The following is a 57671-nucleotide window of genomic DNA, read 5'->3' as shown; positions in this document are numbered from 1 at the left end:
GGGAAGTTTCACTATTCGGCTGAACCCTGAACATTTAGGATTTGTCACAATCAAGCTGACAAATGAAAATGGAATGTTTCAGAGTAAAATCATAGCATCTAGCCAATCAGCAAAAGAATTGCTTGAACAGCATCTTCCTCAGCTGAAGCAATCATTGCCGAATATGGCCGTCCAAATTGACCGTTTTACTCTTCCGGTCCAAAGCGGGGATCAGCCGATATACGGCCAGCTTGCTGATGAACAGAAACAGCAGCAAGAGGGGCAGAGACAGCAAAGACAGAAAAAGCAATCAAATGATTTTGGCGATCTGCTCGATGAAGTGTCGATGGTTGAAATGGAGGAAGAAGAATGACTTCTATAAGTTCAGAATATAAACTGCCTGAAAAAACGAACACTGTGTCGACGAACAACAGCAGCTTGGGGAAAGACGAGTTTTTAAAAATATTAATGACTCAAGTTCAAAACCAAGATCCGCTTAACCCGATTGACGATAAAGAATTTATCAGCCAGATGGCGACTTTTTCAAGCTTGGAGCAAATGATGAATCTGAATACGACAATGACTCAATTCGTTGAAAACCAAGATCCGTTTACAACGTATGTTGATTGGATGGGAAAAGAAGTATCTTGGACTGATGGTAAAAGTGCAACAGATAAAACAGGCACAGTAAGCTCTGTTAAACATTTTAAAGGAAATTATTATCTCGTTCTTGATGATGGGACCGAGATCAGTCCTGCGAATGTCATGTCTGTGGGACAATCATCTAAATAAAAACATCTGGGGGAATATATTATGTTACGTTCACTTTATTCTGGAATCAGCGGTATGAAGAACTTTCAAACAAAGCTTGACGTAATCGGTAACAACATTGCCAACGTAAATACAGTAGGATTCAAAAAGAGCCGTGTGACCTTTAAAGATATGGTAAGCCAAACCATTGCCGGCGGTTCTGCTGCTGGTGCAACAATCGGCGGAACAAACTCTAAGCAAATCGGTTTAGGTTCATCATCTGGCACAATTGATACAATTCATTCAACAAGCGCGACACAAAGCACAGGAAGAACACTTGATTTAGCAATTGACGGCGACGGTTACTTCCGAATTGATACAGGTGACGGGACAGCTTATACAAGAGCAGGGAACTTCTATTTAGATAATACTGGAACACTGGTTACAGGTGATGGCTACCATGTACTAAATATGAATGGCGGAACAATTAAAATTCCTACTGATGCTCAAAGCTTTAGCATTGGTTCTGATGGAAAGGTGTCAATTGTTGATGCTGAGGGGAAAACACAAGACGGGGGACAAATCGGGATTGTTACTTTTGCCAACAGTGATGGATTGGATAAAATCGGAAGCAACCTATACCGTGAATCTTTAAACTCTGGAACGGCCAGTGCAGCGAACCAGCCTGGTGACGGCGGAACTGGTGCTCTTAAATCAGGATTTCTCGAAATGTCTAACGTCGATTTAACTGACGAATTTACTGAAATGATCGTAGCCCAGCGCGGATTCCAATCAAACTCAAAAATTATTACAACATCTGATGAAATCCTTCAAGAACTGGTTAACCTTAAACGTTAAGGAGGGAGGGGAGGCGAGTAATCGCTTCTCCGCTGTTTTATGATTAAAGTAACCCGTTTGAACGGGCAGCCCTTTACACTGAATGCGCTATTTATTGAACAGATTGAATGTTTTCCGGATACTACAATTACTCTGTCAAATGGTAAGAAGTTTGTAGTAAAAGAAGATGAAGAAGCTGTTCTGGAAAAGATCGCAGCTTTCTACCGAAAAATACAAATATTTGCAATGGATCAAGGAATAGAGGAACCGGAATGAAGAAAAAGTTAATGATCATATTACTAATTATTCTTATCGTAATTGGTGCTCTCGGGGCGGCGGCTTATTTTGTTTTAGGCGGAAAGTCCGAAAAAAGTGAAGCGAAAAAAAGTATTGATGAAATCGTTGCGTCTTCTGTTGATGTAGAAGAGATCACAACAAATTTAAAGTCTGATAACATTATCCGTCTTGCTATTAAACTTGAAACCGATTCTGATAAATCAAAAGAAGAACTTGAGAAACGTGATTTCCAAGTGAAAGACGCTGTTATATCACTGCTGGCTGATACGAATGCTGATCAGATTGAGGGAGACAAGGGAAAAGAAACCTTTAAGAAGGAACTAAAAGATAAAATAAATAGCTACCTCCAAGAAGGAAAAGTAGAAAAAGTGTATATTACCTCCTTTAATCTGCAATAAAGCATAATTTGACAGAATACGGAGGTGAGGAAAATGTCAGGAGAAGTTCTCTCCCAAAATGAAATAGATGCACTGCTTTCTGCAATATCAACTGGTGAAATGGACGCTGAAGAGCTGAAAAAAGAAGAAAAAGAGAAGAAAGTCAAGGTTTATGATTTCAAACGTGCGCTGCGGTTTTCTAAGGATCAGATTCGCAGTTTAACGAGAATTCATGACAATTTTGCAAGACTTCTTACCACTCATTTTTCTGCTCAGCTCAGAACCTATATTCACATATCTGTCAGTTCTGTTGATCAGGTTCCGTATGAGGAATTTATCAGATCGATCCCGAACATGACGATTCTAAATCTATTTGATGTTCATCCGATGGAAGGAAGAATTATGATGGAGGTCAACCCCACGATAGCTTATACGATGATGGATCGAGTCATGGGCGGGATTGGAATCAGTCATAACAAGGTTGACAGTTTGACAGAAATTGAAACAAAAATCATTTCTAATTTATTTGAAAATGCACTGGGTAATTATAAAGAAGCTTGGCAGTCAATTGCTGATATTGAACCGGAAATGACTGAGTTTGAAGTGAATCCGCAATTTGTTCAGATGGTATCTCCTAATGAAACAGTCGTGGTGATCTCGCTCAATACTCAAATTGGTGAAATCAGCGGTGTCATTAATCTCTGTATCCCGCATATTGTACTCGAGCCGCTCATACCGAAGCTTTCAGTCCACTATTGGATGCAATCAGACCGAAATGAGCCAAAGCCTGAGGAAACAAAGTCGCTTGAAAAACGTATCATGACAGCACAAATACCTGTCGTGGCCGAGCTCGGCACATCTGAACTGACGATAGAAGAGTTTTTAAGTTTAGAAGTCGGAGACTGCATAACTTTGGACAAATCAGTCACGGATCCTCTTACTGTATTGGTCGGAGATAAGCCGAAATTTTTAGGACAAGCCGGCCGGGTGAATCGAAAACAGGCAGTGCAAATTTTAGATCACGACATAAGAGGTGAACAAGATGGAGAATAATAGATTATCTCAAGATGAGATTGACGCGCTTCTTAACGGTACTGGCAGCACGCTTGATGAGCCAGAGGTTCCGGAAGTAGATGACTTATCGGAAATGGAGCGTGATGCGATCGGTGAAATCGGTAATATTTCATTCGGCAGTTCTGCGACAGCACTGTCAACGCTTTTAAATCAAAAGGTCGATATTACGACTCCAAGCGTAACGGTCATTCCAAGAAGTAAAATCAGCGATGCGTTTCCTGAACCGTATGTAGCGATTGAAGTGAATTATACGGAGGGCTTCAGCGGAAGCAACCTGTTAGTCGTGGAACAAAGTGACGCGGCGATCATTGCTGACTTAATGATCGGGGGAGACGGAAAAGGTGCGGACCCTTCACTGGGTGAAATCCATTTAAGTGCGGTTCAAGAAGCAATGAACCAAATGATGGGATCGGCTGCCACATCAATGTCTACTGTATTCAGTAAAAAAATTGATATTTCACCTCCTCGGGTTGAATTGCTGGATGTTACTGAAGAAAAGGGTACAGACCGTATACCTGATGATGAAATGCTGGTGAAAGTTTCTTTCAACTTAAAGGTGGGAGAATTAATAGACTCCAGCATTATGCAGCTTTACCCATTGACATTTGCGAAAGATTTAATTTCAAGCCTTATGAACTCAGAAAGTGCAGAGGAAGAAGAAACGGTGCAGCCTGAAGTTACATACGAACAGCCGAAAGAGCCTGTGACGCCAGAGCCGCGTATTGAACCGAAGCAACAGCAGCAGCCGCCAAAAAGGCAGGGAACAGCAAAAAAAGCAGCGCCAGTTCAGGTTTCACCGGTGGAATTTTCAGCGTTTGATCCAAACGAAGCTGTACAAGCCCCTATTCATAATCTGGATATGCTTTTGGATATCCCGCTTTCGATTACTGTTGAGCTTGGCAGAACGAAGAGAAGCGTAAAAGAGATTTTAGAGCTTTCTGCCGGAAGTATTATCGAGCTTGATAAATTAGCCGGTGAGCCTGTAGATATTTTAGTTAATCAGCGTATCGTTGCCAAAGGCGAGGTCGTTGTCATTGAAGAAAACTTCGGAGTGAGAGTCACTGACATTTTAAGCCAGGCAGAGCGCATTAATAATTTAAAATAACGAAACACAAGGAGAGAGATAGATTATGGCACATAGAATTTTAATTGTAGATGACGCAGCATTTATGCGAATGATGATTAAAGATATTTTGGTTAAAAATGGTTTTGAAGTTGTGGCGGAAGCTGAAAATGGAGCACAAGCGGTAGAGAAATATAAAGAGCATTCACCTGACCTTGTTACTATGGATATCACGATGCCAGAAATGGATGGTATTACAGCATTAAAAGAAATTAAACAAATTGATGCGCAGGCAAGAATCATCATGTGTTCTGCTATGGGACAGCAATCAATGGTTATTGATGCCATTCAGGCTGGCGCTAAGGATTTCATTGTGAAACCTTTCCAGGCTGACCGTGTGCTTGAAGCAATCAACAAAACATTAAGTTAAAGGGTGTACGACTGTTGAAAAAGAGTCAATATTTTATTGTTTTTATTTGTTTTTTCGTTTTATTCAGTGTACATCCGATTGCTGCTGCCGCGGCAGACTCTGATAATTCAACTGTAAACGAATGGTTTCAAAAGAAAGATGAAAAAACTGCAGATCAATCAGAGCAAAAGAAAGAAAAAACAACAAAAACTGCTGATGAGACGGAGGGAGCGGCTGCTCCTTCTGTCTCAGCTTTTGATTTTGTAAAGATGATTTTCGCTTTACTGTTTGTTATCGCGCTGATTTACGGGCTGGTTAAGCTCATGAACAAAAGAAATCGGCTCTTAAAGCCTTTTCAATATGTTGAAAATATTGGCGGCACATCGGTCGGCCAGAACAGATCCATACAATTGATCAAGGTCGGGAAAAGTGTGCTCGTCGTCGGTGTAGGAGAGACGATCCAGCTGCTGAAAGAAATTGAGGATGAAAAAGAGATTGAAGTCATTCTCAGTCAGCATGAAGAGGCAATGTCAAGCAAAATAGAGTGGCAAAAGTTTGTGAAGCCGCTTAAGAGTTCTGAACATCAGCCGCAGCAAAAACTGCCTTCATTTTCAAAAGCATTAAAAGAGCAACTTGAAGAGTTAAAACAAAACCGTTCTGAAGGAAAGAAGAAAGGCCCACGTCATCATGAATGAGTTTATAAATATTTTCAGTTCAAGCGATCCGGAAAACGTAAGTTCGACTGTTAAATTACTATTATTGTTAACTGTATTTTCAGTGGCGCCTGGAATATTGATTCTTATGACTTGTTTTACTCGCATCGTCATTGTTCTGTCATTTGTCAGAACTTCACTTGCGACGCAATCTATGCCCCCAAACCAGGTTCTAATCGGGCTTGCGCTGTTTTTAACATTTTTTATTATGGCTCCTACTTTTTCAGAAATTAATAAAGAAGCGCTGACCCCATTAATGGACAACAAAATCAGCTTGGATGAAGCGTATACGAAAGCTGAGGAACCGATTAAAGAATTTATGAGTAAACACACAAGGCAGAAGGATCTGGCGCTGTTTATGAATTACGCGAAAATGGATAAACCTGAATCATTAAAGGATATTCCGTTAACAACAATGGTTCCGGCTTTTGCCATATCGGAGCTTAAAACAGCATTTCAAATAGGTTTTATGATTTTTATCCCTTTTTTAATTATAGATATGGTAGTGGCGAGCGTCTTGATGTCAATGGGAATGATGATGCTGCCTCCAGTTATGATTTCTCTGCCCTTTAAAATATTACTTTTTGTTTTGGTAGACGGCTGGTATTTAATTGTGAAATCTTTGCTTCAGAGCTTTTAGGGTAGGTGCTAAACGTGAGTTCAGAATTTGTAATTTCTATGGCGGAAAAAGCCGTATACGTAACGCTGATGATCAGCGGGCCATTATTGGCTATTGCTTTACTGGTCGGTTTAATTGTCAGCATATTTCAGGCGACAACTCAAATCCAGGAACAGACTTTGGCGTTTATTCCGAAAATCGTGGCGGTTCTCCTGGCTCTCATTTTTTTTGGTCCGTGGATGCTGTCGACGATTCTTTCATTTACAACAGAGCTGTTTTCTAATTTAAATCGTTTTGCAGGGTAATGTAGAGATGAATTCAATTATTGACTTATTTCCTGCTTTTTTATTGGTTTTTATTAGAATCTCTGCTTTTTTTGTAACGATTCCGTTATTTGGACATCGAAATGTGCCAGCTGTTCATCGCATAGGTTTTGCTTTTTTTCTTGCGGTCATTTGTTTCAGCACCATTGATAAACCGCCCTCTTTGGAGATAGATGAGCACTATATGCTTTTGGCGTTTAAAGAAGCTTTGGTCGGCCTATGTCTGGGTTTAATTGCTTATATGATGATTGCCGCAGTGCAGATTGCCGGCTCGTTTATTGATTTTCAAATGGGATTTTCAATAGCAAACGTTATTGATCCGCAAACCGGTGCACAAAGTCCGTTGATTGGCCAGTTTATCTATACCATGGCACTTTTGTTTATGCTGAGTGTCAATGCCCACCATTTGTTGCTGGATGGTATTTACTACAGCTTTCAGTATATTTCAGTTGATCAGGCATTTCCGAATTTCGGCGATGAAAAGTTTGCCTATTTTATTGCGAAAAGCTTTAATGCAATGTTTATTATCGCTTTTCAAATGTCAGCTCCGGTTGTGGCCAGCTTGTTTCTAGTTGATTTAGCATTAGGTATCGTGGCTCGAACTGTTCCGCAGTTAAATGTATTTGTGGTCGGTCTGCCTTTAAAGATCGCTGTCAGTTTCATCATGCTCATTGTATGTATGTCCGTTATCTTCGTCGTTGTCCGGAATGTTTTCAGCTTAACGATTGAAACGATGCGGAATCTTTTAGCATTGGTCGGTGTTTCTTAATGAAGCTTAGAGTTGACCTGCAGTTTTTTGCGGGAGAGAAGACAGAAAAAGCCACTCCGAAAAAACGGAAGGATACGCGAAAAAAGGGGCAGGTAGCCAAAAGCTCGGATGTCAATACTGCCGTTTCTTTACTGGTAATATTCCTTTCGCTTATTGCAATTGGTCCGTATATGAGAGACAGGCTGCTGTCATTCATAGAAACATTTTATACCGAATCGCTCACAATGAAGCTCTCAGAATCAAATGTGCATACATTGTTTGTCAGCTTATTAAAGGATATGGGCATGATACTCGCACCGATCTTGCTTGTTGCTCTTGTTGCAGGAGTCGTAAGCAACTATATGCAGGTTGGGTTCTTATTTTCTGCTGAAGTGATACAGCCTAAGCTTGAAAAACTGGATCCGATCAAAGGCTTTAAACGAATATACAGTATGAGGGCGATTGTAGAGCTGATTAAATCAATTTTGAAAATCGTAGTCGTTGGTTTTGCGGCTTTTGCTGTGCTTTGGCTGCATTATGGAGAAATTCTCCGGCTTCCTCTCCTGACACCCGAAGAGGCACTTTCTTTCGTTTCAAAACTCACTTTGTGGATGGGACTAAGCGGTGCAGGTGCATTGTTGATTCTTGCTGGTCTTGACTATTTATATCAGAGATTTGATTATGAGAAAAATATCAAAATGTCAAAACAAGATATAAAAGACGAGTACAAAAAATCTGAAGGTGACCCGATTATTAAGTCTAAAATTAAACAAAGACAGCGGGAAATGGCGATGAGGCGGATGATGCAGGAAGTTCCAAAAGCAGATGTCATTATCACAAACCCGACTCACTATGCGATTGCTTTGAAATATGATGAAGAAAAAATGGACGCACCTTATATTGTTGCAAAAGGCGTCGACCACCTTGCGTTAAAAATCAGGAAAATTGCTAAAGAGCATGATGTCATGATGGTAGAAAACAGACCGCTTGCCCGTGCGTTATATGATCAGGTGGAAATTGACCAGGCAGTGCCGGAAGAATTTTTTAAAGTTTTAGCAGAAATTCTGGCTTACGTATATAAAACAAAACAAAAAGTATATTGAATTTTTCGATTTAAAAGGAGAGAAAAAACAGCATGTCAACAAGAGATTTATCCGTTTTAATAAGTGTTGTCCTCATTGTGGCGATGCTGGTGATTCCATTTCCTCCATGGCTGTTAAGTATTTTGATCATTATTAATATTTCTCTTGCGTTGATCGTGCTTCTCACCACAATGAATATGCAGGAAGCGCTTCAGTTTTCGATTTTTCCGTCACTGTTGCTGCTTTTGACCCTATTTCGTTTGGGCTTGAACGTCTCAACTACCCGTTCAATTCTTTCACACGGTGAAGGAGGTAAAGTCGTCGAGACTTTCGGAAATTTCGTTGTCGGCGGAAATGTATTAGTTGGACTCGTTGTATTTATCATCCTTATTATTATTCAGTTTATCGTCATTACAAAAGGTGCTGAACGTGTTTCCGAGGTTGCAGCAAGGTTTACGCTGGACGCAATGCCTGGGAAGCAGATGAGTATTGATGCTGATTTAAACGCAGGGATGATTACCGAACAGGAAGCGAAGCATCGCCGCGAAAAAGTGGCAAGAGAAGCAGACTTTTATGGAGCAATGGACGGTGCCAGTAAATTTGTAAAAGGTGACGCCATTGCCGGAATCATCATTGTGATGATCAATATTATTTTCGGAATCGTGATCGGGATGCTTCAGCAGGGCATGTCCATTCAAGAGGCTGCTTCACACTTTACGATGCTGACTGTAGGGGATGGAATTGTTTCGCAAATCCCGGCACTGTTAATTTCTACGGCTACGGGTATTGTGGTCACAAGAGCTGCCTCTGAAGGAAACTTAGGGCATGACATTACAGGCCAGCTGTTTGCGTATCCAAAGCTTTTATACGTCGCAGCAGCTACGATCATGCTTTTAGGTATTTTCACTCCGATCGGCATCCTTCTGACGGGGCCGCTTGCGGGATTGCTTGCTTTTGGCGCATATACACTATCTAAATCAGGTAAGGAAAAAGAAGAAGTGGATGAGATTCTTGAGGAAGAGGCTGAGGTGGACGAGCTTAAAAGCCCTGAAAGTGTTGTTCAGCTTCTGCATATAGATCCGATAGAATTTGAGTTTGGATATGGCCTGATACCGCTTGCTGATGCCAATCAAGGCGGTGATTTATTAGACCGAATTGTTATGATACGCCGTCAGTTGGCTTTGGAACTCGGGCTTGTCATTCCTGTCGTGCGAATCAGAGATAATATAGCGTTGCAGCCTAATGAATACCGATTGAAAATTAAAGGAAACGAAGTAGCAAAAGGCGAGTTGTTGCTTGATCATTATTTAGCGATGTCGCCTACTCCTGAGGACGATCTCATTGAAGGGATTGAAACAGTGGAGCCTTCATTCGGGCTGCCGGCTAAATGGATTAGCGAAGCGGTAAAGGATGAAGCCGACATGCTTGGTTATACAGTAGTTGATCCTGCATCAGTCGTTTCAACGCATATTACGGAGAAAATTAAGCAGCATGCCCACGAATTGATCGGAAGGCAGGAGACAAAACAGCTGATCGATCACTTGAAAGAATCGTATCCAGTCCTGGTTGAAGAGGTTACGCCGAATCCATTGTCTGTCGGTGATATTCAGAAAGTGCTTGCTAAGCTTTTAAAAGAAAAAGTTTCAATTCGAAACTTAGTAACGATTTTTGAAACACTTGCTGACTATGGGAAATTAACAACAGATTCTGATCTTTTGACAGAGTATACAAGACAAGCGCTTGCTAAACAAATTACAGCCCAGTTTGCCAAAGAAAATGAAGTGTTGAAGGTTGTTACTTGTTCCGGCCGTGTAGAAAAAGCAATAGCAGACGGTGTGCAGCAGACGGAACACGGGAACTATTTATCACTTGAACCAGATATTTCAGAAAGTATAGTGCGCTCTGTCGCCAAAGAAGCTGAACAGCTCTCATTACGTCAGGAAACCGCGATTCTTCTTTGCTCGCCGCCTGTCAGAATGTATGTGAAGCAGCTTCTGGAACGGTACTTCCCTGATCTTCCGGTACTCTCTTATAACGAACTTGAGGCGAATGTTGAGGTACAAAGCATTGGAGTGGTGGATATTTAATGAAAATAAAAAAATTTACTGCTGCTTCAATGCAAGAAGCGGCACTTCTCATCAGAAAAGAGTTAGGTAATGAAGCGGTCATATTAAATTCGAAAAAAATTAAAAAGCGAAAATGGTTTGGCCTCGTCAACAAGCCTGCTGTTGAAGTAATCGCCGTATTGGATCAGGACTTTCTTGAGAAAAAAACGCCTCAGAAGGCAGCTGAACCGAAACAAACATTAAAAACTCCGGTCAGCAGTCCAAAAATAGAGGAGAGAACATATCCCCCTCAAATTCCGGCGCAACAGGAGCTAGGTGATTTTTCAGCATATCAATCTGTACTTCCTGAGCCGCTGCGAAAAGCAGAAAAGCTTTTGCAAGAAACAGGGATCAAAGAGTCTACGAAAACGAACACTCTGAAAAAATTGCTTCGCTTCTCTGTTGAAGCAGGCGGCTTGACTGAAGAAAATGTTGTCGGCAAACTTCAGGAAATACTATGCGATATGCTGCCCTCAGCAGACAAGTGGCAGGAGCCAATTCATTCAAAATATATCGTTCTCTTTGGTTCAACAGGGGCTGGTAAAACAACTACACTGGCTAAACTCGCAGCCATATCTATGCTTGAAAAACATAAAAAAATCGCTTTTATTACAACAGATACGTATCGTATTGCAGCTGTTGAACAGTTGAAAACATACGCTGAACTGCTGCAGGCTCCTCTGGAAGTTTGCTATACAAAAGAAGAATTTCAGCAGGCGAAGGAGCTATTTTCTGAGTATGATCATGTGTTTGTTGATACAGCTGGAAGAAACTTCAAAGACCCGCAATACATTGATGAACTGAAAGAAACGATTCCTTTTGAGAGCAGCATTCAGTCATTTCTTGTTTTATCCGCGACTGCAAAATATGAAGATATGAAGCATATTGTCAAACGGTTTTCATCCGTCCCTGTCAATCAGTATATTTTTACGAAAATAGATGAAACGACTTCCTTAGGTTCTGTATTTAATATACTGGCAGAATCAAAAATAGGTGTCGGGTTTATGACTAACGGCCAGAATGTGCCTGAGGATATACAGACTGTATCTCCACTTGGTTTTGTGAGGATGCTGTGCAGATGAACAGATATGACCAAGCAGCAACTTTACGGGCGAAAATGGAAAAACGTGAGCGCGTTCTGCCAATGGTTTATTCACAAAAAGCGAAGACACTTGCTGTCATCAGCGGCAAGGGCGGTGTCGGAAAATCCAATATTACCTTAAATATGGCACTTGCGCTGCAGGATAAAGGTAAGAAGGTGCTGCTCATCGACCTTGATATCGGGATGGGGAACATTGATATATTAATAGGAAATTCATCGTCTGCCACGATAATCGATGTTTTAACCGATCGTAAGCCTTTGCTGCAGTCATTATCCGTTGGCCCAAAGGGTTTGCGGTATATATCAGGGGGAACCGGTCTTGATGTGATGTTTCAGCTCGATCAGAGAAAATGGACGTTTTTTGCCAATGAACTTTCTCATGCATTAAGCCAGTTCGATTATGTGCTGTTTGACATGGGAGCAGGCTTATCAAAAGATCAACTGCCTTTTATTTTATCAGCAGAAGATATTTTGATTATTACAACTCCCGAGCCGACGGCCATTATGGACGCATACAGCGCTGTCAAGCACTTGGTTTTGACAGAAAATAAGCTTTCAATGAAGGTGGCTGTCAATCGGTGCCGTGACCAAAAGGAAGGGCTTGACGCTTTTGCCCGCCTCTCCCGTACAATTCATATGTTTTTGGATGTTCAGGTTCAGTTTGCCGGTTCCGTTTCTGACGATGTGATCGTGAGCAAAGCGGTTGTCGAACAGGTTCCTTTTTTCATAAAAAGCCCTCAGGCAAAAGCCAGCCGGTCAGTCCGTATTTTAGCGGACGCCTTGTTTGAAAGAGAAGAAACGAGACACAAAGAAGACAAACAGACATTTATTGAGAAATTATCTTCTTTTTTAATGAGGAGGGCTTAATTTGATTCGTGTGCTTGTAGTTGATGATTCAGCTTTTATGAGAAAAATGATAAGTGATTTTCTGACCGAAGAAAAGCAGATAGAAGTAATCGGAACTGCGAGAAACGGAGAAGAAGCGCTTAAGAAGATTGAATTATTAAAACCGGATGTTATTACTCTTGATGTTGAAATGCCGGTCATGAATGGGACAGATACGCTCCGCAAAATTATTGAGATTTATAACTTGCCGGTCATTATGGTGTCTAGCCAGACCGAGAAAGGTAAAGAATGCACAATTAATTGTTTGGAGATCGGTGCCTTTGACTTTATCACAAAGCCATCAGGCTCAATATCTCTGGATCTATACAAAATTAAAGAACAACTAGTTGAGCGTGTCGTCGCGGCAGGACTTTCCGGCAAGCGGAAACGTCCTGTTTCCCAGACAGTTCGGCCCGAACCTATTGTGCGTGCTGTCGTTAAGCCTGAATTAAGCAAACCGAAACCTGGCACGGGCAGACAAATTGTGTGTATCGGCACATCAACAGGCGGTCCACGGGCGTTACAAAAGGTGATACCGAAGCTCCCTAAGGATTTGAACGCACCAGTGGTTGTCGTACAGCACATGCCTGAAGGGTTTACTGCTTCTTTGGCTGATCGGCTGAATCATTTATCTGACATTCAGGTAAAAGAAGCAAAAGATGGTGAAGCAGCTCTTAACGGCTGTGTTTACATAGCACCGGGCGGAAAAAACATATCCGTTATTAAAAACAGCGAAGGACTCCAGATTGTGCTTGATAACCATGACACACCAAGCCGTCATAAACCATCTGCTGATTATTTATTCCGTTCTGTCGGGAAACTGACAGATTATGAAAAAGTAGCGGTTATCATGACCGGCATGGGCAGTGACGGCACTGCTGGGCTAAAGGACATGCTAACAGCCGGCAATGTGAAAGCCATTGCGGAGTCTGAAGAATCTTGTGTCGTATACGGGATGCCAAAAGCTGCTGTTAAAGCGGGTCTCATTCATGAGATTAAACATGTGGAAGATATCGCAGCATCCATCACAAGCTGTGTGAAAAAAGAGAGGGTGTGATTCAAATGGATATGAATCAGTATTTAGATGTCTTTATTGATGAGAGTAAAGAACATTTACAAACATGTAATGAAAAGCTTCTTCTTTTAGAGAAAGACCCGACTGATCTTCAGCTCGTACATGATATATTCAGGGCTGCCCATACATTAAAAGGAATGAGCGCAACGATGGGCTACACGGATTTAGCACATCTTACCCATCTGCTTGAAAACGTGCTGGATGCAATCCGAAACGGAGACATGGAAGTCACCTCAGACTGGCTGGATATTTTGTTTGAAGCTCTGGATCACCTGGAAGCAATGGTTCAGTCTATTATTGATGGCGGGGATGGTAAAAGAGATATCTCAGAAGTGAGTGCCAAGCTTGATGTGAATGGTGCGCACGCTGAATCCGCTGCCTCCGCTGAACCTGCAGAAGCACAGAGTTCAGCATCTGATTGGGAATATGATGAATTTGAACGCACAGTTATACAAGAAGCGGAGGAGCAAGGCTTCAAACGATATGAAATCAAGATTTCTCTGAACGAAAACTGTATGTTAAAAGCAGTTCGTGTCTATATGGTGTTTGAAAAACTAAATGAAGTCGGAGAAGTAGCCAAAACAATTCCAAGTGCTGAAGTGCTTGAAACAGAAGATTTTGGAACTGACTTTCAAGTTTGTTTCTTAACACATCAATCAGCGGAAGACATTGAACAATTAATCAATGGCGTGTCGGAAATTGAGCATGTTGAAGTCATTCAAGGGGCTCCTTTAACATCAGCTGAAAAGCCTGAAGAATCTAAGCAAGAAGATTCACCAGCAGCAGCTGTACCTGCGAAGCAGGAGAAACAAAAACAGCCTGCTAAAAACGATGAACAGGCGAAGCATTCAGCCGGCGGATCTAAAACAATTCGTGTCAACATTGACAGGCTTGATTCTTTAATGAACTTATTTGAAGAGCTTGTCATTGACCGCGGGCGTCTCGAGCAGATTGCGAAAGAGCTTGAGCATAATGAACTGACTGAAACGGTTGAACGAATGACGAGAATTTCCGGAGATTTGCAATCGATTATTCTGAATATGAGAATGGTCCCGGTTGAAACTGTTTTTAACAGATTCCCGAGAATGATTCGCCAGCTTCAGAAAGAGCTGAATAAAAAAATTGAACTCTCGATCATCGGTGCGGAAACTGAACTGGATCGTACAGTAATTGATGAAATCGGAGATCCACTCGTTCACTTGATCAGAAACAGTATTGACCATGGTATCGAGGCGCCGGAAACACGTTTGCAAAAGGGAAAACCGGAATCAGGAAAAGTTGTGCTTAAAGCTTATCACAGCGGCAACCATGTCTTTATCGAAGTAGAGGATGACGGCGCAGGCCTTAATCGAAAAAAAATTCTGGAAAAAGCGCTTGAGCGCGGGGTCATAACGGAAAAAGAAGCTGAAACCTTAGAAGACAACCAAATTTACGAATTGATTTTTGCTCCGGGGTTCTCAACTGCTGACCAAATTTCTGATATTTCCGGCCGCGGTGTAGGACTTGACGTTGTAAAAAACAAACTGGAGTCTCTTGGCGGTTCAGTCAGTGTGAAATCAGCCGAGGGTCAAGGCTCTCTATTCAGCATCCAGCTGCCGCTTACCTTGTCTATTATTTCAGTTCTGCTGATTAAGTTGGAAGAAGAGACATTTGCCATTCCGATTTCTTCAATCATTGAGACAGCAGTTATTGACAGAAAAGACATTTTGCAAACGCATGACCGTGAAGTGATTGACTTTAGAGGGCATATTGTCCCTGTCGTTTATTTAAAAGAAGAGTTTAAAATAGAAGATACAAGAAAAGATGCGGAACAGCTCCATATCATTGTCGTGAAAAAAGGCGACAAACCTACTGCATTTGTGGTGGACTCCTTTATTGGCCAGCAGGAAGTTGTGCTGAAATCACTCGGAGATTATTTAACAAACGTCTTTGCAATTTCCGGAGCTACTATTTTAGGAGACGGAGAAGTAGCGCTCATTATTGATTGTAATGCACTGATTATTTAACCATTCGAGGAGGTGTCTCACATGACTGCAGAAATTAAAACAGGCGAAAAAATGATAGTCTTTATGGTAAATGGCAAAGAATATGCCATTTCCGTCACTCAGGTGAAATCAATTGAAAAATGGCAAAAGCCAACGAGGGTACCTGGCGTCGAACCATATATTTGCGGGGTAATCAATTTACGCGGGGTGGTGACTCCGGTTATTGATTTAAGAAAACGCCTGAATTTGCCAGAGTATGAAATTACAGATGAAACACGAATTATCATTATTGCTTATCGTGATATTGAAGTCGGCTGGATTGTGGATGAAGCGAATGATGTGATTACCGTACACGAAAGTGAAATAGAATCTGCTCCAGAAGGCGTTCAGAAAGATACGGATGTGTCGATCGAACAGATTGTGAAACAAGAGAACAGACTCTTAAATATTATTGATGCGAACGCGGTTTTGGATAAAGAATCATCTCAGTCCGCTGTGCCCGATCAAGCTTAATCTTAAAGGGGTTATGACATGAGTATTTTTAATGGAATCAAAGAAGAGCAGATGGACATTTTGCGGGAAGTCGGCAATATAGGCGCCGGCCACTCCGCCTCTGCAATGGCCCAGCTGTTAAATAGAAAGATAGATATGGAAGTCCCATTTGCAAAGCTGCTGTCTTTTGATGAGCTTGTTGATTTTTTCGGCGGCGCCGATGTCCCGGTTGCCAGCATCTTTTTAAGAATGGAAGGCGATTTAACGGGTTCAATGTTCTTTATAATGCCTTTTTTTCAGGCGGAGCAGTTTATCAGAGAGCTGATTGGAAACCCCGATTTTGACATAGAGGACTTAGGTGAAGACCACATGAGCTCATCCGCTTTGCATGAACTGGGCAATATTTTAGCGGGGTCATATTTAACAGCTTTGGCGGATTTGACGAAACTCCAGCTCTATCCAAGTGTTCCTGAAGTCTCTTTGGACATGTTCGGAGCAGTGATCAGCGAAGGGCTGATGGAGCTCAGTCAGGTTGGAGAACACGCCATTGTTGTCGACACGTCAATTTTTGACCAAAGCCATCAGCAGGAGCTGAAAGCGCATATGTTTATGCTGCCGGACTATGATTCATTTGAAAAGCTCTTTGTCGCCTTAGGTGCATCATTATGAGTACAACTGAGGCTGTTGTTATAAAGGTTGGGATTGCTGACGTGAAGATCGCCCGCTTCCCGGATACCATCCGGACCTCTGGTTTGGGCTCATGTGTGGGGCTGGTGCTTTATGATAAAGAAAAGCAAACGGCGGGTCTTGTTCATGTCATGCTTCCGGATTCGACGTTATCGAAAACTGCCGAGCTCAACCGGGCTAAGTACGCTGACACCGCCGTACAGACCACGATTGATATGCTGATAGAAGCGGGATGCCGGAAATTTGCATTAAAAGCAAAGCTGGCCGGCGGATCAGAGATGTTTAAATTTAAATCGACAAATGATTTGATGAAGATCGGACCGAGAAATGTATTAGCGATAAAAGAACAGCTGTCTTTATTTAATATTCCTATTATTAGTGAAGATACGGGCGGCTCAAGCGGCCGGACGATAGAATTTGAACCGAAGTCCTGCATGCTGCATATTCGAACTGTTAAACAAGGTGAAAAAACGATTTAATTAAGGTATTAGGGGGATAACAATGCAATCCTTGAATTATGAAGATCAGGTGCTTTGGACGCGCTGGAAAGAGTGGAAAGATCCTAAAGCCGGTGACGACTTAATGCGCCGTTACATGCCGCTTGTCACATATCATGTAGGCAGAATTTCTGTCGGACTGCCGAAATCAGTGCATAAAGACGATCTTATGAGCCTTGGTATGCTTGGTTTATATGATGCCCTTGAAAAATTTGACCCCAGCCGGGACTTAAAATTTGATACCTACGCCTCGTTTAGAATTCGCGGCGCAATCATAGACGGGCTTCGTAAAGAAGATTGGCTGCCCAGAACCTCGCGCGAAAAAACAAAAAAGGTTGAAGCAGCAATTGAAAAGCTTGAACAGCGGTATCTTCGGAATGTATCGCCCGCGGAAATTGCAGAGGAACTCGGAATGACGGTACAGGATGTCGTGTCAACAATGAATGAAGGTTTTTTTGCAAATCTGCTGTCAATTGATGAAAAGCTCCATGATCAAGATGATGGGGAAAACATTCAAGTCATGATCAGAGATGACAAAAATGTTCCGCCTGAAGAAAAGATTATGAAGGATGAACTGATTGCACAGCTTGCGGAAAAAATTCACGAACTCTCTGAAAAAGAACAGCTGGTTGTGAGTTTGTTCTACAAAGAGGAGTTGACACTGACAGAAATCGGACAAGTATTAAATCTTTCTACGTCCCGCATATCTCAGATCCATTCAAAGGCATTATTTAAATTAAAGAATCTGCTGGAAAAAGTGATACAATAATGAATTTCATGGTTAGCGAGTGAAAAACATGTCAACACTATTATGGCTTTTAAGCTTTACGCTCCACGGCGTTCTTCTGTACGCTGTCATTATCCTGTATACGAGGCTCGCTGCAGTGAAAGAAACAGAAAAACAGCAAAAACAGATACTTGAAGAGACGGAAAACACCTTGGCGGCATTTCTGCTTGAATTAAAAGAAGAAAATGAGAAACTGATAGAAAATAAAGCTTCATCTGCAAGTCAATCAGATGAAGAATCCCAAAAGCCAGGCCTTCAGCACTCTGAAACATATCAAGAGCGGGATCCAGTTCAAGAGGCAGAGAATCTTCCTGAACATATTGAAGGTCTGATTACAGAGGTTGACCGTCGGGAAGAGATCGTAAACAGTGAGGTCCAATCATTTGAAGACCAGGTCATAGAATTATATGAACAGGGATATTCGGCAAGTCAAATTGCCCAGAAAATGAAGAGCGGAAAGACAGAAATCGAGCTATTTTTAAAATTTCGCTCCAAAGGTGTAAAGGATTCTTGATTGTCGGATAAAGCTGTGTTATATTATGTCTTGGTGTTAAATACACACGCTTAACGATTTATGCAGAGGGTGCTGCAGGCGGCAGTTCTGCACAAAAATGACCTAAGCGGAGGAAAAAAACCATTATATTAGGAGGAAATAACATGTCAGTCATTTCTATGAAGCAATTGCTTGAAGCTGGTGTTCACTTCGGTCACCAAACACGCCGTTGGAACCCCAAAATGAAGCGTTACATTTTCACGGAGCGTAACGGAATCTACATCATTGACCTTCAAAAAACAGTCAAAAAAGTAGAGGAAGCTTACAACTTCACTAAAAATCTTGCTGCTGAAGGCGGAAAAATCCTTTTCGTCGGAACAAAAAAACAAGCTCAAGATTCTGTTAAAGAAGAAGCTCAACGCTCTGGCATGTACTATGTCAACCAACGCTGGTTGGGCGGTACATTAACAAACTTTGAAACAATCCAAAAACGTATTAAACGTCTTAAAGACATTGAAAAAATGCAAGAAAACGGTACGTTTGATGTACTTCCTAAAAAAGAAGTCGTTCAATTGAAAAAAGAATTAGAGCGTCTTGAAAAATTCCTAGGCGGAATTAAAGATATGAAGGATCTTCCTGATGCATTATTCATCATCGATCCTCGCAAAGAGCGCATCGCTGTTGCGGAAGCTCGCAAATTAAACATCCCTATCATCGGTATCGTAGATACTAACTGTGATCCAGATGAAATCGATGTTGTTATCCCAGCGAACGATGACGCTATCCGCGCTGTTAAACTTCTAACTTCTAAAATGGCAGATGCAATCTTAGAAGCGAAGCAAGGCGAAGAAGAAGCGGAAGTTGCTGAAGAAACTGCACCAGAAACAGAAACAACAACTGCGTAACCTATTCAAAAGGTGATAAGAGGGACTGCCTTTTATCACCTTTTTTCAAGAAAAATGTGTAATATACATACTCTTGTTTAAACATATAAGGAGGAATACAAATGGCAATTACTGCACAGCAAGTAAAAGAACTGCGTGAAAAAACTGGCGCGGGCATGATGGATTGTAAAAAAGCGTTAACTGAAACTGACGGAGATATGGACAAAGCAATTGACCTTTTAAGAGAAAAAGGAATTGCAAAAGCAGCGAAAAAAGCTGACCGTATCGCAGCAGAAGGTTCTACTCTTATTAAAACTGACGGCAACAAAGGCGTTATCCTAGAAGTAAACTCTGAAACTGATTTCGTTGCGAAAAACGAAGGTTTTAAAGAGCTTCTTAACACTTTAGCTGACCACCTTCTTGCAAACACGCCAGCTGATGTTGAAGAAGCAATGGGCCAAAAAATGGAAAATGGCTCAACTGTTGAAGAGTACATCACAAGCGCAGTTGCTAAAATCGGTGAGAAAATCACTCTTCGCCGCTTTACAGTTCTTACAAAAGACGACAGCTCTGCATTCGGTGCGTACCTTCACATGGGCGGCCGCATCGGTGTATTAACTGTTCTCAACGGTACAACTGATGAAGAAACTGCGAAAGATATCGCAATGCACGTTGCTGCAGTTAACCCTCGTTACATTTCTCGTGATCAAGTATCTGAAGAAGAAACAAATCATGAGCGTCAAATCTTAACTCAGCAAGCCCTCCAAGAAGGCAAACCTGAAAACATCGTAGCGAAAATGGTTGAAGGCCGTCTGAACAAATTCTTCGAAGAAATTTGTCTATTAGACCAAGCGTTCGTTAAAAACCCAGATGAAAAAGTGAAACAAGTTATTGCAGCGAAAAACGCTACTGTTCAAACTTTTGTCCGCTATGAAGTTGGAGAAGGCATCGAAAAACGTCAAGAAAACTTTGCTGAAGAAGTAATGAACCAAGTGAAAAAATAATGGTGAAAAGATTTCGCGGCTAAGTCGCGTCTTTTCAGGCAGTATAGGGGACACATTTTGTGTTCCCTATTTTTAAAACTATATTTACAAACCTTTTTTTCTCTTGCATAATAGAAAACGGCAATGTTTACACTTGGAGGTTATCATGGAAAAACCAAAATACAAACGTATCGTATTAAAGCTTAGCGGGGAAGCATTGGCAGGAGAACAGGGAAATGGAATTAACCCGACTGTCATTCAATCCATTGCAAAGCAAGTGAAGGAAATCGCTGAGCTTGAAGTCGAAGTGGCTGTTGTTGTAGGCGGCGGCAACTTATGGCGCGGAAAAACAGGAAGTGACCTGGGCATGGACCGCGCGACTGCTGACTATATGGGAATGCTGGCGACAGTAATGAATTCGCTTGCTCTTCAAGACAGCTTGGAAACACTCGGAATCCAGTCCAGAGTGCAAACATCCATTGAAATGAGACAAGTTGCTGAACCGTACATAAGAAGAAAAGCGATACGCCACTTAGAGAAAAAACGTGTCGTTATTTTCGCTGCGGGCACAGGAAACCCATATTTCTCAACTGATACGACAGCTGCACTGCGGGCTGCTGAAATTGAGGCAGACGTTATTTTAATGGCTAAAAATAACGTTGACGGTGTGTATAATGCTGATCCTAGAAAAGATGAATCAGCTGTTAAGTATGAATCACTTTCTTATCTTGACGTTCTTAAAGACGGCCTGGAAGTCATGGATTCAACAGCTTCCTCTTTATGCATGGACAATGACATTCCGCTTATCGTCTTTTCTATTATGGAAGAAGGAAATATCAAACGTGCCGTTATCGGTGAATCAATCGGAACGATCGTGAGGGGGAAATAACGTGTCAAAAGAAGTATTAACTCAAACAAAAGAAAAAATGGAAAAAGCAATTGCTGCTTATCAGCGCGAATTGGCTACTGTACGCGCAGGCCGTGCAAATCCATCATTATTAGATAAAGTAACGGTTGAATATTACGGAGCGCAGACACCTTTAAATCAGTTGTCTTCTATTAACGTGCCTGAAGCTCGTATGCTCGTTATCACACCATACGATAAAACAGCAATCGGCGATATCGAAAAAGCGATTTTAAAAGCTGATTTAGGTCTTACACCAACAAGTGACGGCAATATGATTCGAATTGCAATTCCGGCACTAACAGAAGAGAGACGGAAAGAATTAGTGAAAGTTGTAAAAAAATATGCTGAAGAAGCAAAAGTAGCTGTTCGTAACGTTCGCCGTGATGCTAACGATGATCTCAAAAAACTTGAGAAAAACGGAGACATTACTGAGGATGAACTGCGTGCTTCCACTGAAGACGTTCAAAAACTGACAGATGAATATGTGTCAAAAATTGACAGTGTCACAAAAGACAAAGAAAAAGAAATCATGGAAGTTTAATGAAAAACTATGTACAATAGATAATAGTGAAAAGACCCTCTCATGTTTACAGGGGGTTTTTTTGTTAATACTGTTGATTACATTGATTATCAGCAGGGAATGTAACCTTTTTGGGTGACGGAGGAATCTCATGCTCAACATACTCAAAAATTGGAAGAATCAGCAAACTGCGGCTTCCAACTTAGAACGTTATACAAAAGAAGACATACTTAAGGGAGAAATTCCCGAACACATCGCCATTATCATGGATGGAAATGGCCGTTGGGCTAAAAAACGCTCTCTTCCCAGAATTGCAGGCCACCATGAAGGGATGAAGGTGGTAAAAAGGACCACGAAGCTCGCAAACGAATTAGGTGTCAAAGTACTGACATTGTATGCATTTTCAACAGAAAACTGGAAAAGACCGAAAATGGAGGTCGATTTTTTAATGAAGCTTCCGGAAGAATTTTTGAATACGTATCTTCCAGAGCTTGTTGAGGAAAATGTACAGGTTCGGATCATTGGGGATGAAACGGCTTTGCCGGCGCACACATTACGTGCGATTGAAAAAGCTGTACAGGACACGGCGCAAAACGACGGAATGATCCTTAATTTTGCTCTTAACTATGGAGGCCGTACTGAAATTGTCAGTGCTGCAAAATCACTCGCGGAAAAAGTGAAGGAAGGCTCTTTGAATATTGAAGACATTGATGAATCGCTTTTTTCTACTTATTTGATGACTGAATCTTTGCAGGATCCTGAACTTTTAATTCGAACGAGCGGCGAGATAAGGCTGAGTAATTTTATGCTATGGCAGGTTGCCTACAGTGAATTTGTCTTTACTGACGTCTTGTGGCCTGACTTTAAAGAAGATCACTTCTTGCAGGCGTTAGGAGAGTTTCAGCAGAGAGGCCGGAGGTTTGGCGGAATTTAGAGGATGGTGGACATGAAACAAAGAATTTTGACAGGTGTTCTGGCAGCAATTGTATTTTTATTTTTGGTTATTGTCGGGAAATTGCCGTTCACCATATTAATTTATGCTATGAGCAGTGTGGCGCTTTTTGAACTTTTACGGATGAAAAAGCTGAAGCTGGTTTCACTGCCTGGTTTGATCGGTCTTTTATTATTGTGGATGTTCTTATTGCCAAGCCAGTATTCGTTTTTTGAAGCGGACGGGATTTCCAAAATGGAAATAGCTTTATTTGCGGTACTGCTATTGCTGACTTACACAGTGTTGGTCAAGAACACCTTTACTTTTGATGAAGTCGGGTTTATTACGCTTGCAGCAATTTACATCGGAATGTGTTTTCATTATTTTATCGAAATCAGAAATCTTGACCAATACGGATTAACATACATTTTTTATGCGTGTGTTGTCATTTGGTCCACCGATTCCGGTGCCTATTTTGTCGGTAAATCGCTTGGGAAGCGGAAACTGTGGCCTGAAATCAGTCCGAATAAAACAGTGGAAGGGTTTGCAGGCGGAATTGTCATCGCACTTGTATTGGCGACGATTTTTCAGCTTGTTGCACAACTTCCGATCCCGTATATCTATCTGCTGTTGATCACGCTGTTTTTGTCTGTTTTTGGACAACTGGGAGATTTAGTGGAATCCGCCTTGAAAAGACATTACGATGTAAAGGATTCTGGGAATATTCTTCCCGGGCATGGCGGTATATTAGACCGTTTTGACAGTTTCTTGTTTGTCATGCCTTTCTTGTACTTTCTGCTTGCCCTTTTTTCATAAAAAAGTCTAATATGAATATGAGACTGATCATGCAGCAATAAGAATAGGAGTAGTGGCAACTTTGAAAAATATTTGTCTTTTAGGAGCAACAGGATCAATCGGCGAACAGACTCTTGATGTACTGCGTGCACATCAAGACCAATTTCAGCTGGTATCTATGTCGTTTGGCAGAAATATTGATAAGGCCGTTCCAATGATTGAGGTCTTTCAGCCGAAGTTTGTCTCTGTCGGTGATCTGGATACATATCATAAATTAAAACAAATGTCTTTTTCTTTTGAATGCCAAATCGGGCTGGGAGAAGAAGGACTGATAGAAGCAGCAGTGATGGAGGAGGTTGACATTGTTGTCAACGCTTTGCTTGGAAGCGTCGGTCTTATCCCGACATTAAAGGCAATTGAACAGAAAAAAACAATTGCGCTTGCAAATAAGGAAACTCTTGTCACTGCAGGGCATATAGTAAAAGAACATGCTAAGAAATATGATGTTCCGCTGCTGCCTGTTGACAGTGAGCATTCAGCCATTTTTCAAGCTCTTCAAGGCGAACAGGCTAAAAACATTGAACGCCTCATCATTACGGCATCCGGCGGAAGTTTTCGGGACAAGACGCGGGAGGAGCTCGAATCAGTAACAGTTGAAGATGCATTAAAACATCCAAACTGGTCAATGGGTGCAAAAATTACAATTGATTCGGCTACAATGATGAATAAGGGATTAGAGGTGATCGAGGCACACTGGCTTTTCGATATACCTTATGAACAAATTGATGTGGTTTTACATAAGGAGAGCATCATCCATTCAATGGTTGAGTTCCATGATAAAAGTGTGATCGCACAGCTCGGAACTCCGGATATGAGAGTCCCCATTCAATATGCGCTCACTTATCCTGACCGATTGCCATTACCAGATGCGAAAAGGCTTGAATTATGGGAAATCGGCAGCCTTCATTTTGAGAAAGCTGATTTTGACAGGTTCCGATGCTTACAATTTGCTTTTGAATCAGGTAAAATAGGAGGAACAATGCCGACAGTGCTAAATGCGGCAAACGAAGTAGCTGTCGCTGCCTTTTTAGCTGGCAAGATACCGTTTTTGGCTATTGAAGACTGTATCGAAAAGGCACTAACCCGCCATCAATTACTGAAAAAACCGAGCCTGGCGGACATTCAAGAAGTGGACAAAGATACCCGGGGATACGTCAATTCAATACTCACATAAGGTGGTATGTTCGTGAATACAGTTATAGCGTTTATCATTATTTTCGGAACGCTCGTTTTCTTCCATGAACTGGGCCATTTATTGCTAGCCCAAAGAGCGGGAATTCTCTGCCGTGAATTTGCGATCGGCTTCGGTCCAAAGATTTTTTCTTTCAAAAAAAATGAAACAGTTTATACGATCAGGCTGCTTCCGGTCGGCGGATTTGTTCGTATGGCCGGCGAAGATCCGGAAATGATTGAGGTGAAACCCGGATACACGGTCGGGCTTCTGTTTAATAAGGAAGATCAAGTTGAGAAAGTCATCATCAATCAAAAGGAAAAATATCCGGATGCATTAGTCATTGAAGTGGAAACAGCGGATCTAGAGCATGACATGAAGATCACCGGTTATGAACAGGGGAAAGAGGACGAACTTTCCAGCTTTACTGTCAGCGAAACATCCTTTTTTATTGTAGACGGAGAAGAAGTGCAGATTGCGCCGTATAATCGCCAATTTGGTTCCAAACCTGTATGGCAGCGGATTAAAGCAATTGCTGCAGGGCCGATTATGAACTTTATTTTAGCTTACGTCATTTTAGTGATGCTTGGGCTGATTCAAGGCGTACCGTCAAATGAACCTATGCTCGGGCAGCTGACAGACAATGGACGGGCGGCTGAAGCAGGGCTAAAAGAAGGGGATTATATCCAAAGCATTAACGGAGAGAAAATGAGGTCTTGGACTGACATTGTCTCCGCTGTAAAAGAAAACCCGGAGAAAGAAATGGACGTTGCAGTAAAAAGAGATAACAAAACGCTTCATATTTCGGTGACTCCGGAAGCTGTTAAAGATGAGAACAAAAAAACAATCGGACGTTTCGGTTCCTATGCGCCGACTGAAAAAGGCGTACTCTCAGCGGTTGCTTACGGCGCGACATCAACAGTTGATGTCACCAAAGCCATTTTAACCAATCTGAGCAAATTAGTAACAGGCCAATTTAAACTCGATATGCTGTCAGGTCCTGTCGGCATATATGACATGACAGACCAAGTGGCGAAAACAGGGATAGTGAACTTATTTCAGTTTGCGGCGTTTTTAAGCATTAACCTTGGGATTGTCAACCTGCTTCCGATTCCGGCACTTGACGGAGGAAGACTGTTGTTTCTATTTATTGAAGCGATTCGGGGCAAACCGATTAACAGGGAAAAAGAAGCATTTGTTGTGTTTATCGGCGTAGCTTTCTTAATGCTTCTTATGCTGGTTGTCACATGGAACGATATCCAGCGGCTGTTTTTGTAAACGAAAAGTAAATCAATCAGAGGTGCGAAGAAATGAGACAAAGCTTGACGCTTATTCCTACGCTCCGTGAAGTTCCAGCTGATGCCGAAGCAAAAAGTCATCAGCTTCTTCTGAGAGCAGGATTTATCAGACAGAATACGAGCGGGGTATACAGCTATATGCCTCTTGCGTATAAGGTGATTCAAAACATTCAGCAGATTGTTCGAGAGGAAATGGAGAAAATTGATGCCGTAGAAATGCTCATGCCCGCATTGCAGCAGGCAGAGACATGGCAGGAATCAGGCAGATGGTATACGTATGGTCCCGAACTGATGAGACTAAAAGACCGTCATGGCCGTGAATTTGCTTTAGGGGCAACGCATGAAGAGGTTATCACTTCGCTTGTTCGCGATGAGGTTAAATCTTATAAGCGTCTCCCTCTGACTCTTTATCAAATTCAGTCTAAGTTCAGAGATGAAAAACGTCCTCGCTTCGGTTTGTTAAGAGGCCGCGAATTTATTATGAAGGATGCGTACTCTTTCCATGCATCTGCAGAGAGCCTGGATGAAACGTATCAAAAAATGTACGAGGCCTATTCTAATATTTTTGCCCGCTGCGGCATTAATGTAAGACCTGTTATCGCTGATTCAGGCGCAATGGGAGGAAAGGATACGCACGAATTTATGGCACTTTCTGCGATCGGAGAGGATACGATTGCGTATTCTGATGAATCACAGTACGCGGCTAATATCGAGATGGCTGAAGTTCTTCACCAGGAAGTTCCTTCAGATGAAGAGCCTAAAGCTCTAGAGAAGGTTCATACGCCTAACGTGAAAACAATCGAAGAACTGACTGCGTTCTTACAGGTTTCGGCTGAAGCGTGCATTAAGTCAGTATTGTTTAAAGCTGATGACCGTTTTGTCTTAGTGCTTGTAAGAGGGGATCATGAAGTTAACGATATTAAAGTGAAAAACTTGCTTCATGCAGAAGTTGTAGAGCTTGCTACACATGAAGAGGTCATTCAGCAGCTCGGAACAGAGCCAGGCTTTGTAGGCCCTGTCGGTATTCATCAGGATGTGGAAGTATATGCCGATCAAGCTGTGAAAGCAATGGTTAATGCTGTTGCCGGGGCAAATGAAGGAGATCATCATTATAAAAATGTCAATGTGAATCGTGACGCGCAAATTAAAGAATTTGCTGATCTTCGTTTTATTAAAGAAGGTGATCCTTCACCAGACGGCAAGGGAACGATCCGTTTTGCTGAGGGAATCGAAGTCGGACAAGTCTTTAAGCTCGGAACACGCTATTCAGAAGCGATGAATGCGACATATTTAGATGAAAACGGACGCGCGCAGCCAATGCTGATGGGCTGTTACGGAATCGGTGTGTCAAGAACGCTTTCTGCTATTGCTGAACAGCATCACGACGAAAAAGGCTTAATATGGCCAAAAAGCGTTGCGCCGTACGATCTTCATATTCTTGCTTTGAACATGAAAAACGATGGGCAAAGAGAGCTTGCTGAAAAGCTGTATGCCGATTTAAAAGCGGAAGGCTATGAAGTGCTCTATGATGACCGTGCTGAGCGTGCCGGCGTAAAATTCGCTGATTCAGATTTAATCGGCCTTCCAATCCGCATCACTGTCGGAAAACGAGCTGACGAAGGAATCGTCGAAGTGAAAATTCGTCAAACTGGTGAGTCAACTGAGATTTCAGTAGACGAATTATCTGCGTTTATCAGCAAGCAGTAATCACCATAACGATTTATCAAAAAACATGTTAAAATAGAAATAATAGAAGGTACCTCATTGCCTGAGGTACCTTCACTTATGATGTTTTTAGGGAGGGATACTGTCTTAATGGAACAGTTATCAGTAAACAGAAGGCAGTTTCAAATTCTTCTGCAGCAGATTAATATGACAGATGATACCTTCATGACATACTTTGAACATGGCGAGATTAAAAAGCTGACAATTCACAAAGCTTCTAAGTCTTGGCATTTTCATTTTCAATTTAAATCTTTGCTGCCTTTTCAAATATATGACACATTAACAACGAGGCTGACGCAATCGTTTGCCCACATAGCAAAAGTGACATCTTCAATTGAAGTTCAGGATGCCGAGGTCAGTGAAAGTATCGTTCAAGACTACTGGTCACGCTGCATTGAAGAACTGCAGGGCATTTCGCCGCCGATTATCAGTCTTTTAAACCAGCAAAAACCGAAGCTGAAGGGCAATAAACTGATTGTCAAAACCAAAACGGATACAGAAGCGGCTGCGCTAAAAAACAAATACAGTTCCATGATTCAAGCAGGCTACCGTCAATTTGGCTTTCCGGATCTTCAGCTTGATGCTGAAATATTTGTATCCGAGCAGGAAGTTCAAAAGTTTCGGGAACAAAAGCTTGCGGAAGACCAAGAGCGGGCGATGCAGGCCTTGATTGAAATGGAGAAGAAAGATAAAGAAAGTGATGAAGACCAAGCACCATCTGGTCCTCTTGTTATCGGTTATCAAATTAAAGATAACGAGGAAATCCGGACACTTGACAGCATCATGGACGAAGAACGGAGAATTACGGTCCAAGGTTATGTGTTTGATGTGGAGACGCGCGAGCTGAAGAGCGGGCGCACGCTGTGTATCTTCAAAATTACAGACTATACAAATAGTATTTTGATCAAAATGTTTGCACGTGAAAAAGAAGATGCGGCACTGATGAAGTCTCTGAAAAAAGGAATGTGGGTAAAAGCACGCGGAAGCATTCAAAATGATACATTTGTCAGAGACCTTGTCATGATCGCAAATGACGTAAACGAAATAAAAGCAAAAACCCGTGAAGATTCAGCACCTGAAGGAGAAAAAAGAGTGGAATTGCATCTTCATTCCCCAATGAGCCAAATGGATGCTGTTACGGGTATCGGAAAGCTTGTCGAACAGGCGAAAAAATGGGGGCATGAGGCCATCGCTTTGACCGACCATGCTGTCGTTCAATCCTTCCCTGATGCGTATTCTGCGGCCAAAAAGCATGGAATTAAAATGATTTACGGGATGGAAGCGAATCTCGTGGATGATGGCGTGCCAATTGCTTATAATGCCGCACATCGTCTGCTCGAAGAAGAAACATATGTTGTTTTTGACGTTGAGACGACAGGATTGTCTGCTGTATACGATACCATTATTGAGCTGGCTGCAGTAAAAGTAAAAGGCGGAGAAATTATTGATAAATTTGAGGCGTTTGCGAACCCGCATCGTCCGCTTTCCGCCACAATCATAGAGCTGACAGGGATCACTGATGATATGCTACAAGACGCTCCGGATGTCGTAGATGTAATAAGAGATTTCAGAGAATGGATTGGCGATGATATCCTTGTCGCTCATAATGCAAGCTTTGATATGGGATTCTTAAATGTAGCCTATAAAAAGCTTCTTGAAGTCGATAAAGCTAAAAACCCAGTCATTGACACGCTAGAACTAGGACGTTTTCTCTATCCGGAATTTAAGAACCACCGGTTGAACACACTTTGTAAAAAGTTTGATATCGAACTCACACAGCATCACCGTGCGATCTATGATACTGAGGCAACCGCTTATTTGCTTTTGAAAATGCTGAAAGACGCAGCTGAAAAAGGCATTCAGTACCATGATGAGTTGAATGAAAATATGGGTCAGTCCAATGCTTATCAAAGATCAAGACCGTATCATGCAACATTACTTGCCGTGAACAGCACGGGACTTAAAAATTTATTTAAGCTTGTGTCACTTTCTCATATTCATTATTTTTACAGAGTGCCGCGTATTCCGAGATCTCAGCTTGAGAAATACAGGGAAGGGCTGCTGATCGGTTCTGCTTGTGACAGGGGAGAGGTTTTTGAGGGAATGATGCAAAAATCGCCTGAAGAGGTGGAAGATATCGCGTCATTCTATGATTACCTTGAGGTTCAGCCGCCTGAAGTGTATCGTCACTTGCTGGAGCTTGAACTGGTCCGTGATGAAAAAGCGCTGAAAGAAATTATTGCGAATATCACGAAGCTGGGGGAAAAGCTTAATAAACCGGTTGTTGCTACGGGAAATGTTCATTATTTGAATGATGAGGATAAAATCTACAGAAAGATTTTAATATCCTCACAAGGCGGGGCAAATCCGCTGAATAGGCATGAACTGCCGAAAGTGCATTTTAGAACGACAGACGAAATGCTTGAAGCTTTTTCTTTCTTAGGTGAAGAAAAAGCGAAGGAGATCGTAGTCACCAATACCCAAAAGGTTGCTTCTTTAGTTGATGACATCAAGCCGATTAAAGATGATTTATATACGCCGAAAATCGAAGGCGCTGATGAAGAGATCAGAGAAATGAGCTATCAGCGTGCAAGAAGCATTTACGGGGAAGAGCTGCCTGAAATTGTCGAAGCGCGGATTGAAAAAGAGTTAAAGAGTATTATTGGCCACGGATTTGCTGTTATTTACTTGATCTCTCACAAACTTGTAAAACGTTCACTAGATGACGGGTATCTCGTTGGTTCCCGTGGTTCCGTAGGATCTTCATTAGTTGCGACACTTACTGAGATTACTGAGGTAAACCCGCTGCCGCCGCACTATGTTTGTCCTGAGTGTCAGTATTCTGAGTTCTTTAATGACGGTTCTGTCGGTTCTGGTTTTGACCTGCCTGACAAGACATGTCCTCATTGCGGAACGCCTTTGAAAAAAGACGGCCATGATATTCCATTTGAAACGTTCTTAGGATTTAAAGGGGACAAAGTACCTGATATCGATTTGAACTTCTCAGGGGAATATCAGCCGCAAGCACATAATTACACAAAAGTATTGTTCGGAGAAGACAATGTATATCGTGCGGGAACAATAGGCACGGTGGCAGAAAAAACAGCCTACGGTTATGTAAAAGGCTATGCCGGAGACAACAATCTTCATATGCGCGGTGCCGAAATAGATCGGCTCGTGCAGGGATGCACGGGTGTAAAACGTACAACTGGACAGCACCCTGGCGGTATTATCGTAGTTCCGGATTATATGGATATTTATGATTTTTCACCGATCCAGTTTCCGGCAGATGCCACAGGTTCAGAGTGGAAAACGACTCATTTTGATTTCCACTCCATCCATGACAACCTGTTAAAACTTGATATTCTCGGACACGATGACCCGACTGTTATTCGGATGCTTCAAGACTTAAGCGGAATAGACCCGAAAACAATTCCGACGGATGATCCTGAAGTGATGAAGATCTTCCAGGGAACCGAATCACTCGGTGTGACTGAAGAACAGATTGGCTGTAAAACGGGCACTCTTGGAATTCCTGAATTCGGAACCCGATTTGTCCGGCAGATGCTTGAAGATACAAAGCCGACCACTTTTTCTGAGCTCGTTCAGATTTCAGGCTTGTCTCACGGAACTGATGTATGGCTTGGCAATGCACAGGAGCTCATCCACAATAATATTTGTGAGCTGAGTGAGGTTATCGGCTGCCGTGATGACATTATGGTTTATTTAATCTATCAAGGCCTTGAGCCGTCCCTTGCCTTTAAAATCATGGAATTCGTGCGTAAAGGAAAAGGATTAACGCCTGAATGGGAAGAAGAAATGAAAAATAACAATGTCCCAGACTGGTATATTGATTCCTGTAAAAAGATTAAATACATGTTCCCGAAAGCCCACGCCGCGGCATATGTCTTAATGGCAGTCCGCATTGCTTACTTTAAAGTGCATCATGCTCTTTTGTATTATGCGGCTTATTTTACCGTTCGTGCAGATGACTTTGATATTGATACAATGATCAAGGGCTCTACAGCAATCAGAGCGGTAATGGAGGATATAAACGCTAAAGGACTTGATGCTTCACCGAAGGAAAAGAACCTTCTGACTGTTTTAGAATTAGCGCTTGAGATGTGTGAGAGAGGCTATTCATTCCAAAAAGTCGATTTATATCGCTCCAGCGCTACAGAGTTTATTATTGACGGCAACAGTCTTATTCCGCCGTTTAACTCTATTCCAGGGTTAGGGACGAACGCTGCTTTGAACATTGTAAAAGCTCGCGAAGAAGGCGAATTCCTCTCAAAAGAAGATTTGCAAAAGAGAGGGAAAGTATCAAAAACGATTTTAGAGTACTTAGATCGCCATGGCTGTCTGGAATCACTGCCTGATCAAAACCAATTGTCACTGTTCTAATATGGAAAGCAGAATTTCTCAGAAATTCTGCTTCTATGCATACATAAGCGCAAAAAGTGCCATCGTAATATTAGAGTTTCTGTCACTTGCTTAGGTATGAAGGTAAGCGTATATCCATTTGCAATAAAAATATGGTTATGGTATAGTTTTATTGGAAATGCTAACGATTACCGAGGCAAAGAGTGGGGAAACCCGCTCTTTTGTATTGAACAGGAGAATTTTGTCTCGACATGTTCATCGTTTACTTTTTAGCCCCTGCTCTTTTGAAGCAGGGTTTTTATGCAGAGTGACGAGACGAATATGAGATCGACAGCACAAGGAGGAAGAACATGAGCAAAAAAGTGACTGACACCGTTCAAGAAATGGCTCAGCCAATCGTAGACAGCCTTCAGCTGGAACTCGTTGACATTGAATTTGTCAAAGAGGGCCAAAGCTGGTTCCTTCGCGTGTTTATTGATTCCGATGACGGTGTGGATATTGAGGAATGTGCCAAAGTAAGCGAAGCTTTAAGCGAAAAGCTTGATGAGGCAGACCCAATCAGCCAAAATTACTTTCTTGAAGTCTCATCTCCAGGAGCTGAGCGTCCGCTAAAGAAAAAAGCCGATTTCGAAAAATCACTAGGAAAAAACGTATACATTAAGACGTATGAGCCTATTGACGGCGTAAAAGTGTTTGAAGGTGAACTGGCTGAATTTGATGGACAAACAGTGACAGTTGAGATCACGATCAAAACAAGAAAGAAACGGATCAATATTCCGTATGAAAAGATAGCTAATGCAAGATTAGCTGTTACATTCTAATGAATACAAATGTTTTAAGGGGGGAGACCGTTAAATGAGCAGTGAATTATTAGATGCTCTCACGATTCTTGAAAAAGAAAAAGGCATCAGTAAAGAAATTATCATCGAAGCAATCGAAGCTGCGTTAATTTCTGCTTATAAGCGGAATTTTAATCAAGCGCAAAATGTACGGGTGGATCTAAACCGTGAAACTGGCTCCATCCGTGTATTTGCAAGAAAAGATGTCGTTGACGAAGTATACGACCAGAGATTAGAGATCTCAATTGAAGAGGCACAGGGTATCCATCCGGAATATATGGTCGGCGATGTCGTCGAAATCGAAGTTACACCTAAGGATTTCGGGCGCATAGCTGCTCAAACAGCGAAGCAGGTCGTCACACAGCGTGTGCGCGAAGCTGAGCGCGGCGTGATCTATTCTGAATTTATCGACCGTGAAGAAGACATCATGACAGGGATCGTCCAGCGTCTGGACAATAAATTTATCTACGTGTCTTTAGGCAAAATAGAAGCCTTGCTGCCGGTTAATGAGCAAATGCCGAATGAAAGCTACAAGCCCCATGACCGCATTAAGGTATATATCACAAAAGTAGAAAAAACAACGAAGGGCCCGCAGATTTATGTGTCAAGAACACATCCAGGCCTGTTAAAGCGTTTGTTTGAAATTGAAGTGCCTGAAATTTATGATGGAACTGTCGAGCTAAAATCTGTTGCCAGAGAAGCCGGCGACCGTTCAAAAATTTCTGTTCGCACAGATGATCCTGACGTGGATCCTGTCGGTTCATGCGTAGGGCCTAAAGGCCAGCGTGTGCAAGCAATCGTCAATGAATTAAAAGGTGAAAAAATTGATATTGTCAACTGGTCCAGTGATCCTGTAGAATTTGTCGCGAATGCGCTCAGCCCTTCCAAAGTGCTTGATGTCATCGTTAATGAAGAAGAAAAAGCGACAACTGTTATTGTTCCTGATTACCAGCTGTCTCTGGCAATTGGCAAAAGAGGACAAAACGCACGCTTAGCTGCTAAACTGACAGGCTGGAAGATTGATATTAAGAGCGAAACGGACGCAAGAGAACTTGGAATCTATCCGAGAGAACTTGAAGAAGATGATGAGCCGCTCTTTACGGAGCCTGAAACTGCTGAATCGGATGAATAAGAGGTGACTTTAGGTGAATAAACACAAAAAGATCCCATTACGCAAATGTGTAGTGACTGGTGAAATGAAGCCTAAAAAGGAACTGATCCGAGTTGTACGGTCGAAAGAAGGCGAAATCTCAGTAGACCCGACCGGAAAAAAGAATGGGCGGGGTGCTTATTTAACGCTGGATAAAGAGTGCATCTTAGCAGCAAAAAAGAAAAACACTTTGCAAAATCAATTTCAATCACAAATCGATGACCAGATTTTCGATGAATTGCTGGAACTGGCGGAAAAGGTGAAAAAATAAAATGTCTGGAATGGAATGGTTTCCCTTGCTGGGTCTGGCCAATCGAGCTCGTAAGGTCGTGTCAGGCGAAGACTTGGTAATAAAAGAAATCAGGAATGCGCGTGCAAAGCTTGTCCTGCTTACAGAGGATGCATCATCTAACACAGCAAAAAAAGTAACTGACAAGTGCAATTATTATAAAGTCCCTTATAAAAAAGTCGAGAGTCGCGCGGTTCTTGGACGCTCTATCGGTAAAGAAGCCCGTGTCGTTGTCGCCGTCACTGACCAAGGTTTTGCGAATAAGCTGATCAGCTTGCTCGATTAATATTTTTGGGGGTGAACGAATGGCTAAAATGAGAGTATACGAATATGCAAAAGCGTTAAATGTTTCAAGTAAGGAAATTTTGACCGCACTGAAGAACATGGATTTAGAAGTGAATAATCACATGGCCATGCTTGAAGAAAAGGCCATTAAAAAGCTAGATGCCAAATATAAAAAAGGCGGCGCAGCTGCTAAATCTCAAAAGCCAGCAGAAACGAACAAAAACAAACAGCCACAAGGGGTTAATCAGCAATCAGCTGGAAATCAACCAAATAAAATTCGAGACGGAAAGAAGAATGACGTGCAGAATAATCAATTTAACAAAAACAAGAAGAATAACAACAACAAAAAAAATAAACGCAACAACAACAATAAAAACCAACATCAGCAAAAGCCTGTAAAGCCGAAAAAAGAGCTTCCTGAGAAAATTACATTCTCTGGCACTTTAACAGTTGGCGCACTTGCTGAAGAGCTTGGCAAAGAGCCTTCAGAACTCATTAAAAAGCTGATGCTTCTTGGCGTAATGGCTACCATTAACCAAGAGCTTGATAAAGACACAATCGAACTCATTGCATCAGAATATGGTGTTGAAACAGAAGAGGTCATTGTGCTTGAAGAAACAGAGCTGGAAAAATACGAAGAGCCTGATAATGAAGAGGATCTTGAAATTCGTCCTCCTGTCGTGACAATCATGGGCCACGTTGACCATGGGAAAACAACGCTTCTTGACAGCATCCGTAAAACAAAGGTTGTTGAAGGAGAAGCAGGCGGAATCACTCAGCATATCGGCGCTTATCAAATTGAAGAGAACGGCAAGAAAATCACGTTCTTGGATACACCGGGCCACGCCGCATTTACAACAATGCGTGCACGCGGTGCAGAAGTAACTGATATTACGATTCTTGTCGTAGCTGCCGATGACGGTGTCATGCCGCAAACAGTTGAAGCGATTAACCATGCAAAAGCAGCAGAGGTTCCAATCATCGTAGCTGTGAATAAAATAGATAAAGAATCCGCAAACCCTGACCGTGTGATGCAAGAACTGACGGAATACGGACTTGTCCCTGAAGCTTGGGGCGGAGAAACCATTTTTGTGCCGCTTTCTGCTTTAACTGGAAAAGGCATTGATGAGCTCGTTGAAATGATTTTGCTTGTCAGTGAGGTAGAGGAACTGAAAGCGAATCCGAACCGTCAGGCAAAAGGAACGGTTATTGAAGCTGAACTCGATAAAGGCAGAGGGTCAGTTGCGACGTTGCTCGTACAAACTGGAACACTGCATGTCGGTGATCCGATCGTAGTCGGCAATACATTTGGCCGTGTCCGTGCAATGGTCAACGACATTGGCCGCCGTGTGAAAACTGCCGGCCCATCAACTCCGGTTGAAATTACCGGTTTGAATGATGTCCCTCAAGCAGGAGACCAATTCCTTGTCTTTAAGGATGAAAAAACAGCTCGTTCTGTCGGTGAAGCCCGTGCTTCGAAACAGCTTGAAGAGCAGCGCAGCGATAAAGCGAAGCTCAGTCTTGATGATTTATTCGAGCAAATTAAGCAAGGTGATGTAAAAGACATCAACCTCATCGTAAAAGCTGACGTTCAAGGATCTGCTGAAGCTTTAACGGCTGCGCTTCAAAAAATTGAAGTAGAAGGCGTTAAAGTGAAAATCATCCATACAGGCGTTGGTGCGATTACTGAATCTGACATTATCTTGGCATCTGCTTCCAATGCAATTGTTATCGGGTTTAATGTGAGACCGGACGGAAATGCTAAGAGTACGGCTGAAGCTGAAAATGTAGATATTCGACTTCACCGTATCATTTACAAAGTAATCGACGAGATTGAAGCTGCCATGAAAGGTATGCTTGATCCTGAATATGAAGAAAAAGTAATTGGTCAAGTAGAAGTACGCCAAACATTCAAAGTATCTAAAATCGGTACAATTGCCGGCGGATATGTTACTGAAGGAACCATTACGCGCGACAGCGGCCTCCGTTTAATTCGTGACGGCGTCGTCATCTTTGAAGGCGAAGTAGATGTTCTGAAACGCTTTAAAGACGATGTGAAAGAAGTTTCACAAGGCTATGAATGTGGTATTACAATTAAGAAATACAATGACATTCGTGAAGGTGACATCCTAGAAGCGTTTGTCATGCAAGAAATTGAAAGAACGTGATCGGATTTGCGGAGTGTGAATGCATCATTTATGATGCAGGATCGCTAAAAGAAAAGCGTGCCGTTCTGAAGCGGATTTTAACCAGGGTTCAAAACAAGTTCAATGTTTCGATTTCGGAGATTGGCTATCAGGACACCTGGCAAAGAACCAGCTTCGGAATCGCCGCTGTTTCTTCCTCTCGCGTTCAAACAGAAAAAGAACTGCAGCGCGTCCTAGCGTTTATCGATTCTTTTCCTGAAATTGAACGGACGATCACTAGGACAGAGTGGTTTTAACTTAGAGGTGATTGAATTGAGTATGAGAGCAAACCGTGTCGGCGAGCAAATGAAAAAAGAACTCGGTGATATTATCAGCCGCAAGCTGAAAGACCCGAGAATTGGTTTTCTGACAGTAACGGATGTACGTGTATCAGGTGATTTGCAAATTGCAAAGGTGTATATCTCGGTTCTCGGTGACGAGAAAAAACGGGAAGAAGCGCTGAAAGGGCTGGCAAAAGCGAAAGGATTTATCCGATCCGAAATCGGCAGCCGCATCAGACTTCGAAAAACGCCTGAAATTGAATTTGAGTTCGATGAATCAATCGATTACGGGAATCGGATCGAAACACTGATTCACGAATTACATTCAGAGAAACCATCTGAATAAAAAAAGAGAGGATAGGCGTATATCGTCTGTCCTCTTTCTTCGTTTATAAGAAAAAAACTCAAAAGAAGGAGTGAAAGGCAAATGGTTAACGGAGTTCTCCTTTTACATAAACCTGTTGGCATGACATCGCACGACTGTGTCATGAAGATCCGAAAGCTGTTAAAAACAAAAAAAGTAGGACATACAGGAACGCTCGATCCGGAAGTATCAGGCGTGCTTCCGATTTGTGTAGGAAGAGCGACAAAAATAGTCGAATACTTAACTGAAAAATCTAAAACGTATGATGCAGAAATAACATTGGGCTTTTCAACCACAACAGAGGATCAAACCGGAGAAACGGTGGAAACAAAGCCTGTCAATCACGACATTGATAAAGCGGATGTAGAAAAGGTTTTAAACAGTTTAAAGGGGAAACAAGAACAAATTCCGCCCATGTATTCCGCTGTAAAAGTAAACGGCAAAAAATTATACGAATACGCAAGAGCAGGGATTGAAGTAGAACGTCCGAAACGTATGATAACCATTGAAGACATTGCCCTGACGACAGAGATTAAACATCATGGAGAAACCGCAAGCTTCCGGTTTACAGTGACTTGCTCCAAAGGGACCTATGTAAGGACGCTGGCGGTCATGATCGGAGAAAAGCTCGGATATCCGGCCCATATGTCTCATTTAATCCGTACGGCATCCGGAGATTTTTCTCTCGACGAATGCTTTACTTTTGATGAGCTCGAAGCACAGGCCCAATCCGGGACCGTGGAAGAGCATACAGTTTCTATTGAACGTGCGCTCAATCATTTGCCGAAATGGATCATAAGTGATACATTAGCTAAGAAAGTAGAAAATGGGGCTTTGCTTGAGACGCCCGAGCAGTTTTCTGAAATGACAAGTGAAGAGCGTATTGCCGTCTTTACTGAATCCGGAACATGCTTGGCGATCTATTTCCCTCATCCTGCAAAAAATGGGCTGTTAAAGCCGGCAAAAGTATTGATGCAAAAAAGCGAACAATAGAAAAAAGGTGACCGTTCTGTGAAGACGATACATATTACACATCCTCATCATTTAATAAAAGAGGAGCAGGCTAAATCAGTGATGGCGTTAGGATATTTTGATGGCGTTCATCTCGGGCATCAAAAGGTAATCGGCACAGCGAAGCAAATAGCCGAAGAAAAAGGTCTGACATTAGCTGTGATGACCTTTCATCCCCATCCTTCTCACGTGTTGGGCAGAGATAAGGAACCAAAGGATCTGATTACGCCTCTTGAAGACAAAATAAACCAAATTGAACAATTAGGCACAGAAGTTCTGTATGTCGTTAAATTTAATGAAGTGTTTGCTTCTCTTTCTCCTAAGCAGTTTATAGACCAGTATATTATCGGTCTTAATGTGCAGCACGCAGTGGCAGGCTTTGACTTTACGTACGGCAAATACGGCAAGGGGACAATGGAGACCATGCCGGATGATTTAGACGGAAAAGCTGGGTGCACAATGGTAGAAAAATTGACGGAGCAGGATAAAAAAATCAGTTCTTCGTATATCCGTACCGCGCTTCAAAACGGAGATGTTGAATTGGCGAATGTCTTGCTTGGACAGCCTTATTTTATTAAAGGAATTGTCATTCATGGTGATAAAAGAGGGCGGACCATCGGGTTTCCGACAGCAAATGTCGGTTTAAATAACAGCTATATCGTTCCGCCCACAGGTGTATATGCCGTAAAAGCGGAAGTGAACGGCGAAGTTTACAATGGCGTTTGTAATATTGGCTATAAGCCGACGTTTTATGAAAAGCGCCCTGAGCAGCCTTCCATCGAGGTCAATCTGTTTGATTTCGATCAGGAGGTATATGGAGCCGCTATAAAAATCGAATGGTATAAACGGATTCGGAGTGAGCGGAAATTCAATGGCATCAAAGAATTAACTGAGCAAATTGAGAAAGATAAGCAGGAAGCCATCCGTTATTTCAGCAATTTGCGGAAATAACTTGCAACGCACGCAAATTTTATTCTAAAATATTTGCATATAGGCACGATTTTTAGTATGATAGTTTTCGTAGTCTTAAAACCATTGCTTGGCAATCCGAAGTCACCGACGGTTGCTAGGTAACTGGGGCTAAATATGATTTGGAGGTGAAACAGGATGGCAATTACTCAAGAGCGTAAAAACCAACTCATCAATGAGTTCAAAACACACGAATCTGATACTGGATCTCCAGAAGTTCAGATCGCTATCCTAACTGACTCAATTAACAACTTGAACGAGCATTTACGTACTCACAAGAAAGACCACCACTCACGTCGCGGTCTTCTTAAAATGGTAGGTAAGCGTCGTAATCTTCTTACGTATCTGCGTAATAAAGACGTAACTCGTTACCGTGAGTTAATTAACAAACTAGGCTTACGTCGATAATCGTAAAAAGCGGGAGGATTCCCGCTTTTTTATCGTATTAAAGCGAAATTTCTTATAACAAATCATTGAAATCCTTTTACATACTACTTTGACATTGATATGTTCAATTCATTTCGTTCATAATAGGAGTAATTGATTATTTCACACAACGAAGAGAGGAGTTCGTAATTGTATGGGACAAGAAAAACATGTCTTTACCATAGATTGGGCCGGAAGAACGCTTACTGTTGAAACCGGCCAGCTTGCCAAACAGGCAAATGGTGCTGTGATGATCCGCTACGGTGATACAGCAGTACTTAGTACAGCAACCGCTTCAAAAGAACCTAAACCGCTTGATTTCTTCCCTCTTACTGTAAACTATGAAGAAAGATTATATGCGGTAGGGAAAATTCCGGGCGGATTTATTAAAAGAGAAGGACGTCCAAGTGAAAAAGCGGTTCTTGCCAGCCGTTTAATTGACCGTCCGATCCGTCCTTTGTTTGCCGATGGATTCCGTAATGAAGTTCAAGTCATCAGCATTGTCATGAGTGTTGACCAAAACTGCTCTTCAGAAATGGCTGCCATGTTCGGTTCATCTCTTGCACTTTCTGTATCGGATATTCCGTTTGAAGGACCGATTGCAGGGGTTACTGTCGGACGCATTGATGATCAATTTATCATTAACCCGACAGTCGATCAGCTTGAAAAAAGCGACATCAATCTTGTCGTTGCCGGCACGAAAGATGCGATTAACATGGTAGAAGCGGGAGCGGACGAAGTTCCTGAGGAAATCATGCTTGAAGCCATTATGTTCGGCCATGAAGAAATTAAACGCCTGATTGCATTCCAAGAAGAAATTGTTGCAGCAGTCGGCAAAGAGAAATCTGAAATTAAGCTCTTTGAAATTGATGAAGAGCTTAATGAAAAAGTAAAAGCTTTGGCAGAAGAGGATCTGCTGAAAGCCATCCAAGTTCATGAAAAGCATGCCCGTGAAGATGCCATTAACGAAGTGAAGAACGCAGTTGTGGCAAAATTCGAGGATGAAGAACATGATGAAGACACAATCAAGCAAGTGAAGCAGATTTTATCCAAGCTTGTGAAAAATGAAGTTCGCCGCCTGATTACTGAAGAGAAAGTAAGACCGGACGGCCGCGGTGTCGATCAAATCCGCCCGCTCTCTTCAGAGGTTGGCCTCTTGCCAAGAACGCACGGTTCAGGTCTATTTACAAGGGGACAAACTCAGGCCCTCAGCGTTTGTACGCTAGGTGCTCTGGGAGATGTGCAAATCCTTGACGGCTTAGGTGTCGAAGAGTCGAAACGGTTTATGCATCATTACAACTTCCCGCAATTCAGCGTTGGGGAAACAGGACCGATGCGCGGACCGGGACGTCGTGAAATCGGACACGGAGCACTGGGTGAGCGTGCGCTTGAGCCAGTTATTCCGTCTGAAAAAGACTTCCCTTATACTGTCCGTCTTGTTTCAGAAGTGCTTGAATCAAACGGTTCTACATCTCAAGCAAGCATTTGCGCAAGCACACTTGCAATGATGGATGCCGGTGTACCGATTAAAGCGCCAGTTGCTGGTATTGCGATGGGTCTTGTCAAATCAGGCGAACATTACACTGTCTTGACTGACATCCAAGGCATGGAAGACGCGCTCGGAGATATGGACTTTAAAGTAGCGGGAACTGAAAAAGGCGTAACGGCCCTGCAAATGGACATTAAAATTGAAGGCCTTTCCAGAGAGATTCTTGAAGAAGCGCTTCAGCAGGCGAAAAAGGGCAGAATGGAAATCCTCAACAGCATGCTTGCAACATTAAGCGAATCAAGAAAAGAGCTTTCTCGATATGCGCCTAAGATCTTAACAATGACCATTAATCCTGATAAAATCCGCGATGTCATCGGACCAAGCGGAAAACAAATCAATAAGATCATCGAAGAAACCGGTGTTAAAATTGATATTGAGCAGGACGGCACAATCTTTATTTCCTCTACAGATGAAAGCGGCAACCAAAAAGCGAAAAAAATCATCGAAGACCTTGTGAGAGAGGTTGAAGTCGGCCAACTTTACCTAGGTAAAGTGAAACGGATTGAAAAATTCGGGGCTTTCGTTGAAATTTTCAGCGGAAAAGACGGTTTGGTGCACATTTCAGAGCTTGCGCTTGAAAGAGTAGGGAAAGTTGAAGATGTTGTAAAAATCGGAGACGAGATTCTTGTCAAAGTCACTGAAATTGATAAACAAGGACGAGTGAATTTATCCCGCAAAGCGGTGCTCCGTGAAGAGAAAGAAAAAGAAGAACAACAATCTTAAATGAAAACATAAAAGGAGCCTGGGAGACCCGGCTTCTTTATTTTGAAGCTTTTCAAAAGCAGGCGGGTTCTACCTTGTCCCTCTCCTTCATAATGTGAGATGAGGGGGGACAGAACATGTACAAAAAATTTGTACCGTTTGCCGTTTTTTTATTTCTTTTTTTTGTCTCATTTGAGATGATGGAAAATCCGCATGCACTTGATTATATAGGGGCAATGAAAAAAGATACGGTGACTGTCACGGCGTCAAAAGACCCGTTATATGAAGAATTGCTTCAAAAAGCGCCGGAGTACGAAGTTAAGCCCCAGAATGCAAGAATTGATAAAGTGTGGAAAAGCATTCCCGGCTACAATGGATTAAAGGTCAATATTGAACAATCATATAAAAAAATGAAAAAGAATGGCGAGTTTCGGGAAAAAGACCTGGTGTACAGCCAAGTAAAACCAAGTGTTCATCTTGAGTCACTTCAGCCTGAGCCTATTTATAAAGGAAATCCTGACAAGCCGATGGTTGCTTTCTTAATCAATGTGGCATGGGGAAATGAGTATTTGGAAAAAATGCTCCCTATTCTGCAAAAGCACCAGGTTAAAGCTACGTTCTTTTTAGAAGGCAATTGGGTGAGAAAAAATAAACAGCTCGCTAAGAAGATTGCAAAAGACGGACATGAAATCGGAAATCATTCATACAATCATCCGGATATGAGCAAACTGACTACAGGAAGAATTTCCGAGCAGCTCGACAAGACTAATGAACAAATAGAACGAACGATCGGTGTTAAGCCAAAGTGGTTCGCTCCGCCGAGCGGAAGTTTCAGAAAAGCGGTTATCGACATTGCAGCTGAGAAACAGATGGGAACAGTCATGTGGACAGTTGATACAATCGATTGGCAAAAGCCGGCTCCGTCTGTACTTCAGACGAGAGTGTTAAGCAAGATACATAATGGTGCCATGATTTTAATGCATCCGACTGACCCTACGGCGGAAAGTCTTGAAGCGCTGATTACAAAGATAAAAGACAAAGGATATGCGCTTGGAACAGTCACTGAACTAATGGATGAAACAAGACTATTGAAGTAACAGATGAAGGCAGCTTGTCTTTGAATAGGAGGAACAAATTTGATTAAACGATATACGTGTCAAAATGGTGTAAGAATTGTGCTGGAAAATAATCCGACAGTCCGTTCTGTTGCGATCGGCGTATGGATCGGCACAGGGTCGAGACATGAAACGCCGGAGATAAACGGAATTTCTCACTTTTTAGAGCACATGTTCTTTAAAGGGACGAGCACAAAATCTGCACGCGAGATAGCAGAATCTTTTGATCGTATTGGCGGCCAGGTCAATGCGTTTACTTCAAAGGAATATACCTGCTACTATGCAAAGGTGCTTGACGAGCATGCGAATTACGCGCTGGACGTATTAGCAGATATGTTCTTTCATTCAACGTTTGATGAAAACGAGCTGAAAAAAGAGAAAAATGTAGTATATGAAGAAATTAAAATGTATGAAGATGCGCCGGACGACATTGTACATGATTTATTGAGCAAAGCCACTTACGGCAATCATTCTTTAGGCTACCCAATTCTAGGCACGGAAGAAACGCTTGCTTCCTTTAACGGTGACTCTCTCAGACAATACATGCATGATTATTATACGCCGGACCGAGTGGTGATTTCGGTAGCGGGCAATATATCTGACAGTTTTATCAAAGATGTAGAAAAATGGTTCGGGTCATACGAGGCGAAGGGCAAAGCGACAGGCCTTGAGAAGCCTGAGTTCCACACGGAAAAACTGACGAGAAAAAAAGAAACAGAGCAGGCTCATTTGTGCCTTGGATTTAAAGGCTTAGAGGTTGGCCATGAACGTATTTATGATTTAATCGTCCTCAACAATGTGCTCGGAGGCAGCATGAGCAGCCGGCTGTTCCAAGATGTGCGTGAAGATAAAGGACTTGCTTATTCTGTTTACAGCTATCACAGCTCATATGAGGACAGCGGAATGCTAACGATTTACGGCGGAACGGGTGCAAATCAGCTTCAGCAGCTGTCGGAAACAATTCAAGAAACCCTTGCCACATTAAAACGTGACGGCATTACCTCGAAAGAACTGGAAAACAGCAAAGAGCAAATGAAGGGAAGCTTAATGCTGAGCTTAGAAAGCACAAACAGCAAAATGAGCCGAAACGGAAAAAATGAACTGCTGCTCGGCAAACATAAAACATTAGATGAAATCATCAATGAATTAAACGCCGTGAACTTAGAGCGTGTTAACGGCCTTGCCAGACAATTGTTTACTGAAGACTATGCATTAGCACTTATCAGCCCTTCCGGCAATATGCCGTCTTAAAATGGAAAGCCTGCTCCATAATGGAGCAGGCATTTTTTAATCCCTTTCATCATACATAGTACAAGGGGGTGACAGACATGCGGCTCAGTGAATTATCGGGAAAGGAAATTGTAGACATCAAAAGAGCTGAACGGCTCGGAGTGCTCGGCCAGACCGATTTGGAAATCAATGAACAGGATGGACAGATTACAGCACTCCTCATTCCCACAGTTAAGTGGTTTGGTTTGAGAAAGCAAGGTCATGACATTCGTGTCCCATGGCACCATATTCAAAAGATCGGTTCAGATATGATTATATTAGATGTACCTGAGGAAATGCCTCCTCGACAAGAGTAAATAGCCCAATTGCCTGTGAAGCGGGCTCTAAAGAAAACATCTGAAACATCGGCTGCCGGAGCCGATGTTTTTTTATATGGAAAAAGCGCATCTTTTATATTCACCGGTATTTCCTTTTGATCATAAGATGAAGGGGAGCTTAACAACTAGAGATCCAGTATATACAAAGAAGGTGAACGTTTAGAATGTTAACCGGATTGAAAATTGCAGTTATCGGCGGTGACGCAAGACAGCTCGAAATTATAAGAAAGCTCACTGAACAGCAGGCTGACATCTATCTTGTCGGTTTTGACCAATTGGATCACGGTTTTACCGGGGCAGTAAAATGCAATATTGATGAAATTCCTTTTCAGCAAATAGACAGCATCATTCTTCCAGTATCCGCGACAACAGGAGAAGGTGTCGTATCAACTGTATTTTCTAATGAAGAAGTTGTGTTAAAACAGGACCATCTCGACAGAACGCCTGCACATTGTGTCATTTTCTCAGGAATTTCTAACGCCTATTTAGAAAACATTGCAGCTCAGGCAAAAAGAAAACTTGTAAAACTGTTTGAGCGGGATGACATTGCGATATACAACTCTATTCCGACAGTAGAAGGAACGATCATGCTGGCTATTCAGCACACGGATTATACGATACACGGATCACAGGTGGCCGTTCTCGGTCTGGGGCGCACCGGGATGACGATTGCCCGTACATTTGCCGCGCTCGGGGCGAATGTAAAAGTGGGGGCAAGAAGTTCAGCGCATCTGGCACGTATCACTGAAATGGGGCTCGTTCCTTTTCATACCGATGAGCTGAAAGAGCATGTAAAAGATATAGATATTTGCATTAATACCATACCGAGTATGATTTTAAATCAAACGGTACTTTCTAGCATGACACCAAAAACCTTAATATTGGATCTGGCCTCACGTCCCGGGGGAACGGATTTTAAATATGCCGAGAAACAAGGGATTAAAGCACTTCTTGCTCCTGGGCTTCCAGGGATTGTCGCTCCTAAAACAGCTGGGCAAATCCTTGCAAACGTCTTGAGCAAGCTTTTGGCTGAAATACAAGCTGAGGAGGGGAAATAAGGATGTCGTCATTAAAAGGAAAAAGAATCGGGTTTGGGCTGACCGGGTCGCATTGCACATATGAAGCGGTTTTCCCGCAAATTGAGGCGTTGGTCAATGAAGGAGCTGAAGTCCGTCCGGTTGTCACATTTAATGTAAAATCTACAAATACCCGATTTGGAGAGGGCGCAGAATGGGTTAAAAAAATTGAAGACCTGACTGGATATGAGGCCATTGATTCGATTGTAAAGGCAGAACCTCTTGGGCCGAAGCTGCCCCTTGACTGCATGGTCATTGCGCCTTTAACAGGCAATTCAATGAGCAAGCTGGCAAATGCCATGACGGACAGCCCGGTGCTGATGGCGGCAAAAGCGACAATCCGGAACAATCGGCCTGTCGTTCTGGGTATCTCGACAAATGATGCTCTTGGTTTAAACGGAACAAATTTAATGAGGCTCATGTCAACAAAAAATATCTTTTTTATTCCATTCGGGCAAGATGATCCATTTAAAAAACCGAATTCAATGGTAGCCAAAATGGATCTGCTTCCGCAAACGATTGAAAAGGCACTCATGCACCAGCAGCTTCAGCCGATTCTAGTTGAGAATTATCAGGGAAATGACTAAATTTACAGAAAATCTTTCCCAAACTAAAAAATTCGGTCATCACCCGCATATTCTATGGTAAAATAAAACGTAAAATCATAGTCAAATCAATTCAATGAAGCTGATTGGCGGAAGGAGTTTTACAGATGGGAAGAGGTTTACACGTAGCTGTTGTCGGAGCGACAGGGGCTGTGGGACAACAAATGCTTAAAACACTTGAAGACAGAAACTTTGAAATGGACACACTTACATTGCTATCTTCAAAACGCTCTGCGGGGACAAAAGTCACGTTTAAAGGCCAAGAGCTGACTGTTCAGGAAGCTTCTCCTGAGAGCTTTGAAGGGGTAAATATTGCTTTGTTCAGCGCCGGCGGAAGCGTATCACAAACATTGGCACCAGAAGCTGTAAAACGCGGCGCTATTGTTATAGATAATACGAGTGCGTTCCGCATGGATGAAAATACACCGCTTGTTGTGCCAGAAGTGAATGAGGCAGACTTGCATGAACACAACGGCATTATTGCCAATCCAAACTGCTCTACAATCCAAATGGTTGCGGCACTTGAACCGATCCGCAAAGCATATGGCTTAAACAAGGTCATCGTATCAACTTACCAGGCAGTATCAGGAGCGGGTAATGAAGCTGTAAAAGAGCTTTACAGCCAAACACAGGCGATTTTAAATAAAGAAGAAATAGAGCCTGAGATCATGCCTGTAAAAGGTGACAAAAAACACTATCAAATCGCCTTCAACGCGATTCCGCAAATCGATAAATTCCAAGATAACGGCTATACGTTTGAGGAAATGAAAATGATAAATGAAACGAAAAAAATCATGCACATGCCTGACCTTCAAGTAGCGGCTACATGTGTGAGACTGCCAATCCAAACTGGGCACTCAGAGTCCGTCTACATCGAAATAGACCGTGATGACGCTACAGTTGAAGATATTAAAAATCTATTGAAAGAAGCTCCGGGCGTGACACTTCAGGATGATCCAAGCCAGCAGCTTTATCCGATGCCTGCTGATGCTGTCGGCAAAAACGATGTGTTTGTAGGCCGCATCCGCAAAGACTTGGACAGAGCAAACGGTTTTCATTTATGGGTTGTTTCTGATAACCTATTAAAAGGCGCGGCATGGAACTCTGTTCAAATTGCAGAAAGCCTGAAAAAACTAAACCTCGTATAAAAGAGAGAATTTTCTAAAGACGAATAGAAGAGAGTAAGGCGCTATCAGCCTGCTCTCTTCTGTTACGTCCGAATAATTTGGAGTGAAAACAGTGAAGATAATTGTTCAAAAGTTCGGCGGAACATCAGTAAAAGATGATAAAGGCCGCAAACTGGCTTTAGGGCATATTAAAGAAGCAATCAGTGAAGGATATAAGGTTGTCGTTGTCGTTTCAGCGATGGGCCGAAAAGGAGACCCGTATGCAACAGATTCTTTGCTCGGGCTGCTTTACGGCGATCAGTCAGCGATTTCTCCTAGGGAACAGGATTTGCTTTTATCTTGCGGAGAGACTATTTCCTCTGTCGTCTTTACAAGCATGCTGCTTGATAACGGTGTGAAAGCAGCTGCGCTGACAGGGGCTCAGGCTGGCTTTTTAACGAATGATCAGCATACCAATGCGAAAATCATTGAAATGAAACCGGAGCGTTTATTCAGTGTGCTCGCCAATCATGATGCGGTAGTCGTCGCAGGCTTCCAGGGCGCAACTGAAAAGGGTGATACAACTACAATCGGCAGAGGGGGCAGCGATACGTCTGCAGCCGCACTCGGAGCAGCTGTTGATGCGGAATACATCGATATTTTCACCGATGTAGAAGGCGTGATGACTGCTGACCCAAGAGTGGTGGAAAATGCAAAACCGCTTCCTGTTGTGACGTATACGGAAATCTGCAACCTGGCGTATCAGGGGGCCAAGGTCATTCATCCGCGTGCTGTGGAAATCGCAATGCAGGCCAAGGTTCCGATCCGCGTCCGTTCGACTTATTCGAATGATAAAGGTACATTGGTGACATCACATCACTCTTCCAAGGTCGGCAGTGATGTTTTTGAAAGGCTGATTACGGGAATCGCCCATGTCAAAGATGTCACGCAGTTCAAAGTGCCTGCGAAAATCGGCCAGTATAACGTTCAGACTGAAGTGTTCAAGGCTATGGCAAACGCTGGAATCAGTGTCGATTTCTTTAACATTACACCTAGTGAAATCGTCTATACGGTAGCCGGAAATAAAACAGAAACAGCTCAGCGTATTTTAATGGATATGGGCTATGATCCAATGGTGACGAGAAACTGCGCGAAGGTATCGGCGGTCGGCGCGGGCATTATGGGTGTTCCCGGTGTTACGTCCAAAATTGTATCGGCTCTTTCAGAAAAAGAAATTCCGATCCTTCAGTCGGCTGACAGCCATACGACGATATGGGTGCTCGTCCATGAAGCGGATATGGTTCCTGCTGTAAACGCTTTGCATGAAGTGTTTGAACTTTCGAAGTAAATGTGATTGAATCATGATGAGGTGAATAAAATGAATTTCGGAAATGTGTCTACAGCGATGATTACACCCTTTGACAATAAAGGGAACGTAGACTTTCAAAAACTGTCTACACTGATTGATTACTTGTTGAAAAACGGAACGGATTCTTTAGTAGTAGCGGGAACAACTGGAGAATCTCCGACCCTTTCAACTGAAGAAAAAATTGCGCTTTTTGAATATACAGTAAAAGAAGTAAACGGACGGGTGCCCGTTATCGCTGGTACTGGAAGCAACAACACGAAAGATTCCATTAAGCTGACAAAAAAAGCTGAGGAAGCGGGCGTGGACGCTGTTATGCTTGTTACCCCGTATTACAATAAACCTTCTCAAGAAGGAATCTACCAGCATTTTAAAGCAATTGCGGCAGAGACATCTCTTCCGGTTATGCTCTATAATGTTCCTGGCCGTACGGTTGCTTCTCTTGCTCCTGAAACGACGATCCGTTTGGCGGCAGACATTCCGAATGTGGTTGCGATTAAAGAAGCGAGCGGAGACCTCGAAGCGATTACAAAAATTATTGCTGAAACACCTGAAGACTTCTATGTCTATTCAGGGGATGACGCTCTGACGCTTCCAATTCTTTCAGTTGGAGGAAGAGGAGTTGTGTCAGTGGCGAGCCATATTGCAGGCACTGATATGCAGCAAATGATCAAAAATTATACGAATGGGCAAACAGCTAATGCGGCACTGATTCATCAGAAACTGCTGCCGATTATGAAGGAACTGTTTAAAGCGCCTAATCCTGCTCCAGTCAAAACAGCGCTTCAGCTGAGAGGTCTTGATGTCGGTTCTGTGCGTCTGCCTCTAGTCCCGTTAACTGAGGATGAACGTCTGAGCTTAAGCAGCACGATCAGCGAACTGTAAGAAAATTTCATACAGTGAAACAAACGCGGTCATTCTCACATTCAGCTGAGTTTGACCGTTTCTTTTACATATTGGTTTTCCCTAAACCTTCTGCTTTATCTTGTTTTCTAAATTTACTTTCAGTTATAATAGGAACAAGTGATGATGGACGGGTATGAGACTAGGAGGATATAGATTTTGAAAAAGAAAAATACAGAAAACGTTAGAATTATCGCCCTTGGCGGTGTCGGAGAGATTGGGAAGAACCTTTATGTCATTGAAATTGACTCAGACATATTTGTCGTTGATGCCGGTCTTATGCATCCAGAAAACGAAATGCTCGGTATTGATGTAGTGATTCCTGACATATCATATTTGATTGAACGGGCTGACCGCGTCAAGGCAATCTTTTTAACGCACGGGCACGATGAAAATATCGGCGGCGTTTTTTACTTATTAAACAAGCTGTCCGTTCCAGTGTACGGAACAAAATTGACGCTTGCACTGTTAAGAGAGAAATTAAAACAATACGGACATAACCGAAAAACTGATTTAAGAGAAATTCACTCCAAATCTGTCATTACATTTGAATCAACAAAGGTATCGTTCTTTAGAACGATTCACAGCATTCCTGATTCTGTAGGTGTGAGCTTTAAAACATCACTTGGATCTATTGTATGCACGGGAGACTTCAAATTTGACCAAACACCTGCACTTAATCAGACGTGCGACATTGGCGAGATCGCCAAGATCGGCAATAGCGGCGTGCTCGCTCTGCTTTCTGACAGTGCAAATGCGGAACGGCCGGGTTACACCCCTTCGGAAGCGGCTGTCAGCGGAGAAATTTCGGATGCGCTGTATAATTCACAGAACCGGGTGATTATTGCTGTTTTCGCATCCAATATTAACCGGATTCAGCAAGTCATTCATGCAGCGGCTCAAAATGGCAGAAAGATTGCCGTAGCCGGAAAAAATCTTCAATCTGTCCTGCAGCTGGCGAGAAAGTTAGGATATATTGAAGCAGATGATGAATTGTTTATTTCTGTACAGGATGTCAAAAAATATCCGAAGCGCGAAGTGGCCATTATTACAGCCGGAAGCCAAGGTGAACCATTAGCTGCTTTGACAAGAATGGCAAACAAAGCTCACAAACAGCTGAACATTGAAGAAGGGGATACGGTGGTCATTGCGTCAACTCCGATTCCCGGGCAGGAACTCATTTACTCTAAAACAGTAGATCTTCTTGCGAGAGCCGGTGCACAAGTCATCTTTGCCCAAAAGCGTGTTCATGTATCAGGCCACGGCTCACAAGAAGAGTTAAAGCTGATGATCAACCTGCTTAAACCAAAATATTTGATTCCTGTAAACGGCGAATACAGAATGCAAAAAGCTCATTCAAAAATCGCTGAAGAAACCGGCATGAAGCGCAGTGACATCTTCTTAATTGAAAAAGGCGACGTCGTTGAATTCCGCGGCCAAAACGTAAAAATTGGGGATAAAGTTCCTTACGGCAATATTTTAATTGATGGTTTAGGTGTCGGTGATATCGGCAATATCGTATTGAGAGACCGCCGCTTGCTTTCACAGGACGGAATTTTAATCGTTGTCATTACACTTGATAAACAAAAGAAACATCTTGTATCAGGACCAGAAATTATCACTCGCGGCTTTGTTTATGTAAGAGAGTCTGAAGGTCTTATCGTACAGGCTACTGAGCTTGTACGGTCCATCGTGACAGAAGCGACTGAAACATCAAATGTCGAATGGTCAACGCTGAAGCAGGCAATGCGGGATGCTTTGAACCAATTCCTTTATGAAAAAACGAAACGTAAACCGATGATCATCCCAATTATTATGGAAGTATAATGACTGACTAAAGACCGGAGCTGCTCCGGTCTTTATTTTTTGTCCTTCAAGCCGGGATTGAATGAAGTATCTTTGTTCATAATACAAAGAGAAACTCGGAAAGGATGAAAGCGAGATGGATCATCGTATGGAAAACACAGAAGAAGAGCGTCCTGAAAAAAATGATGCGAAGGACAGCATTATGAATAAAATACAGCAGCTTGGTGAAACGACGCTTCCACAGCTGCCCCAAGATACAAATATTCATTGTCTGACCATTATCGGACAAATTGAAGGCCATGTTCAGCTTCCTCCGCAAAACAAAACAACAAAATATGAACATGTCATCCCGCAGATTGTGGCAATTGAACAAAATCCTAAAATTGAAGGCTTGCTGATCATATTAAATACTGTCGGAGGAGATGTTGAAGCTGGTCTTGCAATAGCGGAAATGCTTGCATCTTTATCGAAACCGACCGTTTCTATCGTGCTTGGCGGGGGACATTCCATCGGCGTTCCGATAGCTGTATCCTGTGATTACAGCTATATCGCCGAAACAGCAACGATGACGATTCATCCAGTTAGGCTCACCGGGCTGGTCATCGGGGTGCCGCAAACGTTTGAATACCTGGATAAGATGCAAGAAAGAGTTGTTAAATTTGTCACAAGCCATTCCAATATAACCGAAGAGAAGTTTAAAGAGCTAATGTTTTCAAAAGGAAACTTAACACGCGATATCGGAACAAATGTGGTCGGTAAGGATGCAGTTAAATACGGATTGATCGATCACGCAGGCGGTGTCGGACAAGCAATCAATAAACTGAATGAGCTCATCGATGAAGCAAGGAAAGAAGAAGGACGGATGATTCAATGATTCTTTATACCGTGATGCCGCAGGAAATTGTGTTTGCAGAACAGAACCAAGAGAAAAGCGCACATGAGCAAATTGAATATAAAGGTGTACCGCTTCTAGTCGAAATGAAAGGGAATGAAGCGGAAGTCATTCAAATCATGAGCACCAATCCAATGCATTTTCTGCATCCGGACATTTCACCCGGACAAAAGCTGAAATTAAACGTATAAGAATCCAACCCTTTTTTAAGGGCAAAATATGCTATAATAGGGGAATCCTACAGAAAAAACGCAGCCTGTAAACGGCTGCTTTCTTCATTATGTATGAACTTACATTTTTTAACGCAGTAAGGTGATGAGTGTGGCAAAGAAAAAACGAAAATCAAGAAAAAAACAGGCGAAACAGCTAAATATAAAATACGAGCTTAACGGATTGCTGTGTATAGCCATTTCAATTATCGCAATCTTGCAGCTGGGGGTAGTCGGGCAAACGTTTATCTATTTGTTCCGCTTTTTTGCTGGAGAGTGGTTTATTTTATGCTTGTTAGGTTTATTGGTGTTAGGAGTCTCACTGTTTTGGAAGAAAAAAACCCCAAGCCTTTTAACGAGACGAAAGGCCGGGTTGTACTGTATCATCGCAAGCATATTGCTGCTTTCTCACGTGCAGCTATTTAAAAATTTGACGCACAAAGGGTCTATTGAGTCTGCAAGCGTGGTGCGCAATACGTGGGAATTGTTTTTAATGGACATGAATGGCAGCTCTGCTTCACCTGATTTAGGCGGAGGGATGATCGGTGCGCTGCTGTTTGCGGCTTCACACTTTTTGTTTGCGTCGACTGGTTCTCAGATCATGGCGATTGTCATGATTTTGATCGGAATGATTTTAGTAACAGGACGCTCGCTACAAGAAACGCTAAAAAAGTGGATGAGCCCGATTGGACGTTTTATAAAAGAACAATGGTTAGCATTTATTGATGATATGAAATCCTTCAAATCAAATATGCAGTCATCGAAAAAAACGAAAGCGCCGAGCAAAAAACAAAAACCGGCCCGCAAAAAACAGCAAATGGAACCGGAGCCTCCTAATGAAGAGGGGGATTATGAAACAGTATCGCCTCTTATTCATTCAGAGCCGATTATCTCAAGCTTTTCTGATCGTAATGAAGAGGAAGAGTCTCCAGTTATAGAAAAGCGCGCCGAACCTGTGTCGAAGCCGCTTCAGGACATCCAACCGGAGACAGGTGATCAGGAAACTGTTTCTGCTCCTCCTATGACCTTTACAGAGCTCGAAAATAAGGATTACGAGATGCCGTCACTGGATTTGCTGGCAGATCCGAAGCATACCGGCCAGCAGGCTGATAAAAAGAATATTTATGAAAATGCCAGAAAGCTTGAACGCACATTCCAAAGCTTTGGCGTAAAGGCGAAAGTCACACAGGTTCATCTCGGACCGGCCGTAACAAAATATGAAGTATATCCTGATGTCGGAGTGAAGGTTAGCAAAATTGTCAATTTAAGCGATGATTTAGCGCTTGCGCTTGCTGCGAAGGATATCAGGATCGAAGCGCCTATACCAGGCAAATCAGCAATCGGAATTGAAGTTCCAAACGCAGAAGTGGCAATGGTTTCGCTGAAGGAAGTGCTGGAGTCTAAATTGAATGACAGACCGGATGCGAAGCTGTTAATTGGACTCGGCCGCAATATTTCAGGTGAAGCTGTATTGGCTGAGTTAAACAAGATGCCCCACCTTTTGGTCGCAGGCGCAACCGGTAGCGGGAAAAGTGTCTGTGTCAACGGCATTATTACAAGTATTTTAATGCGCGCGAAACCGCATGAAGTGAAAATGATGATGATCGATCCTAAAATGGTAGAGCTAAATGTCTACAACGGGATTCCGCATTTGCTTGCTCCGGTTGTAACCGATCCGAAAAAAGCGTCGCAGGCTTTGAAAAAGGTTGTCAATGAAATGGAGCGACGGTACGAATTATTTTCTCATACGGGTACACGAAATATTGAAGGATACAATGATTATATAAAACGCGCCAACAATGAAGAAGGAGCGAAACAGCCAGAGCTGCCCTATATTGTTGTCATTGTGGACGAGCTTGCCGATCTCATGATGGTCGCTTCATCTGATGTGGAAGATTCGATTACGAGATTGTCCCAAATGGCGCGGGCTGCTGGCATCCATCTTATTATTGCGACACAGCGGCCATCGGTGGATGTTATCACAGGGGTGATCAAAGCGAACATTCCGTCACGAATCGCGTTCAGCGTATCTTCACAGACGGATTCAAGGACCATTCTTGACATGGGTGGCGCTGAGAAGCTTCTTGGCCGCGGCGATATGCTGTTTTTACCTGTAGGGGCTAATAAACCTGTCCGTGTGCAGGGAGCATTTTTGTCGGATGACGAAGTGGAGAAGGTCGTCGACCATGTGATTACGCAGCAGAAAGCGCAATATCAAGAAGAAATGATTCCTGAGGAGACAACGGAAACTCATTCCGAGGTTACTGATGAACTTTATGATGAAGCTGTTGAATTAATCGTCGGCATGCAGACGGCATCTGTTTCAATGCTGCAAAGAAGATTCAGAATCGGCTATACGAGAGCGGCGCGCCTGATTGACGCAATGGAGGAACGCGGTGTTGTCGGACCGTATGAAGGCAGCAAACCTAGGGAAGTATTATTATCAAAAGAGAAATATGATGAGCTCTCTTCTTAATGAAGGGAGTTCCGCTTTCTATAGTTGTCAATAATAACATTATGTAAACTAATCACCTTTCTATTTATTTTTTCGACAAAACATGATATAGTTGTCCCAATTGTTCAATAATTTTTATCGAAAGTGGTTTACGGAGGGGAAACATGTCTACAAAAGCTGATAATCGGCACTTGTATTTGAAAGTAATTGAACGAATTAAAGAGGATATAAAAAATGGGATCTACACTGAGAAGGAAAAGCTGCCTTCTGAATTTGAGCTTTCCAAAAAGCTTGGTGTCAGCAGAGCAACGCTAAGAGAAGCCTTGCGGATACTGGAAGAAGAGCATGTGATTATCAGAAGGCATGGTGTAGGCACTTTTGTCCATTCTAAGCCGTTATTTCTTTCGGGCATTGAACAGCTGAACAGTGTAACCAAGATGATAGAACAGGCGAATATGACCCCTGGCACGATTTTTCTATCATCACAAGTGCTTATGCCGTCTGAAGATGATACGAAGAGATTTCATTTGGCAGAAGGGCAAGAACTTTTTTACCTTGAACGAGTCAGGACAGCTGACGGACAGCCGATTGTGTATTGTATAGACAAAATTCCGATGAATATTTTGCCGAATTCTTTTTCTCATCAGCAAGAATCTATGTTTGACCTGCTTGAGAAAAATTCAGGCTCCGTAATCAGCTATGCAGTAACTGATATAGAACCGATCGGCTATCACGATACCATTTCTCCAGTACTTGAATGCGATCCGGAAACAGCTCTTTTGCTGTTAAAACAAACCCATTACGATCAGCACGATAAACCGGTGCTTTATTCTTTAAATTATTTTAGAGCGGATAAATTCAGATTTCATGTTTTGCGTAAACGATTCTAAAAACGGACGCCTGTATGTGTCTGTTTTTTTATTTGCACTGATTCATGTTTCTTTGTACATACTTTCATTCCGGTTAACGCAATATATAAGGGATGACAAGAAAGTGAATGGGTGAAAATGTTGAGAGAGAAAAATGGAATGAAAAATATTATTGCATTGTCTTCCGTCCCGCTTGTGATGACACTCGGGAACTCCATGCTGATTCCTGTTCTTCCGATGATGGAGAAAAAGCTGTCTGTGACTTCATTTCAAGTGTCTTTAATCATTACTGTATATTCAGTAGTAGCAATTATTTGCATTCCGATTGCCGGATATTTGTCGGATCGTTTCGGGAGAAAAAAAATATTGCTTCCTTGCCTCCTCATTGCAGGATTGGGGGGAGCGGTAGCTGCTTTTGCCTCGACCTATATGAAAAATCCTTATGCGATGATCTTGGCGGGGCGGGTTCTTCAAGGCATTGGTTCTGCAGGTGCCGCTCCGATCGTCATGCCGTTTATCGGCGACCTGTTTAAAGGAGACGATGAAAAGGTCAGCGCCGGTCTTGGCGATATTGAAACCGCCAACACGTCAGGGAAGGTACTGAGTCCCATACTTGGAGCCTTACTGGCTTCTTGGTATTGGTTTGTACCGTTTTGGTTTATTCCGTTTTTCTGTTTGATCAGCTTTTTGCTCGTATTGTTTTTGGTGGCCAAGCCTGAAGAAGATGAAGATGCGCCTGCTGTTTCTGAGTTTATTAAGAGTGTGAAGAAAATCTTTAAACAGGATGGTCGCTGGCTTTATACGGTCTTCATTATCGGGTGTGTCATTATGTTTTTGTTATTTGGCGTATTATTTTATTTATCAGATACGCTGGAGAACAAGTATGCCATTGACGGAGTAGCTAAAGGCGGATTACTGGCAATCCCACTTTTGTTTTTGTCAACCAGTTCTTTTATAGCTGGCAAAAAGATCGGTAAAGATAAAGGCCGAATGAAATTTTGCGTTGTTACAGGAATGATTCTGTTAACCCTTTCGTTTATTGCCTTGTGGTGGAACCACAGTTTTTATTTTTTATTTATCTTTTTAAGCTTTGGCGGGATTGGGATTGGAATGGCTCTTCCTGCTTTAGATGCATTGATAACCGAAGGGATTGAAAGTGAACAATGCGGAACCATTTCCTCCTTCTACAATAGCATGCGCTTTATAGGAGTAGCTCTCGGTCCACCTGTTTTTGCTGCATTAATGTCTAATGCAAACTGGATTATTTTCATACTCTCGGCGTTTTGCAGCATCGTTTCTTTATTTTTAGTGCTCTTTACTGTAGATGCTAAAAAAAGTGAAGAAGAAGAAAAAAACTTAGGGACGGTCTAGCCAGCCGTCTTTTTTTGCGCTTTCTTGCACAGTTTACAACTGTACCTATACAGCATGCGGAGGTTATTGTTTCCTTATAAATCCTACAGTTGCTATAATTACATGAAAGAGTGTTTCTGCGAATGCTGAAAATTGGTCATAATACATACTAATTAAGAAATGAACGAAGGAGGTTCCATATGTCATATGTTAATGAACTCAAAT

At 42.4% G+C, this 57671-nt stretch carries 59 protein-coding genes (2 of these 59 running past the window's edge); all 59 read left to right on the top strand.

Features of this window, described 5'->3' with window-relative positions:
* Nucleotides 1-352, top strand: partial view of a flagellar hook-length control protein FliK gene (locus SB658_RS06595; RefSeq protein ID WP_015715887.1) — the 3' portion only. It extends 1112 nt beyond the left edge of the window; 352 of the gene's 1464 nt are visible here — the last part of the coding sequence; its start codon lies beyond the left edge, outside the window; the stop codon is at nucleotides 350-352.
* Nucleotides 349-771: a flagellar hook assembly protein FlgD gene (gene flgD / locus SB658_RS06590; RefSeq protein ID WP_003231970.1), complete on the top strand. Its 423-nt coding sequence runs from the start codon at nucleotides 349-351 to the stop codon at nucleotides 769-771. Before SB658_RS06595 ends, flgD begins: the two co-directional genes overlap by 4 nt.
* Before the next feature lie 21 nt (nucleotides 772-792).
* Complete coding sequence (gene flgG, locus SB658_RS06585; protein WP_003231968.1) at nucleotides 793-1587, top strand: flagellar basal body rod protein FlgG; 795 nt, start codon at nucleotides 793-795, stop codon at nucleotides 1585-1587.
* A gap of 39 nt (nucleotides 1588-1626) precedes the next feature.
* Complete coding sequence (gene swrD, locus SB658_RS06580) at nucleotides 1627-1842, top strand: swarming motility protein SwrD (protein WP_003231966.1); 216 nt, start codon at nucleotides 1627-1629, stop codon at nucleotides 1840-1842.
* Nucleotides 1839-2261 carry a flagellar basal body-associated protein FliL gene (fliL, locus tag SB658_RS06575; protein WP_003231964.1) on the top strand — a complete coding sequence of 141 codons (423 nt, stop codon included), beginning with the start codon at nucleotides 1839-1841 and terminating at the stop codon, nucleotides 2259-2261. The genes swrD and fliL overlap by 4 nt, the downstream gene beginning before the upstream one ends.
* Nucleotides 2262-2294: 33 nt before the next feature.
* Nucleotides 2295-3293, top strand: coding sequence for a flagellar motor switch protein FliM (fliM, locus tag SB658_RS06570; protein ID WP_003220879.1), 999 nt, complete (start codon nucleotides 2295-2297; stop codon nucleotides 3291-3293).
* Nucleotides 3283-4419 carry a flagellar motor switch phosphatase FliY gene (fliY, locus tag SB658_RS06565; protein ID WP_014479788.1) on the top strand — a complete coding sequence of 379 codons (1137 nt, stop codon included), beginning with the start codon at nucleotides 3283-3285 and terminating at the stop codon, nucleotides 4417-4419. The genes fliM and fliY overlap by 11 nt, the downstream gene beginning before the upstream one ends.
* Nucleotides 4420-4444: 25 nt before the next feature.
* On the top strand, nucleotides 4445-4807 hold the full coding sequence (cheY, locus tag SB658_RS06560; RefSeq protein ID WP_014476812.1) for a chemotaxis protein CheY: 363 nt from the start codon (nucleotides 4445-4447) through the stop codon (nucleotides 4805-4807).
* Nucleotides 4808-4821: 14 nt separating this feature from the next.
* Nucleotides 4822-5481: a flagella biosynthesis regulatory protein FliZ gene (gene fliZ / locus SB658_RS06555; protein ID WP_014479789.1), complete on the top strand. Its 660-nt coding sequence runs from the start codon at nucleotides 4822-4824 to the stop codon at nucleotides 5479-5481.
* Nucleotides 5474-6139 (top strand): flagellar type III secretion system pore protein FliP, encoded by a 666-nt coding sequence (gene fliP, locus SB658_RS06550; RefSeq protein WP_003245692.1) that lies wholly within the window; start codon nucleotides 5474-5476, stop codon nucleotides 6137-6139. Before fliZ ends, fliP begins: the two co-directional genes overlap by 8 nt.
* Nucleotides 6140-6153: 14 nt before the next feature.
* Complete coding sequence (gene fliQ / locus SB658_RS06545; RefSeq protein ID WP_003220888.1) at nucleotides 6154-6423, top strand: flagellar biosynthesis protein FliQ; 270 nt, start codon at nucleotides 6154-6156, stop codon at nucleotides 6421-6423.
* Between the two features lie 7 nt (nucleotides 6424-6430).
* A complete protein-coding gene (fliR, locus tag SB658_RS06540; protein ID WP_003245510.1) occupies nucleotides 6431-7210 on the top strand; it encodes a flagellar biosynthetic protein FliR in 780 nt (259 codons plus the stop codon).
* On the top strand, nucleotides 7210-8292 hold the full coding sequence (flhB, locus tag SB658_RS06535) for a flagellar biosynthesis protein FlhB (protein ID WP_003231949.1): 1083 nt from the start codon (nucleotides 7210-7212) through the stop codon (nucleotides 8290-8292). The genes fliR and flhB overlap by 1 nt, the downstream gene beginning before the upstream one ends.
* A gap of 32 nt (nucleotides 8293-8324) precedes the next feature.
* Nucleotides 8325-10358: a flagellar biosynthesis protein FlhA gene (gene flhA / locus SB658_RS06530; RefSeq protein ID WP_003231947.1), complete on the top strand. Its 2034-nt coding sequence runs from the start codon at nucleotides 8325-8327 to the stop codon at nucleotides 10356-10358.
* The gene (gene flhF / locus SB658_RS06525) at nucleotides 10358-11458 is read left to right on the top strand and encodes a flagellar biosynthesis GTPase FlhF (protein ID WP_003231945.1); all 1101 of its coding nucleotides are present in this window, start codon (nucleotides 10358-10360) and stop codon (nucleotides 11456-11458) included. Before flhA ends, flhF begins: the two co-directional genes overlap by 1 nt.
* A complete protein-coding gene (gene flhG, locus SB658_RS06520) occupies nucleotides 11449-12345 on the top strand; it encodes a flagellum location/number ATPase FlhG (protein ID WP_010886507.1) in 897 nt (298 codons plus the stop codon). The genes flhF and flhG overlap by 10 nt, the downstream gene beginning before the upstream one ends.
* Nucleotide 12346: 1 nt before the next feature.
* Nucleotides 12347-13420 carry a protein-glutamate O-methylesterase CheB gene (gene cheB / locus SB658_RS06515; protein WP_014476816.1) on the top strand — a complete coding sequence of 358 codons (1074 nt, stop codon included), beginning with the start codon at nucleotides 12347-12349 and terminating at the stop codon, nucleotides 13418-13420.
* A 5-nt stretch (nucleotides 13421-13425) separates the two neighbouring features.
* The gene (gene cheA / locus SB658_RS06510; protein ID WP_014476817.1) at nucleotides 13426-15444 is read left to right on the top strand and encodes a chemotaxis protein CheA; all 2019 of its coding nucleotides are present in this window, start codon (nucleotides 13426-13428) and stop codon (nucleotides 15442-15444) included.
* A gap of 21 nt (nucleotides 15445-15465) precedes the next feature.
* On the top strand, nucleotides 15466-15936 hold the full coding sequence (gene cheW, locus SB658_RS06505; protein WP_003231938.1) for a chemotaxis protein CheW: 471 nt from the start codon (nucleotides 15466-15468) through the stop codon (nucleotides 15934-15936).
* A gap of 18 nt (nucleotides 15937-15954) precedes the next feature.
* Nucleotides 15955-16584, top strand: a complete 630-nt coding sequence (cheC, locus tag SB658_RS06500; protein ID WP_003231935.1) for a CheY-P phosphatase CheC — start codon at nucleotides 15955-15957, stop codon at nucleotides 16582-16584.
* The gene (gene cheD, locus SB658_RS06495; protein WP_003244852.1) at nucleotides 16581-17081 is read left to right on the top strand and encodes a chemoreceptor glutamine deamidase CheD; all 501 of its coding nucleotides are present in this window, start codon (nucleotides 16581-16583) and stop codon (nucleotides 17079-17081) included. Before cheC ends, cheD begins: the two co-directional genes overlap by 4 nt.
* Before the next feature lie 22 nt (nucleotides 17082-17103).
* Nucleotides 17104-17868, top strand: a complete 765-nt coding sequence (gene sigD / locus SB658_RS06490; protein WP_003220911.1) for an RNA polymerase sigma-28 factor SigD — start codon at nucleotides 17104-17106, stop codon at nucleotides 17866-17868.
* 28 nt (nucleotides 17869-17896) lie between these two features.
* A complete protein-coding gene (gene swrB / locus SB658_RS06485; protein ID WP_015252089.1) occupies nucleotides 17897-18400 on the top strand; it encodes a swarming motility protein SwrB in 504 nt (167 codons plus the stop codon).
* 143 nt (nucleotides 18401-18543) lie between these two features.
* Nucleotides 18544-19284 (top strand): 30S ribosomal protein S2, encoded by a 741-nt coding sequence (rpsB, locus tag SB658_RS06480; RefSeq protein ID WP_003220918.1) that lies wholly within the window; start codon nucleotides 18544-18546, stop codon nucleotides 19282-19284.
* Between the two features lie 101 nt (nucleotides 19285-19385).
* A complete protein-coding gene (gene tsf / locus SB658_RS06475; RefSeq protein WP_003231929.1) occupies nucleotides 19386-20267 on the top strand; it encodes a translation elongation factor Ts in 882 nt (293 codons plus the stop codon).
* A 145-nt stretch (nucleotides 20268-20412) separates the two neighbouring features.
* Nucleotides 20413-21135, top strand: coding sequence for a UMP kinase (gene pyrH / locus SB658_RS06470; RefSeq protein WP_003220923.1), 723 nt, complete (start codon nucleotides 20413-20415; stop codon nucleotides 21133-21135).
* Nucleotide 21136: 1 nt separating this feature from the next.
* Nucleotides 21137-21694, top strand: a complete 558-nt coding sequence (frr, locus tag SB658_RS06465; RefSeq protein ID WP_003231927.1) for a ribosome recycling factor — start codon at nucleotides 21137-21139, stop codon at nucleotides 21692-21694.
* A 130-nt stretch (nucleotides 21695-21824) separates the two neighbouring features.
* The gene (uppS, locus tag SB658_RS06460) at nucleotides 21825-22607 is read left to right on the top strand and encodes an undecaprenyl pyrophosphate synthase (protein WP_003231925.1); all 783 of its coding nucleotides are present in this window, start codon (nucleotides 21825-21827) and stop codon (nucleotides 22605-22607) included.
* A 3-nt stretch (nucleotides 22608-22610) separates the two neighbouring features.
* Nucleotides 22611-23420: a phosphatidate cytidylyltransferase gene (gene cdsA / locus SB658_RS06455; RefSeq protein WP_015252087.1), complete on the top strand. Its 810-nt coding sequence runs from the start codon at nucleotides 22611-22613 to the stop codon at nucleotides 23418-23420.
* Between the two features lie 61 nt (nucleotides 23421-23481).
* Nucleotides 23482-24633 carry a 1-deoxy-D-xylulose-5-phosphate reductoisomerase gene (dxr, locus tag SB658_RS06450; RefSeq protein ID WP_003245155.1) on the top strand — a complete coding sequence of 384 codons (1152 nt, stop codon included), beginning with the start codon at nucleotides 23482-23484 and terminating at the stop codon, nucleotides 24631-24633.
* A gap of 6 nt (nucleotides 24634-24639) precedes the next feature.
* Nucleotides 24640-25908 carry an RIP metalloprotease RseP gene (rseP, locus tag SB658_RS06445; RefSeq protein ID WP_010886508.1) on the top strand — a complete coding sequence of 423 codons (1269 nt, stop codon included), beginning with the start codon at nucleotides 24640-24642 and terminating at the stop codon, nucleotides 25906-25908.
* Between the two features lie 32 nt (nucleotides 25909-25940).
* On the top strand, nucleotides 25941-27635 hold the full coding sequence (proS, locus tag SB658_RS06440; protein WP_003231918.1) for a proline--tRNA ligase: 1695 nt from the start codon (nucleotides 25941-25943) through the stop codon (nucleotides 27633-27635).
* A 108-nt stretch (nucleotides 27636-27743) separates the two neighbouring features.
* Complete coding sequence (locus SB658_RS06435; protein WP_069703521.1) at nucleotides 27744-32057, top strand: PolC-type DNA polymerase III; 4314 nt, start codon at nucleotides 27744-27746, stop codon at nucleotides 32055-32057.
* A gap of 329 nt (nucleotides 32058-32386) precedes the next feature.
* On the top strand, nucleotides 32387-32857 hold the full coding sequence (gene rimP, locus SB658_RS06430; RefSeq protein ID WP_003231915.1) for a ribosome maturation factor RimP: 471 nt from the start codon (nucleotides 32387-32389) through the stop codon (nucleotides 32855-32857).
* Between the two features lie 34 nt (nucleotides 32858-32891).
* The gene (nusA, locus tag SB658_RS06425; protein WP_003231912.1) at nucleotides 32892-34007 is read left to right on the top strand and encodes a transcription termination factor NusA; all 1116 of its coding nucleotides are present in this window, start codon (nucleotides 32892-32894) and stop codon (nucleotides 34005-34007) included.
* 13 nt (nucleotides 34008-34020) lie between these two features.
* Entirely contained in the window at nucleotides 34021-34296 is a 276-nt protein-coding gene (rulR, locus tag SB658_RS06420) for a glucose-induced regulator RulR (protein WP_009967250.1), read from the top strand.
* A gap of 1 nt (nucleotide 34297) precedes the next feature.
* Nucleotides 34298-34600 (top strand): YlxQ family RNA-binding protein, encoded by a 303-nt coding sequence (locus SB658_RS06415; RefSeq protein WP_003220946.1) that lies wholly within the window; start codon nucleotides 34298-34300, stop codon nucleotides 34598-34600.
* 19 nt (nucleotides 34601-34619) lie between these two features.
* Nucleotides 34620-36767, top strand: a complete 2148-nt coding sequence (infB, locus tag SB658_RS06410) for a translation initiation factor IF-2 (protein WP_024571391.1) — start codon at nucleotides 34620-34622, stop codon at nucleotides 36765-36767.
* Nucleotides 36764-37042, top strand: a complete 279-nt coding sequence (locus tag SB658_RS06405) for a DUF503 domain-containing protein (RefSeq protein WP_003220950.1) — start codon at nucleotides 36764-36766, stop codon at nucleotides 37040-37042. The genes infB and SB658_RS06405 overlap by 4 nt, the downstream gene beginning before the upstream one ends.
* Nucleotides 37043-37058: 16 nt before the next feature.
* The gene (gene rbfA / locus SB658_RS06400; RefSeq protein ID WP_009967251.1) at nucleotides 37059-37412 is read left to right on the top strand and encodes a 30S ribosome-binding factor RbfA; all 354 of its coding nucleotides are present in this window, start codon (nucleotides 37059-37061) and stop codon (nucleotides 37410-37412) included.
* A gap of 81 nt (nucleotides 37413-37493) precedes the next feature.
* Complete coding sequence (gene truB, locus SB658_RS06395) at nucleotides 37494-38423, top strand: tRNA pseudouridine(55) synthase TruB (RefSeq protein ID WP_033885006.1); 930 nt, start codon at nucleotides 37494-37496, stop codon at nucleotides 38421-38423.
* Nucleotides 38424-38441: 18 nt separating this feature from the next.
* A complete protein-coding gene (gene ribF / locus SB658_RS06390) occupies nucleotides 38442-39392 on the top strand; it encodes a bifunctional riboflavin kinase/FAD synthetase (protein WP_014476827.1) in 951 nt (316 codons plus the stop codon).
* Nucleotides 39393-39548: 156 nt separating this feature from the next.
* The gene (rpsO, locus tag SB658_RS06385) at nucleotides 39549-39818 is read left to right on the top strand and encodes a 30S ribosomal protein S15 (protein ID WP_003220957.1); all 270 of its coding nucleotides are present in this window, start codon (nucleotides 39549-39551) and stop codon (nucleotides 39816-39818) included.
* A gap of 172 nt (nucleotides 39819-39990) precedes the next feature.
* Nucleotides 39991-42108 carry a polyribonucleotide nucleotidyltransferase gene (gene pnp, locus SB658_RS06380; RefSeq protein WP_003231897.1) on the top strand — a complete coding sequence of 706 codons (2118 nt, stop codon included), beginning with the start codon at nucleotides 39991-39993 and terminating at the stop codon, nucleotides 42106-42108.
* Between the two features lie 116 nt (nucleotides 42109-42224).
* Complete coding sequence (locus SB658_RS06375; protein WP_033885003.1) at nucleotides 42225-43184, top strand: polysaccharide deacetylase family protein; 960 nt, start codon at nucleotides 42225-42227, stop codon at nucleotides 43182-43184.
* Between the two features lie 39 nt (nucleotides 43185-43223).
* Nucleotides 43224-44453: a M16 family metallopeptidase gene (locus tag SB658_RS06370; RefSeq protein ID WP_003245717.1), complete on the top strand. Its 1230-nt coding sequence runs from the start codon at nucleotides 43224-43226 to the stop codon at nucleotides 44451-44453.
* A 77-nt stretch (nucleotides 44454-44530) separates the two neighbouring features.
* The gene (locus SB658_RS06365; RefSeq protein WP_003231890.1) at nucleotides 44531-44788 is read left to right on the top strand and encodes a YlmC/YmxH family sporulation protein; all 258 of its coding nucleotides are present in this window, start codon (nucleotides 44531-44533) and stop codon (nucleotides 44786-44788) included.
* 185 nt (nucleotides 44789-44973) lie between these two features.
* A complete protein-coding gene (dpaA, locus tag SB658_RS06360; protein WP_003231888.1) occupies nucleotides 44974-45867 on the top strand; it encodes a dipicolinic acid synthetase subunit A in 894 nt (297 codons plus the stop codon).
* Between the two features lie 2 nt (nucleotides 45868-45869).
* Nucleotides 45870-46472: a dipicolinate synthase subunit B gene (dpaB, locus tag SB658_RS06355; protein ID WP_003231884.1), complete on the top strand. Its 603-nt coding sequence runs from the start codon at nucleotides 45870-45872 to the stop codon at nucleotides 46470-46472.
* 125 nt (nucleotides 46473-46597) lie between these two features.
* Nucleotides 46598-47638 (top strand): aspartate-semialdehyde dehydrogenase, encoded by a 1041-nt coding sequence (gene asd, locus SB658_RS06350; protein WP_003231882.1) that lies wholly within the window; start codon nucleotides 46598-46600, stop codon nucleotides 47636-47638.
* A 91-nt stretch (nucleotides 47639-47729) separates the two neighbouring features.
* On the top strand, nucleotides 47730-48944 hold the full coding sequence (gene dapG / locus SB658_RS06345) for an aspartate kinase (RefSeq protein ID WP_015483233.1): 1215 nt from the start codon (nucleotides 47730-47732) through the stop codon (nucleotides 48942-48944).
* 30 nt (nucleotides 48945-48974) lie between these two features.
* Entirely contained in the window at nucleotides 48975-49847 is an 873-nt protein-coding gene (gene dapA / locus SB658_RS06340) for a 4-hydroxy-tetrahydrodipicolinate synthase (RefSeq protein WP_029726485.1), read from the top strand.
* A gap of 177 nt (nucleotides 49848-50024) precedes the next feature.
* Complete coding sequence (rnjB, locus tag SB658_RS06335; protein ID WP_003231875.1) at nucleotides 50025-51692, top strand: ribonuclease J2; 1668 nt, start codon at nucleotides 50025-50027, stop codon at nucleotides 51690-51692.
* Between the two features lie 115 nt (nucleotides 51693-51807).
* Complete coding sequence (gene tepA / locus SB658_RS06330; RefSeq protein ID WP_003245712.1) at nucleotides 51808-52545, top strand: translocation-enhancing protein TepA; 738 nt, start codon at nucleotides 51808-51810, stop codon at nucleotides 52543-52545.
* Nucleotides 52542-52754 (top strand): YlzJ-like family protein, encoded by a 213-nt coding sequence (locus SB658_RS06325; RefSeq protein WP_047182622.1) that lies wholly within the window; start codon nucleotides 52542-52544, stop codon nucleotides 52752-52754. Before tepA ends, SB658_RS06325 begins: the two co-directional genes overlap by 4 nt.
* 130 nt (nucleotides 52755-52884) lie before the next feature.
* On the top strand, nucleotides 52885-55248 hold the full coding sequence (gene spoIIIE, locus SB658_RS06320) for a DNA translocase SpoIIIE (RefSeq protein ID WP_041850823.1): 2364 nt from the start codon (nucleotides 52885-52887) through the stop codon (nucleotides 55246-55248).
* 143 nt (nucleotides 55249-55391) lie between these two features.
* Nucleotides 55392-56117 (top strand): GntR family transcriptional regulator, encoded by a 726-nt coding sequence (locus SB658_RS06315; protein WP_003245732.1) that lies wholly within the window; start codon nucleotides 55392-55394, stop codon nucleotides 56115-56117.
* 138 nt (nucleotides 56118-56255) lie between these two features.
* Nucleotides 56256-57467 carry a bacillibactin exporter BcbE gene (bcbE, locus tag SB658_RS06310; protein ID WP_144500771.1) on the top strand — a complete coding sequence of 404 codons (1212 nt, stop codon included), beginning with the start codon at nucleotides 56256-56258 and terminating at the stop codon, nucleotides 57465-57467.
* Nucleotides 57468-57646: 179 nt separating this feature from the next.
* Nucleotides 57647-57671, top strand: the 5' portion of a protein-coding gene (yfmF, locus tag SB658_RS06305; protein WP_032725709.1) for an EF-P 5-aminopentanol modification-associated protein YfmF. It continues 1256 nt past the right edge of the window; 25 of the gene's 1281 nt are visible here — the first part of the coding sequence; it begins with the start codon at nucleotides 57647-57649; the stop codon falls past the right edge of the window.

The sequence above is a fragment of the Bacillus sp. SIMBA_008 genome (genome assembly GCF_046535495.1).
Lineage (GTDB): Bacteria > Bacillota > Bacilli > Bacillales > Bacillaceae > Bacillus > Bacillus subtilis.
This window is presented reverse-complemented; position numbering and strand designations above follow the sequence as displayed.

Excerpts from the sequence above, each read along its gene's own strand:
- flgD (WP_003231970.1), top strand. The coding sequence starts at position 349 with ATGACTTCTATAAGTTCAGAATATAAACTGCCTGAAAAAACGAACACT.
- flgG (WP_003231968.1), top strand. The coding sequence starts at position 793 with ATGTTACGTTCACTTTATTCTGGAATCAGCGGTATGAAGAACTTTCAA.
- swrD (WP_003231966.1), top strand. The coding sequence starts at position 1,627 with ATGATTAAAGTAACCCGTTTGAACGGGCAGCCCTTTACACTGAATGCG.
- fliL (WP_003231964.1), top strand. The coding sequence starts at position 1,839 with ATGAAGAAAAAGTTAATGATCATATTACTAATTATTCTTATCGTAATT.
- fliM (WP_003220879.1), top strand. The coding sequence starts at position 2,295 with ATGTCAGGAGAAGTTCTCTCCCAAAATGAAATAGATGCACTGCTTTCT.
- fliY (WP_014479788.1), top strand. The coding sequence starts at position 3,283 with ATGGAGAATAATAGATTATCTCAAGATGAGATTGACGCGCTTCTTAAC.
- cheY (WP_014476812.1), top strand. The coding sequence starts at position 4,445 with ATGGCACATAGAATTTTAATTGTAGATGACGCAGCATTTATGCGAATG.
- fliP (WP_003245692.1), top strand. The coding sequence starts at position 5,474 with ATGAATGAGTTTATAAATATTTTCAGTTCAAGCGATCCGGAAAACGTA.
- fliR (WP_003245510.1), top strand. The coding sequence starts at position 6,431 with ATGAATTCAATTATTGACTTATTTCCTGCTTTTTTATTGGTTTTTATT.
- flhB (WP_003231949.1), top strand. The coding sequence starts at position 7,210 with ATGAAGCTTAGAGTTGACCTGCAGTTTTTTGCGGGAGAGAAGACAGAA.
- flhA (WP_003231947.1), top strand. The coding sequence starts at position 8,325 with ATGTCAACAAGAGATTTATCCGTTTTAATAAGTGTTGTCCTCATTGTG.
- flhF (WP_003231945.1), top strand. The coding sequence starts at position 10,358 with ATGAAAATAAAAAAATTTACTGCTGCTTCAATGCAAGAAGCGGCACTT.
- cheA (WP_014476817.1), top strand. The coding sequence starts at position 13,426 with ATGGATATGAATCAGTATTTAGATGTCTTTATTGATGAGAGTAAAGAA.
- cheW (WP_003231938.1), top strand. The coding sequence starts at position 15,466 with ATGACTGCAGAAATTAAAACAGGCGAAAAAATGATAGTCTTTATGGTA.
- cheC (WP_003231935.1), top strand. The coding sequence starts at position 15,955 with ATGAGTATTTTTAATGGAATCAAAGAAGAGCAGATGGACATTTTGCGG.
- cheD (WP_003244852.1), top strand. The coding sequence starts at position 16,581 with ATGAGTACAACTGAGGCTGTTGTTATAAAGGTTGGGATTGCTGACGTG.
- sigD (WP_003220911.1), top strand. The coding sequence starts at position 17,104 with ATGCAATCCTTGAATTATGAAGATCAGGTGCTTTGGACGCGCTGGAAA.
- swrB (WP_015252089.1), top strand. The coding sequence starts at position 17,897 with ATGTCAACACTATTATGGCTTTTAAGCTTTACGCTCCACGGCGTTCTT.
- rpsB (WP_003220918.1), top strand. The coding sequence starts at position 18,544 with ATGTCAGTCATTTCTATGAAGCAATTGCTTGAAGCTGGTGTTCACTTC.
- tsf (WP_003231929.1), top strand. The coding sequence starts at position 19,386 with ATGGCAATTACTGCACAGCAAGTAAAAGAACTGCGTGAAAAAACTGGC.
- pyrH (WP_003220923.1), top strand. The coding sequence starts at position 20,413 with ATGGAAAAACCAAAATACAAACGTATCGTATTAAAGCTTAGCGGGGAA.
- uppS (WP_003231925.1), top strand. The coding sequence starts at position 21,825 with ATGCTCAACATACTCAAAAATTGGAAGAATCAGCAAACTGCGGCTTCC.
- cdsA (WP_015252087.1), top strand. The coding sequence starts at position 22,611 with ATGGTGGACATGAAACAAAGAATTTTGACAGGTGTTCTGGCAGCAATT.
- rseP (WP_010886508.1), top strand. The coding sequence starts at position 24,640 with ATGTTCGTGAATACAGTTATAGCGTTTATCATTATTTTCGGAACGCTC.
- proS (WP_003231918.1), top strand. The coding sequence starts at position 25,941 with ATGAGACAAAGCTTGACGCTTATTCCTACGCTCCGTGAAGTTCCAGCT.
- SB658_RS06435 (WP_069703521.1), top strand. The coding sequence starts at position 27,744 with ATGGAACAGTTATCAGTAAACAGAAGGCAGTTTCAAATTCTTCTGCAG.
- rimP (WP_003231915.1), top strand. The coding sequence starts at position 32,387 with ATGAGCAAAAAAGTGACTGACACCGTTCAAGAAATGGCTCAGCCAATC.
- nusA (WP_003231912.1), top strand. The coding sequence starts at position 32,892 with ATGAGCAGTGAATTATTAGATGCTCTCACGATTCTTGAAAAAGAAAAA.
- SB658_RS06415 (WP_003220946.1), top strand. The coding sequence starts at position 34,298 with ATGTCTGGAATGGAATGGTTTCCCTTGCTGGGTCTGGCCAATCGAGCT.
- infB (WP_024571391.1), top strand. The coding sequence starts at position 34,620 with ATGGCTAAAATGAGAGTATACGAATATGCAAAAGCGTTAAATGTTTCA.
- truB (WP_033885006.1), top strand. The coding sequence starts at position 37,494 with ATGGTTAACGGAGTTCTCCTTTTACATAAACCTGTTGGCATGACATCG.
- rpsO (WP_003220957.1), top strand. The coding sequence starts at position 39,549 with ATGGCAATTACTCAAGAGCGTAAAAACCAACTCATCAATGAGTTCAAA.
- pnp (WP_003231897.1), top strand. The coding sequence starts at position 39,991 with ATGGGACAAGAAAAACATGTCTTTACCATAGATTGGGCCGGAAGAACG.
- SB658_RS06375 (WP_033885003.1), top strand. The coding sequence starts at position 42,225 with ATGTACAAAAAATTTGTACCGTTTGCCGTTTTTTTATTTCTTTTTTTT.
- SB658_RS06365 (WP_003231890.1), top strand. The coding sequence starts at position 44,531 with ATGCGGCTCAGTGAATTATCGGGAAAGGAAATTGTAGACATCAAAAGA.
- dpaA (WP_003231888.1), top strand. The coding sequence starts at position 44,974 with ATGTTAACCGGATTGAAAATTGCAGTTATCGGCGGTGACGCAAGACAG.
- dpaB (WP_003231884.1), top strand. The coding sequence starts at position 45,870 with ATGTCGTCATTAAAAGGAAAAAGAATCGGGTTTGGGCTGACCGGGTCG.
- asd (WP_003231882.1), top strand. The coding sequence starts at position 46,598 with ATGGGAAGAGGTTTACACGTAGCTGTTGTCGGAGCGACAGGGGCTGTG.
- dapA (WP_029726485.1), top strand. The coding sequence starts at position 48,975 with ATGAATTTCGGAAATGTGTCTACAGCGATGATTACACCCTTTGACAAT.
- tepA (WP_003245712.1), top strand. The coding sequence starts at position 51,808 with ATGGATCATCGTATGGAAAACACAGAAGAAGAGCGTCCTGAAAAAAAT.
- SB658_RS06325 (WP_047182622.1), top strand. The coding sequence starts at position 52,542 with ATGATTCTTTATACCGTGATGCCGCAGGAAATTGTGTTTGCAGAACAG.
- SB658_RS06315 (WP_003245732.1), top strand. The coding sequence starts at position 55,392 with ATGTCTACAAAAGCTGATAATCGGCACTTGTATTTGAAAGTAATTGAA.
- bcbE (WP_144500771.1), top strand. The coding sequence starts at position 56,256 with ATGAAAAATATTATTGCATTGTCTTCCGTCCCGCTTGTGATGACACTC.